General features: G+C 68.2%; 44 protein-coding genes (1 of these 44 running past the window's edge). 21 read left to right on the plus strand and 23 right to left on the minus strand.

The genetic code is table 11. The features are described from left to right. Positions 1–141 precede the first annotated feature (141 nt). Positions 142–1,506 carry a glutamate--cysteine ligase gene (locus ABIA71_RS11295; protein WP_354285276.1) on the minus strand — a complete coding sequence of 455 codons (1,365 nt, stop codon included), beginning with the start codon at positions 1,504–1,506 and terminating at the stop codon, positions 142–144. 201 nt (positions 1,507–1,707) lie between these two features. Here ABIA71_RS11295 and ABIA71_RS11300 point away from each other — a divergent pair, with 201 nt between their 5' ends. The 3 genes from ABIA71_RS11300 (at position 1,708) to ABIA71_RS11310 (ending at position 4,312) form a co-directional block, all read left to right on the plus strand. Further along, positions 1,708–2,406, plus strand: coding sequence for a VIT1/CCC1 transporter family protein (locus tag ABIA71_RS11300; protein WP_354285277.1), 699 nt, complete (start codon positions 1,708–1,710; stop codon positions 2,404–2,406). After that, the gene (locus ABIA71_RS11305; RefSeq protein WP_354285278.1) at positions 2,406–3,236 is read left to right on the plus strand and encodes a helix-turn-helix transcriptional regulator; all 831 of its coding nucleotides are present in this window, start codon (positions 2,406–2,408) and stop codon (positions 3,234–3,236) included. The genes ABIA71_RS11300 and ABIA71_RS11305 overlap by 1 nt, the downstream gene beginning before the upstream one ends. Positions 3,237–3,334: 98 nt before the next feature. After that, positions 3,335–4,312 carry an MBL fold metallo-hydrolase gene (locus ABIA71_RS11310; RefSeq protein WP_354285279.1) on the plus strand — a complete coding sequence of 326 codons (978 nt, stop codon included), beginning with the start codon at positions 3,335–3,337 and terminating at the stop codon, positions 4,310–4,312. A 245-nt stretch (positions 4,313–4,557) separates the two neighbouring features. Here the strand turns inward: ABIA71_RS11310 and yihA are convergent, their stop codons facing one another. Then, positions 4,558–5,181 carry a ribosome biogenesis GTP-binding protein YihA/YsxC gene (gene yihA, locus ABIA71_RS11315; protein WP_038686269.1) on the minus strand — a complete coding sequence of 208 codons (624 nt, stop codon included), beginning with the start codon at positions 5,179–5,181 and terminating at the stop codon, positions 4,558–4,560. A 153-nt stretch (positions 5,182–5,334) separates the two neighbouring features. Here yihA and ABIA71_RS11320 point away from each other — a divergent pair, with 153 nt between their 5' ends. The 7 genes from ABIA71_RS11320 to betA all read left to right on the plus strand — a co-directional run bounded on the left by ABIA71_RS11320 (position 5,335) and on the right by betA (position 14,334). Then, positions 5,335–6,129 carry a c-type cytochrome gene (locus ABIA71_RS11320; protein WP_038686267.1) on the plus strand — a complete coding sequence of 265 codons (795 nt, stop codon included), beginning with the start codon at positions 5,335–5,337 and terminating at the stop codon, positions 6,127–6,129. A gap of 105 nt (positions 6,130–6,234) precedes the next feature. Further along, complete coding sequence (locus ABIA71_RS11325; protein WP_354285280.1) at positions 6,235–6,879, plus strand: thiol:disulfide interchange protein DsbA/DsbL; 645 nt, start codon at positions 6,235–6,237, stop codon at positions 6,877–6,879. 124 nt (positions 6,880–7,003) lie between these two features. Further along, complete coding sequence (locus ABIA71_RS11330; RefSeq protein ID WP_354285281.1) at positions 7,004–7,831, plus strand: thiol:disulfide interchange protein DsbA/DsbL; 828 nt, start codon at positions 7,004–7,006, stop codon at positions 7,829–7,831. A gap of 53 nt (positions 7,832–7,884) precedes the next feature. After that, positions 7,885–8,622 carry an endonuclease/exonuclease/phosphatase family protein gene (locus ABIA71_RS11335; RefSeq protein ID WP_181394082.1) on the plus strand — a complete coding sequence of 246 codons (738 nt, stop codon included), beginning with the start codon at positions 7,885–7,887 and terminating at the stop codon, positions 8,620–8,622. A gap of 526 nt (positions 8,623–9,148) precedes the next feature. Beyond that, entirely contained in the window at positions 9,149–11,128 is a 1,980-nt protein-coding gene (gene betT, locus ABIA71_RS11340; protein WP_128097979.1) for a choline BCCT transporter BetT, read from the plus strand. Positions 11,129–11,162: 34 nt separating this feature from the next. Next, positions 11,163–12,635 (plus strand): betaine-aldehyde dehydrogenase, encoded by a 1,473-nt coding sequence (betB, locus tag ABIA71_RS11345; RefSeq protein ID WP_354285282.1) that lies wholly within the window; start codon positions 11,163–11,165, stop codon positions 12,633–12,635. Between the two features lie 25 nt (positions 12,636–12,660). Continuing rightward, positions 12,661–14,334: a choline dehydrogenase gene (gene betA, locus ABIA71_RS11350; protein ID WP_354285283.1), complete on the plus strand. Its 1,674-nt coding sequence runs from the start codon at positions 12,661–12,663 to the stop codon at positions 14,332–14,334. A 263-nt stretch (positions 14,335–14,597) separates the two neighbouring features. Here betA and ABIA71_RS11355 read toward each other — a convergent pair whose 3' ends face one another. Next, a complete protein-coding gene (locus ABIA71_RS11355) occupies positions 14,598–15,467 on the minus strand; it encodes an EamA family transporter (protein ID WP_354285284.1) in 870 nt (289 codons plus the stop codon). Positions 15,468–15,540: 73 nt separating this feature from the next. Here ABIA71_RS11355 and ABIA71_RS11360 point away from each other — a divergent pair, with 73 nt between their 5' ends. Continuing rightward, positions 15,541–16,011: an Lrp/AsnC family transcriptional regulator gene (locus tag ABIA71_RS11360; protein ID WP_128097982.1), complete on the plus strand. Its 471-nt coding sequence runs from the start codon at positions 15,541–15,543 to the stop codon at positions 16,009–16,011. 44 nt (positions 16,012–16,055) lie between these two features. On the opposite strand, the gene ABIA71_RS11365 is transcribed toward ABIA71_RS11360, so the two are convergent. Together ABIA71_RS11365 and ABIA71_RS11370 are read right to left on the minus strand one after the other, a co-directional pair. Further along, positions 16,056–16,544: a LuxR family transcriptional regulator gene (locus ABIA71_RS11365; protein WP_502961236.1), complete on the minus strand. Its 489-nt coding sequence runs from the start codon at positions 16,542–16,544 to the stop codon at positions 16,056–16,058. A 59-nt stretch (positions 16,545–16,603) separates the two neighbouring features. Continuing rightward, positions 16,604–17,083 (minus strand): VOC family protein, encoded by a 480-nt coding sequence (locus tag ABIA71_RS11370; protein WP_128097984.1) that lies wholly within the window; start codon positions 17,081–17,083, stop codon positions 16,604–16,606. Between the two features lie 325 nt (positions 17,084–17,408). On the opposite strand from ABIA71_RS11370, the gene fhuE reads away from it, so the two are divergent. Beyond that, a complete protein-coding gene (fhuE, locus tag ABIA71_RS11375) occupies positions 17,409–19,553 on the plus strand; it encodes a ferric-rhodotorulic acid/ferric-coprogen receptor FhuE (RefSeq protein WP_354285285.1) in 2,145 nt (714 codons plus the stop codon). 170 nt (positions 19,554–19,723) lie between these two features. Here the strand turns inward: fhuE and ABIA71_RS11380 are convergent, their stop codons facing one another. Next, entirely contained in the window at positions 19,724–20,590 is an 867-nt protein-coding gene (locus ABIA71_RS11380) for an SDR family oxidoreductase (RefSeq protein WP_354285286.1), read from the minus strand. 26 nt (positions 20,591–20,616) lie between these two features. After that, on the minus strand, positions 20,617–21,273 hold the full coding sequence (locus ABIA71_RS11385; protein ID WP_354285287.1) for an O-methyltransferase: 657 nt from the start codon (positions 21,271–21,273) through the stop codon (positions 20,617–20,619). A gap of 129 nt (positions 21,274–21,402) precedes the next feature. Between ABIA71_RS11385 and ABIA71_RS11390 the strand changes: the two genes are divergently transcribed. Further along, positions 21,403–22,038 carry a TetR/AcrR family transcriptional regulator gene (locus tag ABIA71_RS11390; protein ID WP_354285288.1) on the plus strand — a complete coding sequence of 212 codons (636 nt, stop codon included), beginning with the start codon at positions 21,403–21,405 and terminating at the stop codon, positions 22,036–22,038. Between the two features lie 25 nt (positions 22,039–22,063). Here ABIA71_RS11390 and ABIA71_RS11395 read toward each other — a convergent pair whose 3' ends face one another. The 3 genes from ABIA71_RS11395 to ABIA71_RS11405 all read right to left on the minus strand — a co-directional run bounded on the left by ABIA71_RS11395 (position 22,064) and on the right by ABIA71_RS11405 (position 26,512). After that, positions 22,064–22,690, minus strand: a complete 627-nt coding sequence (locus ABIA71_RS11395) for a LysE family translocator (protein ID WP_354285289.1) — start codon at positions 22,688–22,690, stop codon at positions 22,064–22,066. A gap of 324 nt (positions 22,691–23,014) precedes the next feature. Continuing rightward, positions 23,015–25,888: a TonB-dependent receptor plug domain-containing protein gene (locus ABIA71_RS11400; protein WP_354285290.1), complete on the minus strand. Its 2,874-nt coding sequence runs from the start codon at positions 25,886–25,888 to the stop codon at positions 23,015–23,017. A gap of 216 nt (positions 25,889–26,104) precedes the next feature. Beyond that, a complete protein-coding gene (locus ABIA71_RS11405) occupies positions 26,105–26,512 on the minus strand; it encodes an ExbD/TolR family protein (RefSeq protein WP_354285291.1) in 408 nt (135 codons plus the stop codon). Between the two features lie 143 nt (positions 26,513–26,655). On the opposite strand from ABIA71_RS11405, the gene ABIA71_RS11410 reads away from it, so the two are divergent. The 3 genes from ABIA71_RS11410 (at position 26,656) to ABIA71_RS11420 (ending at position 30,389) form a co-directional block, all read left to right on the plus strand. Then, on the plus strand, positions 26,656–28,635 hold the full coding sequence (locus tag ABIA71_RS11410) for a transglycosylase SLT domain-containing protein (protein ID WP_354285292.1): 1,980 nt from the start codon (positions 26,656–26,658) through the stop codon (positions 28,633–28,635). 360 nt (positions 28,636–28,995) lie between these two features. After that, positions 28,996–29,172 (plus strand): hypothetical protein, encoded by a 177-nt coding sequence (locus tag ABIA71_RS11415; protein WP_354285293.1) that lies wholly within the window; start codon positions 28,996–28,998, stop codon positions 29,170–29,172. Then, positions 29,169–30,389 (plus strand): multifunctional CCA addition/repair protein, encoded by a 1,221-nt coding sequence (locus tag ABIA71_RS11420; RefSeq protein ID WP_354285294.1) that lies wholly within the window; start codon positions 29,169–29,171, stop codon positions 30,387–30,389. Before ABIA71_RS11415 ends, ABIA71_RS11420 begins: the two co-directional genes overlap by 4 nt. Positions 30,390–30,553: 164 nt before the next feature. Here the strand turns inward: ABIA71_RS11420 and ABIA71_RS11425 are convergent, their stop codons facing one another. Genes ABIA71_RS11425 through ABIA71_RS11440 form a run of 4 tightly spaced genes read right to left on the minus strand, consistent with a single transcriptional unit; the run spans position 30,554 to position 36,357 of the window. After that, the gene (locus tag ABIA71_RS11425) at positions 30,554–32,005 is read right to left on the minus strand and encodes a 2-dehydro-3-deoxy-6-phosphogalactonate aldolase (protein WP_354285295.1); all 1,452 of its coding nucleotides are present in this window, start codon (positions 32,003–32,005) and stop codon (positions 30,554–30,556) included. Then, positions 32,002–32,925 carry a 2-dehydro-3-deoxygalactonokinase gene (locus tag ABIA71_RS11430; RefSeq protein ID WP_354285296.1) on the minus strand — a complete coding sequence of 308 codons (924 nt, stop codon included), beginning with the start codon at positions 32,923–32,925 and terminating at the stop codon, positions 32,002–32,004. The genes ABIA71_RS11425 and ABIA71_RS11430 overlap by 4 nt, the downstream gene beginning before the upstream one ends. Beyond that, positions 32,922–33,659, minus strand: coding sequence for an SDR family NAD(P)-dependent oxidoreductase (locus ABIA71_RS11435; RefSeq protein WP_354285297.1), 738 nt, complete (start codon positions 33,657–33,659; stop codon positions 32,922–32,924). The genes ABIA71_RS11430 and ABIA71_RS11435 overlap by 4 nt, the downstream gene beginning before the upstream one ends. A 31-nt stretch (positions 33,660–33,690) precedes the next feature. After that, the gene (locus ABIA71_RS11440; RefSeq protein WP_354285298.1) at positions 33,691–36,357 is read right to left on the minus strand and encodes a TonB-dependent receptor; all 2,667 of its coding nucleotides are present in this window, start codon (positions 36,355–36,357) and stop codon (positions 33,691–33,693) included. Positions 36,358–36,593: 236 nt separating this feature from the next. On the opposite strand from ABIA71_RS11440, the gene ABIA71_RS11445 reads away from it, so the two are divergent. Continuing rightward, positions 36,594–37,526: a dihydrodipicolinate synthase family protein gene (locus ABIA71_RS11445; protein ID WP_354285299.1), complete on the plus strand. Its 933-nt coding sequence runs from the start codon at positions 36,594–36,596 to the stop codon at positions 37,524–37,526. Then, complete coding sequence (locus ABIA71_RS11450; protein ID WP_354285300.1) at positions 37,523–38,692, plus strand: mandelate racemase/muconate lactonizing enzyme family protein; 1,170 nt, start codon at positions 37,523–37,525, stop codon at positions 38,690–38,692. The genes ABIA71_RS11445 and ABIA71_RS11450 overlap by 4 nt, the downstream gene beginning before the upstream one ends. A 267-nt stretch (positions 38,693–38,959) precedes the next feature. On the opposite strand, the gene ABIA71_RS11455 is transcribed toward ABIA71_RS11450, so the two are convergent. The 9 genes from ABIA71_RS11455 to ABIA71_RS11495 form a co-directional block, all read right to left on the minus strand. Then, positions 38,960–40,282 carry an MFS transporter gene (locus ABIA71_RS11455; RefSeq protein WP_354285301.1) on the minus strand — a complete coding sequence of 441 codons (1,323 nt, stop codon included), beginning with the start codon at positions 40,280–40,282 and terminating at the stop codon, positions 38,960–38,962. A 96-nt stretch (positions 40,283–40,378) separates the two neighbouring features. Next, the gene (locus ABIA71_RS11460) at positions 40,379–41,098 is read right to left on the minus strand and encodes an IclR family transcriptional regulator (protein WP_354285302.1); all 720 of its coding nucleotides are present in this window, start codon (positions 41,096–41,098) and stop codon (positions 40,379–40,381) included. Positions 41,099–41,168: 70 nt separating this feature from the next. Next, positions 41,169–42,191 (minus strand): S41 family peptidase, encoded by a 1,023-nt coding sequence (locus ABIA71_RS11465; protein WP_354285303.1) that lies wholly within the window; start codon positions 42,189–42,191, stop codon positions 41,169–41,171. Between the two features lie 168 nt (positions 42,192–42,359). Continuing rightward, positions 42,360–45,353, minus strand: a complete 2,994-nt coding sequence (locus ABIA71_RS11470) for an autotransporter family protein (protein ID WP_354285304.1) — start codon at positions 45,351–45,353, stop codon at positions 42,360–42,362. Positions 45,354–45,471: 118 nt separating this feature from the next. After that, entirely contained in the window at positions 45,472–46,539 is a 1,068-nt protein-coding gene (locus ABIA71_RS11475) for an acyltransferase family protein (protein WP_354285305.1), read from the minus strand. Beyond that, complete coding sequence (nagA, locus tag ABIA71_RS11480) at positions 46,536–47,684, minus strand: N-acetylglucosamine-6-phosphate deacetylase (protein ID WP_354285306.1); 1,149 nt, start codon at positions 47,682–47,684, stop codon at positions 46,536–46,538. Before nagA ends, ABIA71_RS11475 begins: the two co-directional genes overlap by 4 nt. Continuing rightward, a complete protein-coding gene (locus ABIA71_RS11485; RefSeq protein WP_354285307.1) occupies positions 47,684–48,712 on the minus strand; it encodes an SIS domain-containing protein in 1,029 nt (342 codons plus the stop codon). The genes nagA and ABIA71_RS11485 overlap by 1 nt, the downstream gene beginning before the upstream one ends. 6 nt (positions 48,713–48,718) lie before the next feature. Beyond that, positions 48,719–49,786 carry a LacI family DNA-binding transcriptional regulator gene (locus tag ABIA71_RS11490; protein WP_354285308.1) on the minus strand — a complete coding sequence of 356 codons (1,068 nt, stop codon included), beginning with the start codon at positions 49,784–49,786 and terminating at the stop codon, positions 48,719–48,721. 42 nt (positions 49,787–49,828) lie between these two features. Further along, on the minus strand, positions 49,829–51,121 hold the full coding sequence (locus ABIA71_RS11495; protein ID WP_354285309.1) for a sugar MFS transporter: 1,293 nt from the start codon (positions 51,119–51,121) through the stop codon (positions 49,829–49,831). 368 nt (positions 51,122–51,489) lie between these two features. Between ABIA71_RS11495 and ABIA71_RS11500 the strand changes: the two genes are divergently transcribed. The 3 genes from ABIA71_RS11500 to ABIA71_RS11510 form a co-directional block, all read left to right on the plus strand. Further along, complete coding sequence (locus ABIA71_RS11500) at positions 51,490–52,518, plus strand: glucokinase family protein (RefSeq protein ID WP_354285310.1); 1,029 nt, start codon at positions 51,490–51,492, stop codon at positions 52,516–52,518. 137 nt (positions 52,519–52,655) lie between these two features. Further along, positions 52,656–55,283, plus strand: a complete 2,628-nt coding sequence (locus ABIA71_RS11505) for a TonB-dependent receptor (protein WP_354285311.1) — start codon at positions 52,656–52,658, stop codon at positions 55,281–55,283. A gap of 96 nt (positions 55,284–55,379) precedes the next feature. Then, positions 55,380–57,671 carry the 5' portion of a family 20 glycosylhydrolase gene (locus tag ABIA71_RS11510; RefSeq protein WP_354285312.1) on the plus strand. 51 nt of this gene lie beyond the right edge of the window, so only the first 2,292 of its 2,343 coding nucleotides appear in the window; its start codon is at positions 55,380–55,382; its stop codon lies off the right edge, out of view.

A 57,671-nucleotide genomic window follows, 5' to 3' on the forward strand; every position in this document is an offset into this window, starting at 1 on the left:
GGTGGGTCGGGCGCTGGGGTCCCATACCCTTGGAGGCGAAGTAAAGGGGGAGGGGGCGGCCGCAGGCCGACGCCGGAGGACATTCGCCGGAAAGGGTATGGGGCCCTAGCGCCCGACCCACCGACTACCGCTTTATCCCACTCAGTACGCAAATTCCTTGAACACCGGATCGATGTTGCCGCCCCACTCGCCGTGGAACAGCGCCAGCTTGCGGTCGGCCGGGGTCAGCCCGGAATCGACGATCTCCTGCAGCACGTCCAGGAACTTGCTTTCGTCCTGGCCATCGGCGTTGCGCGCGGCGCGGCGCTTGAGGCCGGCCACGGCGATCTTCAGCGCCTCGCGCGACAGGTCCAGCACGGTGCCGTTGCGGAACGGCAGCTTCAACCCATGCTTCGGCACGCCGTCGCGCAGCACGTTGCGCTCGACCAGGCTGAAATCACGCACCAGTTCCCAGGCCGCATCCAGTGCGGCATCGTCGTACAGCAGGCCCACCCAGAACGCCGGCAATGCACACAGGCGGCTCCACGGGCCGGCATCAGCACCGCGCATTTCCAGGTACTTCTTCAGGCGCACTTCGGGGAAGGCGGTGGTCATGTGGTCCGACCAGTCGCGCAGCGTGGGCAGCTGGCCCGGCAGCACCGGCAGCTTGCCGACCATGAAGTCGCGGAAGCTCTGGCCGCTGGCATCGTTGTACTTGCCATCGCGGTAGGAGAAGTACATCGGCACGTCGAGCAGGTAGTCGACGTAACGCTCGTAGCCGAAGCCGTCCTCGAACACGAAGTCGAGCATGCCGGTGCGGTCGTTGTCGGTGTCGGTCCAGATGTGCGAGCGGTAGCTCTGGTAGCCGTTCGGCGCGCCTTCGGTGAACGGCGAATCGGCGAACAGCGCGGTGGCGATCGGCTGCAGCGCCAGCGACACACGGAACTTCTTCACCATGTCCGCTTCAGTGGCGTAGTCCAGGTTGACCTGCACCGTGCAGGTGCGGGTCATCATGTCCAGGCCCAGCGTGCCGACCTTGGGCATGTACTCGCGCATGATCTTGTAGCGCCCCTTGGGCATCCACGGCATCTCGTCGCGGGTCCACTTGGGCTGGAAGCCCATGCCCAGGAAGCCCAGCTGCAGTTCGCCGGCCACCTGCGCCACTTCATTGAGGTGGGTGCCGGTTTCCACGCAGGTCTGGTGGATGGTTTCCACCGCCGCGCCGGACAGTTCCAGCTGGCCGGCCGGTTCCAGCGTCACCGAGGCGTTGTCGCGCAGCAGCGCGATGGTGCGGCCGTCTTCCTGCACCGGATCCCAGCCGAAGCGGGTCAGGCCGTTGAGCAGGGCTTCGATGCCGCGGTCGCCGTCGAAGGTGGGCGGGCGCAGGTCGTCCAGGCGGAAGCCGAACTTCTCGTGTTCGGTGCCGATGCGCCACTGCGCCTTGGGCTTTTCGCCGGAGGCCAACGTGGCGACCAGTTCATTTCGGTCGGTGATCGGCGTCTCGGCGACGTGGCTGGGGCTCGACAAGGGGAGGCTCGCAGGATTCTGGTCAGGGCGGGGATGTGGGGTTGCAGCCCCCGCATCGCAAGGGCGCACTATATCGTGGCGTCCCCCACCGTCGCGTCACCGTGACGGTTTTCAGCATCCTATGAAAATGGGCTTGACCGGGCCGCAGCGCCGTTGCGACGCATTTCGCCCCGCGCGGCGGGCGCGCCCTACACTGCCCCCATGAGCCGATCCAGACATCCGGAAGTACATCGCTCCGACCGCGTGGGCTGGCTGCGGGCCGCCGTGCTGGGCGCCAATGACGGCATCGTCTCGGTGGCCGGGCTGGTAGTCGGCATTGCCGCCAGCGGTGCCAGTGCCACCACGATACTGGCCACCGGGATCGCCGGCACCGTGGCCGGGGCCATGTCGATGGCGGCCGGCGAGTATGTGTCGGTACAGTCGCAGGTCGATACCGAGCATGCCGACCTGGCGGTGGAGAAACGCGAGCTGCATGAAGACCCGCACAGCGAGCTGGAGGAACTGGCGGCCATTTACCGGCATCGCGGCCTGACCCCCGACCTGGCCCAGCAGGTGGCGGTGCAGTTGACCGCCCACGATGCCCTGGCCGCGCATGCGCGCGACGAGCTGGGCATCACCGAGGAACTGCGCGCACGCCCGCTGCAGGCCGCGATGGCCTCGGCCGGTGCCTTCATCTGCGGCGCGGCGCTGCCGGTGCTGACCGCGCTGCTGGCGCCGCACGTGTACGTTGCACAGGTCACCACCGCCGCCACCCTGGTCGGCCTTGGCCTGACCGGCGCGATGGCCGCGCGTGCCGGGGGCGCACCGCCGCTGCGCGGCGCGGTGCGGGTAATGTTCTGGGGCGCATTGGCGATGGCGGCCGCAGCACTGATCGGCCAGTTGTTCGATACTGCGCACTGATGAACGCCCTCCTCCACCCGGCCTCGCTGCTGGACGACATGGCCAGCCTGGCTACCTGCGCGCGTGCCGACGGCTACGCGTGCGTCACCGCGCGCCGCGAACACGGCGCCTCGTCGGTGGACATCCCGCAGCCGCAGTTCGCGATCCTGCTGCAGGGGCGCAAGCAGGTGACCTGTGGCACGCAGTCGCTCACGTTCATGCCCGGCGATCTTTTCCTGATCACCCGCCGCTGCCGCATCGACGTGGTCAACATTCCCGATCCGCACAGCGGCGTGTACCTCAGCGCGATCGTGCCGCTGTGCAGCGAGGCGCTGGCGGCCGCGCGCGTGCTCTGGAACGAACCGCTGCCCGAGGCCGGCGACGCGCTGGCGCGGTTGTCGCTGGACGACCACGGCGACACCTTGCGGCAATGGCGCCAGGCGCTGGAACACGCGCGCTACACCGAGGCCCGGCTCGCGCTGGCCGCGCTGGTGCTGGCATTCTGCCGGCGCGGCCACGGCAGCCTGCTGGTGCCCCCCGAGCCGAGCCTGGGCGAGCGCATCCGTGACCTGATCGCCGCCCAGCCCGAACGCGACTGGCAATCGCGCGACTTCGAAGCGCAGCTGGGGCTGAGTGGTGCGACGCTGCGGCGGCGGCTGGCCAGCGAGCAGGCCAGCGTGCGCGCGCTGATCGCCGATGCACGCCTGGCGCACGCGATGAACCTGCTGTACACCACGCAGCTGCCGTTGAAGACCGTGGCCGCGCGCGTGGGCTACCGCTCGCTGGGCAGCTTCAACAAGCGCTTCGCCGCGCGCTACGGGCTGGAGCCGGGGGCAATCGGCAACAGTTGAGCCGGCGAGCGGATCACGGCGCATTCTGAGCAGTACGCGGCGACGTGCGCGCGCAGCATGGAGACACCGCGGCACCGCCGCCTTGCGTAGACCCTGCCATGCGCCTTCCTCGCGTTCGCTTCCTTGCCGCTGCCCTGTTGGTGGCCACGGCCACCAGCCCCGCCCTGGCCACCACCACGCACACGCCCTCGGCACAGGTGCCCGGCGTCTACCACCAGCAGATCGGCACGCTGCAGGTCACCGCGCTGTTCGACGGCACCGTGGCACTGGGCCGGCAGGAACTGACCGGGATCGAGGCGGGCGCGGTGACCCGCCTGCTCGACCACCGGTATGTGCCCGAAGACGGCAAGGGCCTGCAGACCGCAGTCAACGCCTACCTGGTGCAGCGGGGCAACCACCTGACCCTGGTGGATACCGGCACCGCCACCTGCTTCGGGCCCGGCCTGGGCCAGGTGTTGGGCAACCTGCGCGCGGCCGGTTACGACCCGGCCGAGGTGGACGACGTGCTGCTCACCCATGCCCATCCGGACCACCTGTGCGGGCTGCTGGATGCGCAGGACAAGGTCGCCTACCCCAACGCCACGGTCTGGTTGTCGGCCGCCGACGCGGCCTATTGGCTGGACCCGGCCAGCGAAGCCACCGCGCCGCAGGGCGTGCGCTTTGCCTTCGCGCTGGCGCGCAAGGCGGTGGCACCCTACGAGGCCGCAGGCAAGCTGCGCCGTTTCAGCCCGGGGCAGGTGCTTCCGGCGGGGGTGACCGCGCTGGACAGCCATGGACATACGCCGGGCCATGTGTCGTGGAAGCTGGACGCCGGCAACGGCCCGTCGCTGCTGGTGTGGGGCGACATCGTGCATTTCCACGCGGTGCAGTTCGCCCAGCCCCAGGCGGCCTACGAGGCCGACAGCGACCGCACGGCCGCCGTCGCCAGCCGCCGCGCAATGATGGCCCAGGCCGCGGACGGGGGCTGGTGGGTGGCCGGTGCGCACCTGCCGTTCCCGGGGCTGGGCCACGTGCGGCGCGAGGGCGAGGCGTTTGCGTGGGTACCGGGGGAGTTCGCGCCGTTGCCGGGCCGTTGACCCTGGGGTGCGCGGCATTCGTCGGCGGGCCGCGAGCTGACCGCCGTTCGTTGGCGGCCCGCACGCTGACCGGGTAGTGCCGGCCGCTGGCCGGCTCCTCTTTCGGCCGGATCTATCGGGAGCCGGTCAGCGGCCGGCACTACCGGGATCCGCGCACCGTTACGGAGCCGGCCAGCGGCCGGCATTACCGGAATGCGTGCGCCGTTGGCCGGTACCCCGGCCCATGGTTACGGGGCTGCGCGGTGTTACGCGGTTTCGGGGGCCGGCTTGTTCAGGCCCAGCCAGCCGCCGATGATGCCGCGGGCTTCGTCCACGCCCTGGCGGGCCGGTCCGGAGAAGGTCTGCACGCTGACGGTGTCGCCGAACGAGGACTGCAGTTCCTTGCGCACCTTCTGCAGGGCGATGCCCTGCTGGCCACGGCCCAGCTTGTCGGCCTTGGTCAGCAGCGCGTGCGCGGGCAGGCCGCGCTGCACAGCGTAGGCCAGCATCTGGCGGTCGTAGTCCTTCAGCGGGTGACGGATGTCCATCACCACCACCAGGCCACGCAGCGCCTCGCGGGTGCGGAAGTACTGGTCGATGAAGGCCTGCCAGTGGGCCTGCAGGTCCAGCGGCACCTTGGCGTAGCCGTACCCGGGAAGGTCGACCAGCTTGGCCTCCGGGGTGACTTCGAAGAACACCAGCTGCTGGGTGCGGCCGGGGGTCTTGGAGACCCGGGCCAGGCTGTTCTGGCGGGTCAGGGCGTTGAGGGCGCTGGATTTGCCGGCGTTGGAGCGCCCGGCAAAGGCAACTTCGGCCCCGACATCCTCCGGCAATTGCCGGGTGTTGTGGGCCGAAAGCAGATAGTGGGCACGTTCGAGGAGCAATGACATGCCCATAGGATCGCATGTCCGGGCCGGATCCGCGCTGCCGCGGCCGGTTTTGCTGCACCCTGCGTTGACCGTGGCGTGAAAGCGCATGGATAATCGGGCGATCCCCGCGGGTGCACCCTGCACCTGCCAGGCCGGTCCACACGGAGCTTCCGCATGCGCCACGCTCGCGTTCTTGCCGTTTCCGCTGTTGCTGTATCGCTGCTGGCCGCTGTTGCGGTCGCTCAGACCTCGATCACGCCCCTGCCTGACAACGGGCCGATCAAGACCGCGTCGCTGGAGGTCGATTTCAGCAAGACCACCTGGGGGGATGCCAAGGCCGGCCAGACCAAGGCCGCCGCCTGCGCCGCCTGCCACTCGGCCGATGGCAACTCCACCGTGGAGATGTATCCCAGCATCGCCGGGCAGAGCGAGCGCTATACCGCCCAGCAGATGGCCTTGATCGCCAACGGCCAGCGCACCTCCGGGGCCTCGGCGGCGATGGTGCCGTTCGTGCAGGACCTCACTCCGCAGGACATGCGCGACATCGGTGCGTATTTCGCAACGCAGAAGGCCAGCGCCGGGCTTGCCGACGATGGGCTGGTGGGCGAAGGTCCGTACGCCGGCAAGAAGTTCTACGAGATCGGGCAGCAGCTGTATCGCGGGGGCGATGCCGAACGCGGCATCCCGGCGTGCATGGCCTGCCACGGTCCCACCGGCGCCGGCAACCCGGGCCCGGCCTACCCGCATATCGGCGGGCAGCATGCGGCCTACGTGGCGCGCCGGCTGCAGGAGTACCAGGCCGGCACCACCCAGGAAACCGACAAGGCACACTTCCAGATCATGGCCACCATTGCAAAGCAGCTGACCGAGCAGGAGATCCAGGCCCTGGGCAGCTACCTGCAGGGCCTGCACAACCGCGCCGACGATGTCGCCTCGGCCACCCCCGCACAACCGGCGAAGGCCCCGTAAAGACCGCTCGGCGGCGCAATGGCCGCCCCGCCCCCGTGGCGGGTTATGTTCACCGCCACGCCGGCACTGGGCCGGCGTTGTTTTTTCCGATGGAGATGGATGTAGATGATGTTGATGCCCCGCCTGATGCTGTTGCTGCTGGCCCTGAGCCCCCTGTCCACGCTGGCGGCCGCGCCGGTCGCGCTGGTCGAAGGCACCGACTACGAACTGATCGAACAGCCGGGCCCGTATGCGCCGCTGGCCGGCAAGATCGAAGTGGTGGAAATGTTCGGCTACACCTGCCCGCATTGCGCGCGCTTCGAGCCGCAGCTGGAAGCCTGGGCCGCCAAGCTGCCCAAGGATGTGCGCTTCACCCCCGTGCCGGCCGCGTTCGGCGGTGTCTGGGATTCGTTCGCACGCGCCTACTTCAGCGCCGACCAGCTGGGCGTGGCCAAGCGCAGCCATCGCGCCATGTTCGAGGCGTTGCATGAAAAGAACAGCCTGCCCATGCAGAACGTCTCGCCGGACGAACTGGCCGTCTTCTACAAGGACTACGGCGTGGCACCGGAGCGTTTCCTGGCCACCATCAAGGGCGATGCGGTCGAGCAGAAGCTGAAGGCCGCCCGCGCCTTCGCCCAGCGCACCAAGGTGCCCGGCACTCCGGCCCTGGTGATCAATGGCCGTTACCTGGTCAAGGGTGACTCGTTCGAGGCGCTGCTGCGCAACGCCGACGCCCTCATCGTCAAGGCCCGCAGCGAACGCACGCGCTGAGTGCAGGCTCGCTGAACCGTCACACACCGTCCACGCCGGACGCGCGTTGGCGCATGCCATCATTCCCCTCTGGCCGGCACCCCGGGTGCCGGCCCCACCATGTTCATCCGCTGGAGATGCCTAGATGAAGACCCGTTTCGCGATTTCGCTGCTGGCCCTGCTGCCGATCCTGGCGGCCTGCAAGGCCCAGGACGGCACCGCCAACACCACTGCCCCGACCGAACCGGCCACCCCGAGCAGCACCCCGGCCGCCGAGCCGGCCGCGCCGGCCACCGAAGCACCCGCTGCCAGCGGTGACACCGCCGCCGCGGAAACCGCCGCGGCCGCCGCGACCACCCCGGCCCCGGCTGCGGCGTCCTCGCGCCCGACCGGCCCTGAGCCGGTGGCAGGCACCGATTACGTGCTGATCGAAAACGGCCAGCCGTTCCAGCCGGCCGCCGGCAAGATCGAAGTGGCCGAGATCTTCGGTTACGTGTGCCCGGCCTGCGCCGCGTTCCAGCCGCTGATCGGGCCGTGGAAGGCCGGTCTGCCGAGCGACGTGAACTTCGTCTACGTACCGGCCATGTTCGGCGGCACCTGGGACAACTACGCGCGTGCCTTCTATGCGGCACAAAGCATGGGCCTGCAGGAAAAGACCCATGAAGCGCTGTATTCGGCCATCCACGCCGAGCAGACCCTGAAGGGCGAGCGCGGTCGTGATTCGGTCGAAGACATCGCCGCCTTCTACGCCAAGCACGGTGCCGACGCCAAGCAGTTCGCCAGCACCATGAGCAGCTTCGCGGTGAATGCCAAGACCAACGCGGCCAAGCAGTTCGCCCAGCGCAGCCAGATCACCGGCACGCCGTCGGTGATCGTCAATGGCAAGTACCTGGTCAAGGGCAAGAGCTTCCCCGACATGCTGCGCATCGCCGATCACCTGATCGCCCGCGAACGCGCCGCCAAGGGCAACTGATTTCTACCGAGCCTGCCACCGTCGTGAATTCCCCCACCACGCGGACCCTGCGCCTGCTGACGGCCAACATCCAGGCCGGCAGCAGCACCCGCCGCTACAGTGACTATGTGACCCGCAGCTGGTCGCATGCGCTGCCGGCGGGGCGCAAACGCACCAGCCTGGACGCCATTGCCCAGCTGGCGCGCGGTCATGACATCGTCGGCCTGCAGGAGGCCGATCCGGGCAGCCTGCGCTCGGGCTTCACCAACCAGACCCACTACCTGGCCGAGCGCGCCGGCTTCAATTACTGGAGCCACCAGCCCAACCGCCGCATGGGCGGGGTGGCATCCAGCGCCAACGGCCTGCTGAGCAGGCTGGAACCGGTGGAAGTGCAGGACCACGCCCTGCCCGGCCGCATCGGCGGGCGCGGCGTGCTGCTGGCCAAGTTCGGCGAAGGTAGTGAAGGCCTGGCCGTTGCCGTGGCGCATCTGTCGCTGGGGACCAACTCGCGGATGTCGCAGTTGGCCTTCATTGCCGACCTGCTTACCGACCATCCCAACGCGGTGCTGATGGGCGATTTCAACTGCCTGGCCGACCGTCCCGAAATGCAGGCGCTGTACCAGAAGACCACGCTGCAACCGCCGGGCTGCGCGGTGCCGACGTTCCCGAGCTGGCGCCCGGACCGGGCCATCGACCACATCCTGCTCAGCACCGGCCTGCAGCAACGCAGCGCCGAAGCGGTCCCGGCCGCGTTTTCGGACCACCTGGCGCTGGCCATGGAAATCGACGTACCCAGCCACGCGCTGCGCTGACACGTCCGGATTTCCGCTACACCAGATTCGTAGAGCGGGGCTCTGCCCCGCTGCGTCAACATCCGTAGAGCGGGGCTCTGCCCCGCTGCATCAAAATCCGTAGAGCGGGGCTCTGCCCCGCTGCATGTCCGCAACGGCCGGGCAGAGCCCGGCGCTACGTTGCTGCATTTCCCGATCGGCCGGGCAGAGCCCGGCGCTACGACCCGCTGCACGTCCGCGATCACCCCGCTGCGTCAAAATCCGTAGAGCGGGGCTCTGCCCCGCTGCATCTCCGCGACTGCCCCGCTGCATCTCCGCGACAGCCGGGCAGAGCCCGGCGCTACGTTGCTGCATTTCCCGACAGCCGGGCAGAGCCCGGCGCTACGTTGCCGATCGGCCGGGCAGAGCCCGGCGCTACGATCTGTTGCATGTCCGCGATGGTGGGGCGACGCAGCCCGCGTGGCGGGCGCGTAAACAGCCCCTCCACAGCCGCTGTGCGCTAATGCTCCGGGTCTGCCGAGTTCGGCATCGAGAGCCTTCCCTCCCCATGAGCGCTGTGGAGTCGCCTCCCTACGAGGTACGCACGCTTCGACCGGTCTTCCTGCTTGCCGCCACGATCGTGGCGGCATTTGCCATTCTGGTCGCCGCGTTTCCCATCCAGTCCGGCAGCCTGCTGCTGGACGCGCAGACCTGGGCGTCGCGCAACGTCGGCTGGTACTACCTGCTGGCGATGACCGTGTACCTGGTCTTCGTGGTGGGCGTGGCCTTGTCCGGCTACGGCAACGTCAAGCTGGGCGCGGATCACGACGAACCGGAGTTCAGCTATCTGTCCTGGGCCGGCATGCTGTTCGCCGCCGGTATCAGCATCACGCTGTTCTTCTTCTGCGTGTCCGAACCGCTCACCCATTACCTGCTGCCCCCACAGGGCGGCGTGGGCGAAGGCGAAGCCAGCGCGCGCCAGGCGATGCAGCTGCTGTTCCTGCATTGGGGCCTGCACGGCTGGGGCGTGTTCGCGCTGGCTGCCATGGCACTGGCCTACTTCGCCTACCGCCACAACCTGCCGCTGGCGCTGCGCTCGGCGCTGTATCCGCTGATCGGCAAGCGCATCAACGGGCCCATCGGCTACACCGTGGATGCGCTGGGCATCGTGGCCACCGTGTTCGGGCTGGGCGCGGACATGGGCTTTGGCGTGCTGCACCTCAACGCCGGGCTCAACACCCTGTTCCCGGTGCCGCATGCGGCCTGGGTGCAGGTGGGGCTGATCGTGCTGATGATGGGCGCGGCCATCACCGTGGCCGTGTCCGGCGTGGAAAAAGGCGTGCGCTGGATGTCCAACATCAACATGCTGCTGGCGATCGGCCTGCTGCTGTTCATGCTGTTCGCCGGCCCCACCCAATACCTGCTCAACGCGCTCATGCAGAACATGGGCGACTACCTGGGCAACGTGGTCGGCAAGAGTTTCGACGTGTATGCCTACGGCGGTCGTCCGGACTGGCTGGGCAACTGGACGGTGTTCTACTGGGCCTGGTGGATCGGCTGGGCGCCGTTCGTGGGGCTGTTCATCGCGCGCATCTCGCGCGGACGCACCATCCGCGAGTTCGTACTGGGTGTGCTGCTGATCCCGCTGGGCTTCACCCTGGCGTGGCTGTCGATCTTCGGCAACAGCGCGCTGGACCAGATCCTGCACCACGGCCACGCGCACCTGGCGCAGATGGCGGTGGATAACCCGCCCACCGTGCTGTACGCGCTGCTGGAAAGCTATCCGTGGAGCCGCGCGGTCATCGCGGTCACGGTGATCGTCAGCTTTGTGTTCTTCGTCACCTCGGCCGACTCGGGCACGGTGGTGCTGTCCACGCTGTCCTCGCATGGCGGCGCCCCGGAAGACGACGGCCCGCGCTGGCTGCGCGTGTTCTGGGGGGTGATGACCGCGCTGGTCACCGCCGGCCTGCTGCTGGCCGGCAGCATGGATGCGCTCAAGTCGGCGGTGGTGCTGGCCTCGTTGCCGTTCTCGGTGGTGCTGCTGCTGATGATCTGGGGGCTGACCCGCGCCTTGGGCGAGGAGTCGCAACGCAAGAAGGCCTCGCAGTATTCGCCGATACCGCTGATCGGGCAGTCGCGGCACCAGCGTGGCTGGCGCCAGCGCATCACCCAGGCCGTGCATTTCCCGGTGCGCGACGAGGTGTACCGGTTCATGGACACCGACGTGAAACCGGCCATCGAAGCGGTGGCCGCGCAGCTGGGCGAACAGGGCCTGGACGTACAGACGAAGTTCGAGCCCGGCCAGATGGAACTGACCGTGGACCATGGCGAGCAGCAGGTGTTCACCTACCAGGTGATCATGCGCGGCTACCTCACCCCGTCGTTCGCCGCACAGCGCTTCCGCAACCTGCGCTACTACCGCGCCGAAGTGCACCTCTATGAAGGTGGACAGGACTACGAGCTGTTCGGCTACAGCCGGCAGCAGATCATCAACGACATCATCGACCAGTACGAGCGCCACCTGCAGTTCCTGCATCTGACCCGTTGAACCGCTGGTCTCCCGCTGCAAAGGAGTCATCAACATGCCTACATTCCCCGACCAACAGCTCTACATCGGCGGCCGCTACGTTCCCTCGCAGGGCGGACGCACCTTCGAGGTCGTCAACCCGGCCACCGGCGCGGTGCTGGCCAAGGTGCACAGCGCCAACAGCGACGACCTCGATGCGGCCGTTGAAAGTGCACAGGCCGGCCAGAAGGTGTGGGCCGCACTGACCACGGTGGAACGCTCGCGCATCCTGCTGCGCGCCGTCGCCCTGCTGCGCGAGCGCAACGACGCGCTGGCCGAGCTGGAAACGCTCAACACCGGCAAGCCGCTCAGCGAAACCCGCAGCGTGGACATCGTCACCGGCGCCGACGTGCTCGAGTACTACGCCGGGGTGATGCACGGGCTGGAAGGCAGCCAGGTGCCGCTGCGCGACGGCAGTTTCTTCTACACCCGGCAGGAGCCGCTGGGCGTGGTCGGCGCGATCGGCGCATGGAACTACCCGATCCAGATCGCCCTGTGGAAGGCCGCCCCGGCGCTGGCCGCCGGCAACGCGATGATCTTCAAGCCCAGCGAAGTGACCCCGCTGACCGCGCTGAAGCTGGCCGAGATCTTCACCGAAGCCGGCCTGCCCGATGGCGTGTTCAACGTGCTGCCCGGCGATGGCGCGGGCGTGGGCACGGCACTGACCGAGCACCCCGGCATCGAGAAGATCTCCTTCACCGGTGGCACCAGCACCGGGCGCAAGGTGATGGCCAGCGCCTCCAGCTCCACCCTCAAGGAAGTGACCATGGAACTGGGCGGCAAGTCGCCGCTGATCGTCTGCGCCGACGCCGACATCGAGCTCGCCGCCGACGTGGCGATGATGGCCAACTTCTACAGTTCCGGGCAGGTCTGCACCAACGGTACCCGGGTGTTCGTGCCGCAGGCGCTGCTCACCGACTTCGAGCAGGCGTTGAGCGAACGGATCGCGCGCATCCGCATTGGCGATCCGTTGAACGAGGACACCAACTTCGGCCCGCTGGTCAGCGCCGCGCACATGCAGCGCGTGCTGGACCACATTGCCAGCGGCAAGGCCGAGGGCGCACGCCTGGTCTGTGGTGGCGAGCGGCTCACCGACGGTGCGTTGGGCAAGGGCTGCTATGTGGCCCCCACCGTGTTCAGCGACTGCCGTGATGACATGCGCATCGTGCGCGAGGAAATCTTCGGGCCGGTCCTGAGCCTGCTGGCCTACCAGACCGAAGAGGAGGCCGTGCGCCGCGCCAACGCCACCGAGTACGGCCTGGCCGCGGGCGTGGTGAGCGGCGACCTGAGCCGCGCGCACCGCCTGATCCACCAGCTGGAGGCCGGCATCTGCTGGGTCAACTGCTGGGGCGAATCGCCGGCGCAGATGCCGGTGGGCGGCTACAAGCAGTCCGGCGTGGGCCGCGAGAACGGCCTGGCCACGCTGCGCGCCTACACCCGCACCAAGTCCATCCAGATCGAACTGGACCGCTACGCGTCGGTGTTCTGAACCGGCCTGACAGGAGACCCCCGCGATGAAGCGCGAGTACGACTACATCATCATCGGCGCCGGCTCGGCCGGCAATACGCTGGCCGCGCGCCTCACCGAGGACGCCGGCGTCAGCGTGCTGCTGCTGGAAGCCGGCGGCCCCGACTACCGCCTGGATTTCCGCACCCAGATGCCGGCCGCGCTGGCCTACCCGCTGCAGGGCCGCCGCTACAACTGGGCCTATGAAACCGAGCCGGAACCGCACATGGACAACCGGCGCATGGAGTGCGGGCGCGGCAAGGGCCTGGGCGGCTCGTCGCTGATCAATGGCATGTGCTACATCCGCGGCAACGCGCTGGACTTCGACAACTGGGCCCGCTTCGACGGCCTGGAAGACTGGAGTTACCACGACGTGCTGCCGTACTTCCGCAAGGCCGAAACGCGCGACATCGGCCCCAACGATTACCACGGCGGCGACGGCCCGGTCAGCGTGGCCACGCCGAAGAACGGCAACAACGTGCTGTTCCACGCGATGGTGGAGGCCGGCGTGCAGGCCGGCTACCCGCGCACCGACGACCTCAACGGCTACCAGCAGGAAGGTTTCGGCCCGATGGACCGCACCGTGACCCCGCGCGGCCGCCGCTCGAGCACCGCACGCGGCTACCTGGACATGGCCAAGGACCGCGCCGGGCTGGAGATCGTGGTGCATGCCACCACCGACCGCATCCTGTTCGCCGGCAAGCGCGCGGTGGGCGTGCGCTACCTGGCCGGCAACAGCGCCACGCCGATCGACGCCACCGCACGCCGCGAGGTGCTGCTGTGCGCCGGCGCCATCGCCTCGCCGCAGATCCTGCAGCGCTCCGGTGTGGGCGCCCCGGCGCTGCTGGCCGCGCTCGGCGTGCCGCTGGTGCACGATCTGCCCGGCGTGGGCGAGAACCTGCAGGACCACCTGGAGGTGTACATGCAGTACGCCTGCAAGAAGCCGGTGTCGCTGTACCCGGCATTGCAGTGGTGGAACCAGCCGGCCATCGGCGCGGAGTGGCTGTTTGCCGGCACCGGCATCGGTGCCAGCAACCAGTTCGAAGCCGGTGGTTTCATCCGCACCCGCGACGAATTCGAGTGGCCGAACATCCAGTACCACTTCCTGCCGGTGGCGATCAATTACAACGGTACCAATGCGGTCAAGGAACATGGGTTCCAGGCGCATGTGGGGTCGATGCGCACGCCCAGCCGCGGCCGCGTGCATGCGAAATCGCTGGACCCGCATGCGCATCCGTCGATCCTGTTCAACTACCAGTCCACCGACCAGGACTGGCAGGAATTCCGCGACGCCATTCGCATCACCCGCGAGATCATCGCCCAGCCCGCGCTGGACGAATACCGTGGCCGCGAGATCAGCCCGAGTGCGGACTGCAAGACCGATGCGGAGCTGGATGCGTTCGTGCGGGCCCGTGCCGAGACCGCCTACCACCCGTCGTGCTCCTGCGCGATGGGCACCGACGCAATGAGCGTGGTGGACGGCCAGGGCCGCGTGCACGGCATGGAAAGCCTGCGCGTGGTGGACGCCTCGATCATGCCGCGCATCATCACCGGCAACCTCAACGCCACCACCATCATGATCGCCGAGAAGATCGCCGACCGCATCCGCGGCCGCGCCCCGCTGCCACGCAGCACGGCGGACTATTACGTAGCCGGAGACGCGCCGGTAAGGAACCGGTAGAGCCGGGCTCTGCCCGGCTGCGACCCGGTCCGGCACCACGCGCCCCGTAGAGCCGGGCTCTGCCCGGCTACCCCGTATTCGGGCACCACGCAGCCGGGCAGAGCCCGGCGCTACCGGGCTACCCCGTATTCCGGGACCACGCAGCCGGGCAGAGCCCGGCGCTACCCGGCTGACCCGTATTCGGGCACCACGCAGCCGGGCAGAGCCCGGCGCTACCCGGCTGCCCCGTATTCCGGCACCACGCAGCCGGGCAGAGCCCGGCGCTACGCCGCCATCACCGGCGCCACCCGCCGTGCCGTCACCGTACTCCCCACCGACGCCACCACCGTGCAGCCGATGGCGGCCCATTGCAGCGGGGTCAGGTGTTCGGCCAGCAGCCCCATCGCCAGCAGCGCGGCCACTGCCGGTTCCATGCTGATCAGGATGCCGAAGGTCTCCTTCGGCAGCCGCTTCAACGCCATCATCTCCAGCGACATCGGAATCGCGCTGGAGACAATCGCCACACCCAGCCCGAACAGCAGGATCTTCGGGTCCAGCAATGCCATGCCCGCATGCGCCACGCCCACCGGCACCACCACCAGCGCTGCCGCGCACAGCCCCAGCGACACCGTGTGCCCCGCATGCAGATGCCCTGCCCGCTTGCCGAAGATGATGTACATCGCCCAGCAGGCCGCCGCGCCCAAGGCAAACATCACCCCCACCGGATCCAGCGGCGCGCCGTGGCCCAGCGGCAACAGCAGCAGCAACCCGACCACCGCGCAGCCCACCCAGACAAAGTCGATCGGCCGGCGCGAGGACCACATCGCCACCGCCAGCGGCCCGCAGAACTCGATGGCCACCGCGATGCCGAACGGAATCGTGCGCAGCGCCATGTAGAACAGCAGGTTCATTACCCCCAGCGTGATCCCGTAGCGCAGGATCGCCCCGGCGTCGGCGCGCGTGGTGGTCCAGCGCCAGGGCCGGAACACCGCCAGCAGCACCAGCGCCGAGAACCCCACGCGCAACGCGCTGGTGCCCTGCGCGCCGATCAGCGGAAACAGCTGCTTGGCAAAGGAGGTGCCCACGGACAGGGCGGTGACCGAGCCGAGCACGGCCAGGACGGGAATGAGCGAAGCGTAGCGGGAGGTCGACATCCGGCCAGCATATTGCGTAGGGGCCGAAGGAGATGCTCAATTGCAGGGGCCTTCCTGCATGTTTCACTCACCCATGACCGCCGCGTACGCCCCCGACGAATTCGACCGCGCCATCCTGGCCATCCTGCAGCGTGACAACACCACTGCCCAGCGTGAGATCGCCGAGAGCGTGCACCTGTCCGCACCGGCGGTGCAGCGCCGGATCAAGCGCCTGCAGGAGGCCGGCTTCATCCGCGCCAATGTCGCCGTGCTCGACCAGAGCCGCCTCGGCCGACCGCTGACCATCATGGTCGAGGTGCGCGTGAGCAGCGAACAACCGCATCGTGTGGCCCCGTTCCGCCGCCGCGTGCAGGACGACCCCGCCGTGCAGCAGTGCTATGCGATCACCGGCGACGCCGACTTCCTGCTGATTCTCACCGCCGCCTCCATGGAGGAGTACGAGGCCATCAGCGAGCGCCTGTTCGGCAATGACGACAACATCGAGCGCTACCGCACGGCGGTGGCGCTGAGCACGTTGAAACGGGGGCTGGACGTACCGCTGTAGGACTGCCGGCGCGCCTTGCACGGCTGCACCGGCAACCCGCGCCCTCAGGGCACGCGCGTGAAGTGGATCGTCATCAGGATCGGTTTGCCGTCTTTGCTGAAGAACGCCTTCGACTCGGTCATCCGGTTGCCGTCGCCGGCCACGGTATAGATGCGCGTGGACGCCGGCGTGCCGTGGTCCACCAGCTGCATCACCAGTACATTCGGCGCGGGCATGCTGAGCGAGGCCACGTCGGCGCCGTAGTTGCCGACGATCGGGCCGGGCGTACCATCCAGCGGCAGGGTGCTGTTGGCGGTCATCTTTCCGCCTTTCGGATCGACGATCTCCGCGCGGGTGGTCCAGCGGCCTGCGCCCGCATCCTTGAATTCCAGCAGCACACTCTTGGGTCGGTCGGCCGCCGGCATCGGCAACGTGGCGACATCGATGGCCCAGCGCCCGGCCAGGGGAGACGCGGCAGGCGTGGCGGCAAACAGCGCCAGCGGCGCGGCCTGCAGCAAGGCCGTGGTCAGGCAGACGGCGAACATCCTCTTCATGGAAGCTCCTTCATGGATGAATGCACGACGTGAGCCGTGCACGGGCAACGGTGGCGAGGTCAGCCCCGGACGGCTGCTTCAATCGCCGCTACATCGATCTTGCGCATGGTCATCATCGCCTCGAACGCGCGCCTGGCCACGCCCGGATCCTCGCTGGTGACCGCCTCGGTCAACACGCGCGGGGTGATCTGCCAGGACAGGCCCCATTTGTCGCGGCACCAGCCGCAGGCGCTTTCCTGGCCGCCGTTGCCGACGATGGCGTTCCACAGCCGGTCCGTCTCGGCCTGGTCGTCGGTGGCGATCTGGAAGGAGAACGCCTCGCTGTGCTTGAACGCGGGCCCGCCATTGAGACCGATGCACGGAATGCCGGCCACGGTGAAGTCCACGGTCAGCACGTCGCCCTGCTTGCCCGACGGAAAGTCACTGGGCGCATGGTGCACGGCGTTAACCGCACTGTCGGGGAAGGTCTGGGCGTAGAACGTGGCCGCGTCCAGCGCGGTGCCGTCGAACCAGAGGCAGATCGTGTTCCTGGCCACCATGGCGGTCTCCTGCAGCGATCAAGTGTCGCCAGCCTACGACCGGGGATGTTAAGCGGCTGCCCTGCCGGCCCGGACCCAGGCGTGGCAAGGCCTTAGGCGATATCCGGGGGCGGCCCGGCAGAACCGTCCGAATTGCTGATACGACTGATTCGCATTAACATGGCGTTATCCCGTCCGCGCCAGGGAGGCGCTGCGGCGATCAGTGCCTGCGCCCGCGCCTTGTCCTGCAAGGCCTCCGCCAGCCGCGTACTGACCCCCACCCACTGCAGCGCGCCGGGCCACCGAGGATGTCGGCCATGTGCGTGCTGCCGCCCTGGAACCGCCGATGACCCGTTCTTCCGTTGTGCTGCCCCGCCTGCTGCCGCAGGCCCGCCTGACCCAGGCCCTGCTCGCTGCGCTGTGCGCGCTGGGCGCTGCCCCCGCGTTCGCACAGGACGTCCCTGCCGACGCCACCACCCTGGACAAGGTGGTGGTCAAGGGCGAGCGCGCCGAAGGCTACTCCGTGCGCAAGACCTCGGCCGGCACCCGCTTCGACCTGGCGCCGCGCGAAATCCCGCAGTCGGTGAGCATCATCAGCCACCAGCGCATCGAAGATCAGAACCTGGACGACATCCTCGACGTACTGGCCAACACCACCGGCGTCACCAGCACCCAGTCCGACAGCGAGCGCACCGAGTTCTACGCGCGTGGCTTCTATATCGACAGCTACCAGTTCGATGGCCTGCCCACCCAGATGGTGCAGAACTGGAGCTATGGCGATTCCGGCCTGGACCTGGCGTTGTATGACCGCGTGGAAGTGGTGCGCGGCGCCACCGGCCTGCTCAGCGGCGCCGGCAATCCGTCCGCGTCGGTGAACCTGGTGCGCAAGCACGCCGACAGCGCCGAACTCACCGGCAGCGTGTCGCTCAACGTGGGCAGCTATGGCCGCACCCGCACCACCGTGGACGTGGGCAGCGCACTGAATGCCAGCGGCACCGTGCGCGGCCGCGTGATCGGCAGCTACCTGGACACCGACGCGCAGATGGACCGCTACAACCAGCACAAGACGCTGGGCTATGCGGTGATCGATGCCGATCTGACGCCGGACACGCAGTTGAGCGTCGGCTACGACTACCAGCAGAAGCGTGCCAACGGCGCGACCTGGGGCGGCTTCCCGATGATCTACTCCGACGGCACCCCGACTAACTACTCCACCGCGTTCAATCCGTCCCCGGACTGGACCTACTGGGACACCACGAGCAAGCGCCTGTTCGCCACCCTGCAGCACAGCTTCGCCAACGACTGGAAGGTCAAGATCGGCGCCACGCACGACAAGACGGACGCCAACGACAAGCTGTTCTACCCGTCCTACACCGCCTTCAACAAGGACACCGGCGCCGGCATCACGCCGATGGCCGGGTTTTACAACACCCACCGCAAGGTGGATGCCGTGGACGGTTACGTGGACGGTCCGTTCCAGCTGTTCGGCCGCGAGCACCAGTTCATGGCCGGGCTGAGCTACAACAAGCGCGAGTACGCCAACTACGGTGACTTCCAGATGGGTTGGGCACCGCTGGACAACTACCTGGGCTGGACCGGCACGTTCCCAGAGCCGAACTGGGCCGCCACCCTGCCGCTGCAGAGCCAGGGCACCATCACCCAGAAGGCCGGCTATGCGGCCACCCGCCTGTCGCTGGCCGACCCGCTGAAGCTGATCCTTGGCGCGCGTTACACCGACTGGAAGAGCGAGGGCGAGGACAACGATCGCCAGCACAAGGTCACCACCCCGTACGCAGGTCTGGTCTACGACCTCAACGACACCTACAGCACCTATGCCAGCTACACCGAGATCTTCCAGCCGCAGACGCTGAAGAATCGCCAGGGAAGCTACCTGGACCCTGTGGATGGCAAGAGCTACGAAGTGGGCGTCAAGGGTGCATGGTTCGACAGCCGCCTGAACGCCTCGCTGTCGGTGTTCCGTATCGAGCAGGACAACGTCGGCCAGATCACCGATGACCTGGTGGAAGGGGGTTCGGCGGGCGAATTTGCCTACATCGCTGCACGTGGTACGGTCAGCCGCGGCTTCGAATTCGAGCTCAACGGCGAGCTGGCCCCGGGCTGGAATGCCAGCTTCGGCGCGTCGCGCTACGTGGCCAAGGACGTCACCGGCAGCGATATCAATACCCGCCTGCCGCAGACTGCGATCAAGGCGTTCACCAGCTACACGCCGCAGACCCTGACCGACCTGACCGTGGGCGGCGGCGTGAACTGGCAGAACGGGATCTACTACGCGGTGAGCGGAGTGGGTCGCGTGGAGCAGGACGGCTACGCGCTGGTCAGTGCGTTCGTGCGCTACAAACTGGCGCCGCAGTTCAGCGTGCAGGCCAACCTCAACAACCTGCTGGACAAGAAGTACTACGCGCAGATCGGCGGGTATGGCGGCTACGGCGACGGCCGCAACGGTTCCATCACCTTCAACTGGTCGTTCTGACCGGTCATTGGTTGCGAGGTGGCAGCACAGAGCGCCGGGCATTGCCCGGCGTTTTGCGTTTTGCGTTTTGCGTTTTGCGTTTTGCGTTTTGCGTTTTGCACGATGCGCGACGCGCGACAAGTGTGCAGCCACGCATGGCGTGGCTCTACCGGTTGGGTGCGGTGCCCCCCTCAACGGGCGTAATACCCCGGCTGGTCCAGGTCGGCGATCAACTCCGGTCCCACCGGCGCCCATCCCAGCAGGGCGCGCGTGGCCGAACTGGACGCGGCCATGTCCGCACCCGCCATCCGCGCGAACCAGCCGAAATGTTCGGCACCGCGCGAGGCTACCGGCAGCTTCAGGTGTTTCCCGATGACCTCGGCGATCTGCTTGAACGGCACCGCTTCATCGGCGATGGCGTGGTACACCGGCACGTGTGCGCCCTGCTCCAGCGCGTACCGGTACACCCGCGCCGCGTCGTGCCGGTGCACGCCGGACCAGCAGTTCTGGCCCTCGTCCAGATACGCCGACACACCGGTACGGCGCGCCAGTTCGATCAGGATCGGCACGAAACCGTGCTCCCCCAGCCCGTGCACCGACGGTGGCAGGCGCACGGTGGCCGCGCAGATGCCGGCGTCTGCCAGGGCGCGTGCGGCAGGTTCGGACCTGCGCGGTGAGGCGGGATCGGGCAGGTCGGTCTCGTTGCCGCCGCGGCGCACGCCGAGCAGGCCGGAGGTGACCAGCAGCGGGCGCCGGGTACCGCGCAATGCCTCGCCCAGTGCCTGGATCACGCGCTGGTCCTGCGCACAGTGCGCGATGAAGTGGGCGAAGTCATGATCGAACGCGGTGTGCACCACCGCATCCGCAGCGGCCGCCGCATCGCGCAGCGTATCCAGGTCCTGCAGCGTGGCCTGGACGACGCCCGCACCCAGGCCCCGCAGCGCAGCGGCCTTGTCCGGGCTGCGGGCCTGCCCGGTAACGCGGTGGCCCGCGGCGAGCAGTTCATGGACCACCGCCGAGCCGACCCAACCGGTCGCACCGGTGACGAAGACATGCATGTTGGATTTCCTTGTAGCGAGAGAAGTCAGACCAGGCGCATCGACAGTTCGACGTCGTCGCCCACGGCCACGGACAGGTAGCCACTGCCCGGTGCGCGCACACGGGCCAGGTAGTCCGGTGCGTCGTCGGCGTTGTCAGCCACGATCAACGCGCCGGGCGCGAGGCGGTCTTCAAGCAGGGCCAGGATGTCGACATACAGCGCCTTGGCGCCGTCCAGCAGGACCAGGTTGATGGCGCCAGGCAGGTCATCGCTTAAGGCCTGCAGCGCATCGCCCTGGCGGATCTCGACCAGGTCGTCCAGGCCGGCCTCGGCAAGATGGGCGCGGGCGCGCTGCACCTTGCCCGGCTCGAACTCGCTGCTGATCAACCGCCCGCCGCCGTTGTCGCGCAGCGCAGCGGCCAGGTGCAGGGTCGAGATGCCGAACGAGGTGCCGAATTCCACGATGGCGCGTGCACCGCTGCTGCGCGCCAGCATGTACAGCAGCGTGCCGGTCTCGCGCGAGACCGGCAGCCACAGGTCCTTGAGCCGGGTATACAGCGCCAGGTACTCGGTGCGGCTGTGCAGCAGGCGGTCGCGTTCGCTGGCGGACAGGTCGGCCAGGGCCGGGGCGGTGGCCGCTTCGGCGGCGTCGAACAGGCGCGCCAGCAGGGGCGCAAGGGGAGAGCTGAGAAGGGTGTTCATGGGGGTCCTGTGAGGGCGGTTGAGCGCAGGAGGTGCGGCACCTAGAATGCGAGTGATTCGTCGCATTTCCAGAATACGACCGATCCACGATCGCCACTATTCGCATTCCCCGCACTCCTCCAGGCGCCCATGAAAGACCCTGCAACCCCGCGAATTTCCTCACGAAAGCAGCCCCGCCAGGCACGCTCGAACGCGTTGGTGGCGGTGATTCTGCAGGCGGCTGCTCAGGTTCTGGCCCAGCAGGGCGCGGCCCGTTTCACCACCGCGCGGGTAGCCGAACGGGCCGGGGTGAGCATCGGTTCGCTGTACCAGTACTTTCCGAACAAGGCCGCCATCCTGTTCCGCCTGCAGACCGAGGAATGGGCGCAGACCGGCGATGTGCTGCGCAGCACGCTGGAGGACACGGCCACCCCGCCGCTGCAGCGGCTGCGCCGCCTGGTCCACGCCTTCGTCCTTTCCGAGTGCGAAGAAGCACAGATGCGCGTGGCCTTGAGCGACGCCGCCCCGCTCTACCGCGATGCACCCGAAACCCGGCAGGCCCGGGCCAGCGGGCAGGCCAGCTTGGCCGCGTTCATGTGCGATGCCCTTCCCGAGGCCAGCGTCGATACCCGCCGCGTGGCCGTGGATCTGATCGGCACGACCTTGAGCACGGTGGGAAAGCAGTTCTCGCTGACCGCCCCTTCGGCGGCGGCGATCGATGCCTACGCCGCAGCAATGGCCGACATGTTCTGTGCCTACCTGCGCGCACTCGGCTGCCGCGGGTAATGCCGGCCGCTGGCCGGCGCTGGCATCACGGTCGGGCGCGCAGCAACGCCAGCCCGAAACCGATGAAGATGGTGCCGACCACGCGGTCGAATACCTTGCGCAGGCCCGGTCGCGCCAGATAGCCGGCCAGGCCACGCCCGCCGGCGGCATACACCGCGTACCAGAACATTTCCATCAGCGCGAAGGTGCCTACCAGGATGACGAACTGCGGCAGCTGCGGCTGGGTCAGGTCGACGAACTGCGGCAGGAACGCCGACGCGAACAGCAGCAGCTTCGGATTGCTGATGCCGATGATGAACCCATCGCGGAACAGGATTCGGCGCTTGCTGGGTGCGATCGCCGCGGTGCTGCCCACATCGATCGGCGCATCGCCGCCGCGCCAGGCCTTGATGCCCAGATAGACCAGATAGGCCACGCCGGCATAGCGCAGCACGTCGAACACCATCGGTGAGGCCTTGAGCACCGCGCCCAGCCCGGCGGCGGAAATCGACAGGGCCAACACCAGCGCACTCAGGCACCCGGCCATGGCGGCGATGCTGCGGCGGAAGCCCACGCGTACGCTGCGGGTCATCACGTGCAGCATGTTCGGGCCCGGCGTGCCGCACAGGACGAACACGGTGACGGCGAAGATCCACCAGGTATGCAGGTTCATGGCAACCACGTTCTGAAGGGGAATGACGCCGGGCTGTGCCCGGCTGCACATGATGCCTGACCCCGCCGCCACCGGTCGCCCAGCCCCCCCACAATGGCCGGCACGCGCAACAGGATTGTCCGCCCGGCTGCGATAGGTACGGCGGGCAACGTAGAGCCGGGCTCTGCCCGGCTACCGCCCGCCGCGCGATCGGTACGGCCAGCAACGTAGAGCCGGGCTCTGCCCGGCTAACGCCCGCATGGACAGCCGGGCAGAGCCCGGCTCTACGGGGCGCCAGCGGCCACGGCCCGGGTGCCGGACCGTGGTCGATGGGTCAGCGCCGGATCAGAACCGCAGGTCCGCGCGCAGGTACCAGTAGCGGCCACGCGGGATGTCGTAGGTGGACGCGTCGTACCCGTTGAGCGAGCACGACAGGCAGATCGGCGGATCCTTGTCGAACACGTTGTTCAAGCCGGCGCTGAGCTGCAGGCCCTTCATCCAGTCCACCTTGTAGCCCACCTGCAGGTCATGGAAGGTGGTGGCGTCCAGCGTGTTGGTGCCCTCCTGCTGGTTGCTGCACACCGGGAAGGCCACTGCGTCGCCGCAGTCTTCGGTCAGCTCGGAGATGTGCCGCACGGTCCACGATGCGCTCCAGTTGGCCAGCGCCCAGCTCAGCGTCGCGTTGCTGGTCCACTCCGGAATGGAACTGTCGGCCACTTCCACGCCGGGCTTCTGCGGCTGCCGCTGGCCCGCCGCACCCAGCGCCTCATAGCGCCCCACGAAGGTGTTCTGCCAGCCCAGCTTGAACTGGCCGATGTCGCTCTGCGGGAACGTCCAGAACAGGTCCACGTCCCAGCCGTCGGTCTTGATCGAGCCCAGGTTGGTGAGGCGGTTGTTGAAGCTGCTCACCGCACCGGTGGAGGCGCGGCTGATGCCGTCGCAGTAGACCGGGTCCAGGGTGTCCACGCACAGGTCCAGCTGGGTCTGCGCGTTGATGGCCTGGATGGCGCCTTCGATGGTGTGGCGGTAGAACGTCACTTCCACGTCGAAGCGCTCCGACCACGACGCATCGTTGCCGAACCACGGGCTCCATACGAACCCGGCGCTGAAGCTGCGCGAGCGCTCCGGATCCAGTTCGGCGTTGCCGCCGGTGGTGACCGAGATCTGCGAGTTGGCCTGCTGGAAGCCGGTGGGTACGCCAAGCGCGGCGCAGTTGGCCGGGTTGCCACGCGGCGCGGTGCCGCCCAGGCCGATCGAGCACGGGTCGAACAGCTGCAGGTCGGCACGCGCCGCCGAGCCATACAGTTCACCGATGGACGGCGCGCGGAAGCCTTCGGCGTAGCTGGTACGCAGCACGAAGTCGTTGGTCACCTGCCAGCGCAGGCCGTACTTGGGGGTGAACTCGCCGCCGAAGGTGGAGTAGTCCGAGTAACGCCCGGCCAGGCTCAGGTCGAGCTTCTCGCCGATCGCGCTCTTGGCGAAGATCGGCACGCTCAGCTCCAGGTATGCCTCATTGACGTCGTAGGAACCGGAGGTGGGCAGCGACGGCACGCCGTTGTAATGGCCGATCACGGTGAGCGGATCGGGATCGTAGCGGCCCTCGTACTTGCGGTACTCGTAGCCGGTGGCGAACGACACCGGGCCGGCCGGCAGGGTGAACAGGTCGCTGCTCAGGTTGGCGGTGAACAGGCTCAACTCGTTCTGGCTGCGGTCGCGCACCACCGGCTGGATCCAGTCCAGCATCGCCGGGGTAATCGACCCGGCACCGCCGAAGATGTTCAGCGGCACGCAGCCGGGCGTGGCCGCGCAGACCGCCGGATCGCCCAGGGCCATGTTCACCTTGAAGATGTCATAGCTGCCGTAGTTGGTCTGTTCGGCCTTGTTCTTGCTGTACATGCCGTTGACGTCCCAGAACCAGCTGCGGCTGCCGGCCTCGAACTGGCCCACCAGGCCGGTGGCGAAGTACTGCGTGTTGACCTCCTGCTCGAAGATGCGCGCGCCGCCTTCCACCGGGCGCCGGCCGATCAGGCTCATGTTGCCCGAGGACACCAGGTCGAATCCGAACGGGTTGTACGGGTTGAGCGCGGACACCACGATGTTGTCGGCCAGCGGGTTGCCGGTGGCGCCATCGGGGCCGAAGAACAGCGGCTCGGGACCGGCCTGGTTGGTCGACTCGCGGCGGTTGCCCAGCGCCTTGATGTACCACTGGACGTTGTCGGTGATGTCGAAGCGGAACTGGCCGAAGATGCCTTTGCGTTCCGACGGCGTCAGCACCATGTTGTATTCGGCGAAGTTGAAGCGGTCGGCCGAGGTGAAGCAGTGGTAGTCGTCGGTACGGCTGCACCCGGCACTGCCGTCGTAGCGCGGATTACTCACGCCGGTGTTGGGCACGATGTCCTGCTCGGCGCCGGTGTTGGGGTCGACGAAGGCGAAGCGGCCCTGCGGAATGCCACCGCTGCCGAACGCCAGCCCGGTGCCCGGGATCGGGAAGCGCGACTGCTCGCGGTCGCGCGCGTACACCGGGTCCTGCTTGGTCCAGCTGGCGCCCAGGAACAGCGTGTAGCGGTCGCCACTGGTGCCCCAGGCCAGGTCCACGCCCTTCTGGGTGCCGTCGCCCTTGCTGTATTCGCCGTAGTTCAGCGTGACCTGGCCGCCGTCGAATTCGCGCCGGGTGATGATGTTGACCACGCCGGCGATGGCGTCGGAGCCGTACAACGACGACGCGCCGTCTTCGAGCACTTCGATGCGCTCGACGATGGCCAGCGGAATGGTATTGAGATCGGTCGCCGCGCCCACGCCCGACGCCGAGGATTCGTTGACCCAGCGGATGCCGTCCACCAGCACCAGCACGCGCTTGGCGCCCAGGTGGCGCAGGTCGACCTGGGCCGAACCGGCGCCCACGCCGCTGCCGTCGGGCGGGAAGCCGAAGTTGCCGGAGGAATTGAATTTGGCGTTCAGCGCCGACCCCGACCCGGTCAGCTGCTGCAGCACTTCGCCAATGGAGTTCATGCCGGTGCGCTCGATCTCGGCGCGGGTCAGGGTCTGGATCGGCACCTGCCCTTCCACTTCGGCGCGTTTGATCCGGCTGCCGGTCACCTCGACGCGATCCAGCTCGGTGGTGGTACGGGGCGTTTCCTGCGCGCCGGCCAGGGCGGGCACTGCCAACAACAGACACAGCGATACAGCGACCGCCAAGGGGCGGTGGTGCAGGTCGTTCATTCGCTCTCTCCACAAAGGAATGTTGGGCTGGGCTGCCGCGCCCCCCTGCATGGCGGCAACGTCTCCTTTGTAAACAAACGGTAAAACCACGGTCGTGACGGAAGGCACCTTTTCACGTGGCTGCGACAAATCCGAACAGGCAACATGTAGGCGCCACAACGCAAAACGCCCCTGCAGGCAGGGGCGTTGTTTTGTGCGCTGCAATGCGTACCGGCGCTACTGCACGAAGGTAATGCGCTCCAGGTGCGCGTTGCTGGCGGCCGCCAGCACCTTGGCCATCACTGCGTACTCCGCGTCGGGATCGCTGGCGATACGCAGCTCCGGCAGGTTGCCGGCATGCGCCTGCGCCTGGTCCTGCATGCGTGCCTGCAGGGAGGCGACCGCCACCCCCTGCCCGTTCCAGGTGACCTGGTTGGAGGCATCCACGCGCAGCTCGATCGGCGGCGGTGGCTCGGTGGGCGGCACCACCGTGGTCGTGCGTTGCGGCAGGTTGACCGGGATGGGCAAGGACACCATCGGGGCGGTCACGATGAAGATGATCAACAACACCAGCATCACATCGACCAACGGGGTGACGTTGATCTCGGCCAGTGGTCCAGACGTCGCGGCTGCGCGGAATGCCATGCTCTGTCTCCCCTGGAGCGGGCTGCCCCAAGGCCGACACTACGCCGGCCGTGGCCCGTCTTCACGGTGCTGTGCGGCGCTCGTTCATGATCGAGTCGGCTTGCCCTCACCGCCCTTCATCGTGCGCCGTTATGCTTCCGGGCATGACTCGACTTCCCCTGTATTTCTTCAGCGCTTCCGTCCTGCTGGCCTGCACCGGGGTCAGCCCGGTGGCCGATGCGCAGAACCTGGATGCGCAGCGCGCGCAGCTCAAGGCAGCCATCGACAACGCCGAGCGCGGCCAGTACGACCCGGCCCAGGCCGCGGCGTTGAGCAGGCACCCGCTGTATGGCTGGCTCGAATACGCCAACCTGCGCCGCACCATCGACACGGTCAGCGCCACGCAGGCGCAGGACTTCCTGAAGCGCTACAACGGCCAGGCCGTGGCCAGCAGCTTCCGCAGCGTCTGGCTGCCGGCCCTGGCACGCCGCCAGGACTGGCCCACGCTGCTGGCCAACTGGGTGCCCACCGACAACGTCGGGTTGCGCTGTGCCCAGCTCAACGCGCGCCAGGCCACCGGCAAGGCCGACGCACAGTGGACCAGCGAGGCCCAGGCGATCTGGCGCAGCACCGGCAAGTCCCTGCCCGATGCCTGCGATGCCGTGTTCGCCGTACTCGATGCCCGGGGCGGCCTGAGCGCCGACCTGCGCTGGGCGCGTATCGATGCGGCCGCCGACGAACAGCAGCCCGCGGTGATGCGCAGCGCCGCGCGCGGCCTGCCCGCCGCCGATCTGGCCCTGGCCAACACGTATGCCGCCTTTGTCGACAAGCCCAATGCCAGCGCCCTGAACTGGCCACGCAACGAACGCAGCCGACGCATCGCCACCGATGGCTTGGCCAAACTGGCCAAGGCCGACCCCGCCGCCACCGAGCAGCAGCTGCCGCAGTACGCCAACGCGCTGCAGCTGAGCGCGGCCCAGCAGGCGCAGGTGCTGTACCAGGTGGCGCTGTGGACGGTGGCCTCGTACGGCCCCGAATCGGCGCGCCGCCTCAACGCGGTGCCCGATTCGGCCTACGACGAGCGCCTGCACGAATGGCGCGCGCGCGAAGCGATGTCGCGCGGCGACTGGCCGCAGGCACTGGCCGCGATCCGCAAGATGGGTCCGACCCAGCGCAGCGACTCGCGCTGGCGCTACTTCGAGGCCCGCATGCTGGAGAAGACCGGCAAGCGCAGCGAGGCACAGCCGCTGTACCGTGAGGCCGCGCGTGCCGCCACCTTCCACGGCTTCCTCGCCGCCGACCAGCTCGGCCAGTCCACTTACACGCTGTGCCCGTGGGAACCCAACGACAGCGCGCAGGCGCAGGCGGCGGTCGCCCGCGACCCGGGCATCGTGCGGGCGATGGAGCTGTTCAAGATCGAACGCGCCGGCTGGGCCGTGGCCGAGTGGAATGACGCCCTGAGCCGCTACGACACCACCCAGCGCCGCATCGCGGTGGAAGTGGCGCGCGACAACGGCTGGTTCGACCGTGCGGTGTTCTCGCTCGGCAAGACCCCGGACGAGCAGCGCCTGTATTCGCTGCGCTTCCCGCTGCACCACGACGACGCCATCCGCCGCGAATCGGCCCGCAACGCGATCGACCCGGCCTGGGTGGCCGCCGAGATCCGCGCCGAGAGCATCTTCAACCCGAAGGCGCGCTCGCCAGCCAACGCCATGGGCCTGATGCAGGTCCTGCCGGCCACCGGTGCCAGCGTGGCCAAGTCGATCGGCCTGACCAACTACGGCGGCGCCGCCAGCCTGTACGACCCGGACACCAACATCGCCCTGGGCACGGCCTACCTGCGTCAGCTGATGAACAAGTACGAAGGCCTGCCCTACATCACCATTGCCGCCTACAACGCCGGCCCCACGCCGACCGCGCGCTGGCAGACCCAGCGACCGGGCTTCGACCCGGACATCTGGATCGAGACCATCAGCTACAAGGAAACCCGCGAGTACGTCGCGCGCATCCTGGCCTTCAGCGTGATCTACGACTGGCGCTTGAACGGCAACGCCCTGCCGGTGACCGACCGCATGAACGGCCGCCTGCAGGCCAAGCGCAAGAACTTCGCGTGTGCCGCCAACGCAGACAAGGGCGGCGACTGAGCCACGCCCCGGCCCCGAACACCCCGGCATGGCCGGCTCCCCGCACCGCCCCGAACACCCGGTAGTGCCGGCCGCTGGCCGGCTCCCCGAAATGCCCAAACACCCGGTAGTGCCGGCCGCTGGCCGGCTCCCCGAGATGCCCAAACACCCGGTAGTGCCGGCCGCTGGCCGGCTCCCCGAAATGCTCAAACACCCGGTAGTGCCGGCCGCTGGCCGGCTCCCCGAAATGCCCAAACACCCGGTAGTGCCGGCCGCTGGCCGGCTCCCCGAATGCTCAAACACCCGGTAGTGCCGGCCGCTGGCCGGCTCCCCGAGATGCCCAAACACCCGGTAGTGCCGGCCGCTGGCCGGCTCCCCGAAATGACCGAAGATTGCGAGGAGCCGGCCAGCGGCCGGCACTACGATTTGCCCGAAGATTGCGAGGAGCCGGCCAGCGGCCGGCACTACGATCTGCCCAGAGCCAGCGGCCGGCACCACGTCCCCGGGCCGGCGACGGTTCGCATCGTCCTGGCCCACTGCGGCATCATGGGCACATGAAGATCTATCTTGTCGGCGGCGCCGTACGCGACCGCCTGTTGCAGCAGACCCCCGGTGACCGCGACTGGGTGGTGGTAGGCGCCACCCAGGCGCAGATGGAAGCACAGGGCTACAAGGCCGTGGGCCGCGACTTCCCCGTGTTCCTGCATCCGGACACCGGCGAGGAATACGCACTGGCGCGCACCGAGCGCAAATCCGGGCGCGGCTATCGCGGCTTTGTGGTCGATGCCGACCCGTCGGTGACGCTGGAAGACGACCTGCTGCGCCGCGACTTCACCATCAACGCGATCGCCTGCGACGAGGCCACCGGTACGCTGGTGGACCCCTATGGCGGTGCACGCGACCTCCAGCAGCGCATCCTGCGCCACGTGGGCCCGGCGTTCGTGGAAGACCCGTTGCGGGTACTGCGCGCGGCGCGCTTCATGGCGCGCTTTGCCCCGCTCGGTTTCACCGTCGCCCCGGAAACCCTGGCCCTGATGCGCCAGATCGCCGACAGCGGCGAACTCGATGCGCTGGTGCCCGAGCGGGTGTGGCAGGAATTGCGCCGCGCGCTCACCTGCGCCCAGCCCTCGGCTTTCCTGCGCACGCTGCACGAGGCCGGCGCGCTGCGCGCGATCCTGCCGGAACTGGAGGCGCTGTATGGCGTGCCGCAACGCGCCGAATTCCATCCCGAGGTGGATACCGGCGTGCACCAGGAAATGGTCAGCGACATGGCCGCGCGGTTGGCGCCGGGCGACGACCTGATCGGCTTCGCCGCGCTCACCCACGACCTGGGCAAGGGCCTGACGCCGCCGTCGGAATGGCCGCGCCACATCATGCACGAGCAGCGCGGCGTCGCCCCGCTGCGCGCCCTGTGCGACCGCCTGAAGGTGCCGCTGGACCACCGCCAGCTGGCCGAAGCGGTGTGCCGCGATCATCTCAACGTGCACCGCATCGACGAACTGCGCGATGCCACCGTGCTGGAATTGCTGGCCCGGTGCGACGGCTTTCGCCGCCCGGAGCGCATTGCGCAGATCGCGTTGTGCTGCGAGGCCGACAAGCGCGGCCGGCTGGGGTTTGAAGACAGCGATTATCCGCAGGGCGAAACGCTCACCCGCCTGCACCAGGCGGCACTGGCGATCCAGGCGCGCGATCTGGACCTGACGCATTTGAAGGGCCCGGCGGTGGGTGAGCAGGTGGCCAAGGCCAGGACCCGCGCGATCGCCGCAGCACGCTGAAAAGCGTGGAGTGGCTGATCGTCAACGCGCCACCATGCGTAGACTGTCCTTTGAAGAGGCTGGTGGTGCCAGCGCAACACCCGGCAGCAGCGGTACGCGGCGGGCTACCTGTCCCGGTCCGCTGTCCCCACCAGCGCTGGCCGGTGTGGCCGACCAGTACCGGCTCACGGCCGCACGGTGAACAGTCCGCCGGACCCTGGCCACTGCGCCAACGCCTGCTCGCCCAGTCGCGCACGCGCGGTGCTGATGAACAGCCGACCGTCGGGCGCGAAGCACAGGCTGCCCACGTGCGGCGCCGGTACCGCGAGCGTGCGCAGGACGGCGCCATTGGCGGCCAACTCCACCACCGAATGGCCCCCCCACATCGCCACCCACAGGTGGCCATCGCGCGCCATCGCCATGCCATCGGGTTTCCCCGGCACGCCCAGGAAATCGGTGACCACCTTCGGCTCGCCCAACGTGCCTGTCACCACGTCGGCCGGGTAAGCCAGCAGGGTGCGGGCCAAGGTGTCGATCACGAACAGGGTGGTTTCGTCAGCCGAGAACGCCATGCCGTTGGCCACGCCCAGGCCGTCGGCCACGCGCCGCGCCGGTGCATCTACGGCCGGCGCATGGAAGAGCCCGCCGCGCCCACTGAGCAGGCCACGATGCATCGACCCGCCCCACAGCCCACCGCGGCTGTCGGTGACCAGATCATTGAGCCGGCACCCTGCGCCCACGTCCACCTCCGGACCCGTCTGCAGCTGCCCGTCCGGTGCAAACGCGACAAAGTGCGTTTCGCCATTGCCCACCAGCGTGCCGTCGGCCATGGCCAGCGACCAGACCGGCTCGGACAGTGGTACCCGTTCGCAGTCCGTCCCGTCCCAGCGCAACAGGCATGGCGCAGTCGGATCGACCCAGCGCAGGACACCGTCGGCACCGAACACGGGCGATTCGCCCACGGTGGTGCGCGCGTCGCACAGCAGGGTGGCCCGTGCCGGTGCCGCCGCCTGCACGGCGTGCATCCAGCGGGAGGCGCGCTCGCCGACCGCCTCGGCACTGCGACCGGGCCGGTACAGGTCGGTGCCCACGCCGAAGGCGCTCACCCCGGCCTCGCGGAACTCCGGGACCTGTGCGGGGGCGACGCCGCCGACGGCGATCAAGGTGACCCCGGCCGGCAACACCGCAGACAACGCCTGCAGGCGCGGCTGCGCGCCATTGGCCGGGAACGCCTTCAGATGACGCGCACCGGCGGCGATTGCGGCGAAGGCTTCGGAGGCGGTGGCAAACCCCGGCACCGGCACCATACCGTGCGCGATCGAGGCGGCAATCACCGCCGCGTCGGTGTTGGGAGCCACGCAGAAGGCACAACCGGTGGCGGCCAATTGTTCCACCGCTGCGGTGCTGACCACGGTGCCCGCACCGATCAGCATGCGCCCATGGAAGTGCGCTGCCAATGCACGGATGGTGCGCAGCGGATCCGGTGAGTTCAGCGGCACTTCGGCCAGCCGCACGCCGGCCGCGTACAGCGCCTCGGCCACTGCAATCGCCTCGTCGCCGGGCAAGCCGCGGAGGATCGCGATGATGCCGGTGCGCGCCAGCGCGGCGTCGAATGTATCGGCGTATTCGTCGTTCATGCCAACGCTCCGGCTGCTTGATGCAACGCAAGGAAGCCGCGGGTGGAGGCGTCCTGCGAGGGAATGGAGCGGCTGCCGCCGCCCAGTTCGACCAACGCACGCGCGTACAGCGCGCAGACCGGGGCGGCCCCTACCAGCGGCACGGCGAGCAGAGCCTGCGGCCACTGCCGGCGCACATCGGACAGCTCGGCGCCGATCAGCAGCCCGCGCAGGTAGGCGGCGCCATCGCGCCGCGGCAGGTCGCCGCGGATCACCTTCGCGCGCGCACCAAACAACAGCGTGCCCAAGCCCATACCGCTGTCGTGTGCGGCATGCAGGCCATCGATGAAGGCGGCCCCGTCGTGCGCCGGCCCATCGACCACCGAGGCAAGCAGGCCGGCGGCGGTAAGGCGATCGAACATTTCTCCGGACATCGCGGTCATGAAGGCCACCACCGTGCCGGCATCCAGCTGCACCCATTTGCTATGCGTGCCCGGCAGCGCGACCACGCCGGTGTCGGGCACCGCACCTGCTGCGACCAGGCCCAGCAGTTCGGTTTCCTCGCCGCGCATGATGTCCGGGGCGCCGTCTGGCCGCCGACACGCCAGGCCTGGCACGATCGCCACGGCATGCGCGCCCATCTGGACCGGGTGCAGCTGGCCGGCCAACGCGTCCAGCGTGGCCGGACACTCCACATAGCCCGCATCGCTCCAGCCGATGTTGGAGCCCACCATGCCGCTGGCGTATATCCGCGTGGCGTTCGGCCATTGCGCCACCACGTCCTCCAGCAGCGCCTGCATCTGTGATCGTTCCAACCCGGCGATGCCGCGCGGCTGTTCGATCGCGCCGGTCACCTGGCCATCGTGGCCGATGCGAAACGCGCGGAAATTGGTGCTGCCCCAGTTGATGCCGATGATGTACGGCGTGGTTGCCTCACTCATCGGCGGGTAACTCCTGCGCCACCGTCAAGCGGAAATACCGCGCCGGTGATCCAGCTGCTGCGCGGCGACGCCAGGAACAGCGCCAGCTCGGCCGCATCGGCCGGGGTGCCCAAGCGCCCCAGTGGATGCCGCTGCACGTTGGCGTGGCGGGCGCCAGCCGGGTCGGCCGCACGTGCGAACGAGGCCTGCAGCATCGGCGTATCCACCGACGCCGGGGCGATGGTATTGACCCGGATGCCGTCGGCGGCAAACTCCAGCGCGGCCGTGCGCGCCAGTTCCTCCAACGCGGCCTTGGAGGCCGCGTAGGCCGCCAGTCCGGGGGTGGCAAAGCGCGCGTTGATCGAGGACACCAGCACGATGCTGCCATCACGACCGCGCATGTCCGGCACCACCTGCCGGATCACCCGCAGCGCGCCCAGCACGTTGACCGAATAAACATCCAGCCACACCGCATCATCGTGCGCCAGGGTGCCACCGGCGGGGCAGATACCGGCGCAATGCACCAGTGCATCAAACGGGCCCACCGCAGCGCGCAGCTGTCCAATGGCAGCGGTCACCGCATCGGCCGACCGCAGGTCGGCGATCGCGCTGGCGTGCCCGCCCTCGCTGGCCACCTGGTCCAGCGTGGCCACCGTCGCGCCGTCGGCGCGCAGCCGCGTCACCACCGCCGCGCCGATACCACTGGCCGCGCCGGTCACCAGCGCCACGCGCCCGTGCATTGCCGTATCGCTCATGCCCTGCCCTTTCCTTCCAGAAGATCCATGCTCAGAACCGGTAGGTCAGGCTGGCCTTGTAGGACCGGCCGAACACCACGTTGGTGCGCAGCCCTTCGGCATAGCCATCGAAGGTGCGCTGCTCGCTGTCCAGCAGGTTGTTGCCTTCCACCTTCAAGGACAGGCGGTCGCTGAAATCGTAGCTCATCGATGCCGACAGATCCTTGTAGGTGTCGTTGTAGATACCGGTGGACGCGGCCGACAGGCCGACCAGGTACTCGTCGCGCCAGTTGTAGGCCACGCGGATGCCGAACGGACCGTTCTCGTAGTAGCCGATCAGGTTGGCGTTGTTCTTGGACAGGCCCGGGAAGGTCAACGCGCTGCCGTTGATGTCGGTGATCGGAGTTTCCGAATCGATCCACGTGTAGGTGGCGACCACCCCAAAGCCGTCGAACATGCCGCTGAAGGGTACCTGCGCCAACAGCTCCACGCCTTTTACCTTGGCCTTGTCGCCGTTTATCTTTCGCAGCACCAGGTAATCGATGTTGTTGTAGGTTTCCGCGCTCTGGCGCTGCACGATGAAGGTGGAAACATCCTTGTAGAACAGCCCGGCCGAGAGCAGGCCCTGGCCGCCGTAGTACCACTCCAGCGACAGGTCGTACTGGGTGGCCTTGAACGGATCCAGGTCCGGGGCGCCACCGCTGCCAGTGCCGGGCGAGGTCTGCACGCCGTTGCTGTCGAACACCGCGTTGTTGTTGAGGGTAACGCCGTTGTTGAGGTCTTCGGTATTGGGGAAGGCCACCACCTTGGCCGCGCCGCCGCGCAGTATCAGGCTGTCGGTGATCTGCAGCTTGGCCACCGCCGAGGGCAGCACCTCGCGATCGTCGCGCTCGAACCGCGAGGGGCTCAATGCGCCGCTACCGCTGATCAGGTTGCCGCGCGAGGTCAGGTCGCGGCCGACGAAGCGCACGCCCAGATTGCCGCCCAGCGGCATGCCGGCCACGTCGGTGTCCCAGTTGAGCTTGGTGTAGGCCTCCAGGAAATCCTCGTCGACGCTGAAGGTGGCCGCGTAGGCCAGTGCATTGTTCTGCGGGTCCAGGCATTGCGCGTTCTGTGAAATCTGCGGCAGCGTGGTGAAGCTCTCACAGCCCCCGAACGTGCTGCGGAACGGTCCGAGGTACGCACGTGGCAGACCACTGAACTCTCCCGGCAGGAAATCGTTGTTGCTGTACACGCGGATGTACGGCGCCATCTGCGTGACCGGCACCCCGCCAACCGGCCGGATGTCGGCGCGGCGGGGATCCTGCAGGCTTTCCAGCCGGCTGAAGCGTGCGCCGAAGTCCAGCGAGCGCAATGGCCCATCGCCGAAGGCCAGGCTCCAGTCGGTGCGCAGCGCGCGCGAATCGGTCTGTGCGCGCCAGTCGTTGTCGAACATGATGGTCATGCGCCACTGCGACGGGTCGGTCAGGTCAATGCCGCTGACGTTGAAGCTGCCAAAGCTGCCACTGCGCAGGTCGAAGTCGGTGACCGAACTGCGCCCCGCCATGGGCGCCAGGCGCATGTAGCGCTGGTTGTAGTTGGCGGTGGAGCGGCCCCAGTCCAGTTCTGCCGAACCGTCCAGGCGGTCGCCGACCCGGAAACTGGCGCGCAGCGCGGTGGACAGCGTGTCCGAATCGATGTCGGCCGCCTCGGCATTGAGCAGCACCGTGCCGGTGGAACGCCCCGCCAGCAGGATGTCGTGGTCGGAGTAGACCGCGTTGCTCAACCCCGCCGAGGGATTGAAGGCGATCCAGTAGCGGTCACGCTCTGCCTTCTGGCGCGAGTAGAACGTATCCCAGGTGAGTTCCACCCCGTCGGTGGGCCGCCACTGCAGCACCGCGCTGACGCCCACCTTGGTGCGGTCATCATCGATGTTCTGCGCACGCATGTCGGTACTGCCGAAGCGGGTGCGGGTGGGATCGGCGGGGTCGGTATAGCGGGCATACCCGGAGAAGGTGTCCAGGCCCTGCTGCACCACATTGCGGCGGCCGTAGGTGGCCGACAACAGCGCACCGAAACGGCGGTCGTCGCTGCGCCGTGAGATCAGCCCGAACGCGTTGTGCCCCCAGGCGTCGGACATCTCATCGTAAGTGCCGGCCAGGCTCACCACGTTCTGGTCGCTGTCGCCTGACAACGGCAGGCGGGTATGGATGTCCACGATGCCGCCCAGCCCACCGGAGAGTTGGTCGGCGCCGGCCAGCTTGGTCACCTCCAGCCGCGAGATCAGCTCGGAGGGCACCAGCGAGAGCAGGCCGTAGGTCGAGGTGGCCAACTGGTCCAGGCCGTTGCCGCCGCGCCCGGTGGCGTCGACGATCTGGCGGCCGTTGTAGAGCAGCACGTTTTCTTTCAGGCCGCGCACCAGGATGTCGCTGCCCTCGCCCATACCGCGCTCGAGCTGCACGCCGGCCACGCGCCCCAGTGACTCGGCCACGTTGGTATCGGGCAGTTTGCCGATGTCGTCGGCCACGATCGCATCGACGATCTGCGCCGAGTCACGTTTGAGATCCCGCGAGGCTTCCAGGCTGCCGCGGATACCCACAACGCTGACCGCGTCCAGGGTCTGCGCCTGCTGTTCGGCGGCGGGGGGGGCCAGGGCGGCGTCCTGCGCCGTTGCCAGCACGGGCGCCAGCAGGCAGGTGCCCAAGGCGATGAACAAGGTGGAACGTCGAAAACGATGCATGGATCGGACCCTCTCCCAAGGTAGGGACCCAGACCGGACTGCCGGCTGGATCCAGCGCTTTTCCGTCGTTGCTGCTGCGCTGCGGCTTGGCAGCGTGTAGCTAATATAGCAATATGTTTTGGCCGCGCACGCTGCAATGCAGCGAAGAATTACGGTTCCTTTGCGGTCTGTACGGGAACCTCCCTTCCATAGTGTTGCTATTCAAGGCACACACAGTTCAACAAGGACCCGGCGCAATGGCCGTTCTGCAAGGTGTCTTCCCCATCCTCCCCACGATCTTCGACGCGCACGGCGCCCTCGATGAACGCGGCACCGAGGCGGTATTCGAGTACATCCTGGCCGCGGGTGCGGCCGGCGTGGTGTTCCCGGGCCTGGCCAGCGAGTACGACATGCTGTCGCTGGAGGAGCGGTTGCACCTGACCGCCTGCATCGGGCGCTGGAACCGTGGCCGGGTGCCCTTCATCGTCGGCGCAAGCGCGAAGACGCTGGAGGATGCGGTGCGGTTGGCGCGCGCCGGTGGCGAGGCCGGGGCCGAGGCGGCGATGGTGCTGACCCCGCATGCACTGGCCGGCGATGCCGCGGCGATGGCCGCGTTCTTTGCCCGGCTGGGCAGCGAGTCGGGCGTGGCAGTGATGTTGCAGAACGCACCCGCGCCGATGGGTGTGGGGCTGGGCGTGGACGAGGTGGTGGCACTGACCGCGCAGGTACCGGCCATCGCCTACGTCAAGGAAGAAACCATGCCGTCGGGCCATCGCATCACCGCGTTGTCCGAACGTGCCGGCGAGAGCGTGCAGGCGGTATTCGGCGGTGCCGGTGCGCGCTATGTGCTCGACGAACTGGCACGCGGCGCGGTGGGCACGATGCCGGCCTGCGAGATCACCGAAGTGCATGTGGCGATGCTGGCCGCCTGGGCCGCGGGCGACCGCGACCGCGCACGCGAACTGTTCGAACGCACCCTGCCCCTGCTGAGCATGCAGGCGGTATTCCGCTGGCGCCTGACCAAGGCGATCCTGCTGAGGCGTGGCCTGATCGGCAGCGACCACGTGCGCGCGCCGGGCCCGTCGCTGGACCGGCATGACCAGCAGGAACTGACTATCCTGCTGGACCGCATCGGCGACCTGCTGCCGATGGATACCGTTCCCGGCCAGGCCACGAGACATTCCGCATGAGCGTTGTCAGCAAGGTCGAGACCTTCATCCTCACCGTGCCACGCAGCACGCCGTACCTGGGGCCGCTCGGCGTGGGCGAACGGGTCAATGCGCGTGGCTACCTGGTACGCCGCGGCAACGGCACGCTGTACCCCACCGTGGACCGCTCGGTGCTGGTACGTGTCACCACCGCCGACGGCGCGGTGGGCTGGGGCGAAACCTATGGCATCTGCGCACCGCGTGCCACCTGCGAGATCATCAATGACCTGCTGGCCCCGGAACTGGTGGGTCGTGATCCGCAGGACGTGGAGACCCTCTGGGATGACCTGTACGGGTTGATGCGCGTGCGCGGCTGCGGCAGCGGCTTCCATACCGACGCACTGGCTGCGCTGGACATCGCCCTCTGGGACCTGCGCGCGCGTGCGGCGGGGCAACCGCTGTGGGCGCTGCTCGGCACCCGCCAACGCGACAGCATTGCCGGCTATGTGTCCGGCCTGCCGGCGGCCACCGTGGCCGAGAAGGTGGCCATGGCCCGCTCGTTTGCCGCACAGGGGCATGACGCGTTCAAGGTGCATGCCGTTGTGAGCCACGACGGCATCGCCGAGGAAATGGCCGCGCTGCGTGCCGCGCTGGGCGAGCAGGTTCAGCTGATGGTCGACCTGCACTGGAAGTTCGACCCCGCCCAGGCCCTCGCACTGGCCCACCAGCTTCTGCCCAGTCGATTGACCTTCATCGAAGCGCCGTTGAAGCCCGAAGACGTGACGGGCCTGATCGCGCTCGGGGCCGACAGCCCGATTCCGGTGGCGGCAGGGGAAGAGTGGCCCACGGACTACGTGGCACGCCTGCGGCTGGACGGCGGCACGCTTGCGTATGTGCAACCGGAGATGGGCCACACCGGCATCACCCAGTTCCTGCGCATCGCCCGGCTGGCTGCGCGCCATGGCGTGCAGGTGGCACCGCACGCCACCATCGGCGGCGGCATTTTCATGGCCGCCAGCCTGCACGCTTCGGCGGTGATCGACCGACTATGGCGGCACGAGTGGCAGCACTCGATTTTCTCGCGGTCGGTGGAGATGCTGGACACCGACATGGCCTACGCGCACGACGGCTACCGCCTGCCCACCGGCCCCGGCCTGGGTGCGGTGCCGAACGCGCGCTTCTGGGACCACGCCGAAGCGGTCGCGTAGCGCCGGGCTCTGCCGCGCCCCGGTGTCCGTACGGCAAGCGGGCTTTGCCCAGGGGCCTACCGGCTGCTATCGGGCTCGGCCTGCGGTGCGTAGGTGAACGCCACGCTTTTTTTTCGGTGGTCGGCGGGTCGGGTAGGCGTCAAGGCACGCTTCTGCTTGACCCGCATGGGGGCGATAAGTTTTCCTTGTCATGGGCTGAAGGGAAAGCAGCCGGGCAGAGCCCGGCGCTTACGTACACAGATGTTTCATTGCCCATGGCGCGCATTTTCAGCCGGCCGCGACTGCCGCAGCCTGTGGGCCTATCAAGGTCATCTTCGAGCGTCGCGCCTGCTTCAACGCGGTCCACGCCAACAGCACCGCGATGGGATGCAGGAAAGCCATCAGCACGAAGGCGCGATCGAAGTTGCCGTCGGCCACCAGGTGCCCCACCACCTGCGCCGACACCATGCCGCCCAGCGCGCTGCCACAGCCGACCAGGCCGGCGACCGAGGCGATGTAGCGCGAGGGGAACAGATCCACGGTCATCGTGGTCAGGTTGATCTGGTAGGTGAGGTGGGCGAAGGTCACCACGCAGGCCAGCGCCAGCAGCAGCGCGATCGGGGGATGCATCGCCACGAACAGCCCGACCGGTGCCAGGCACGCCGCGCCCACCATGGTGGTCAGGCGCGCACGCACCGGGGGCATGCCGCGCTTCACCAGCCGGCCGGAAATCAGCCCGCCGCCCACGCTGCCGATATCAGCGGCCACGTACACGATCCACGCCACCGACGCGATCATCGCCAGGCTCATCCCGCGTGCGTCGCCCAGGTATTTGGGGAACCAGAACAGATAGAAGTACCAGACCGGGTCAGCGACCGCGCGCGACGCCACCAGTGCCCACACAGTGCGGTCGCGCGCCAACCTCCCCCACACGCCTTTCATCGAGGTGGGCGGCGCAACCGGCACCGGCGGTTCCAGACCCGGCGTCGCGCTGGCCTCGGCTGCAGCGGCAGCCTCGGCCAGCGGTGTCCCGGCCGGCACCCGCCCCTTACGCGGATAGGCCCACCACCACGCCAGCATCCACAGCAGTCCGGCCACGCCGGTGATCCAGAACGCACTGCGCCAGCCGTAGGTCAGCGCGATGCCGCCAATCAGCGGCGGCGCCAGCGTGGCGCCGATCATTGCGCCGGCCGTGTACAGCCCCAGTGCCAGGCCGCGCTGCGGCGCGGGAAACTGTTCGGACACCACCTTGGTGCCCACCGTGTAGTTGCCCGGCTCGCCCAGGCCCAGCGCGAAACGGGCCGCGCCCAGCTCTACCGCACTGCGCACGAAACCGGTGGCGATATTGGCCAGCGACCACCAGCCCACGAACAGCAGCAGGGCCACGCGCGCGCCAAGCCAATCGGTGACCCGCCCCGCCAGGACATAGGCGGCCGCGTAGGCAAACAGGAACACCTGCACCACGCGTGCATATTCCAGGTCGGTCATCTTCAGATCGGCCTGGATGGTGGTCGCCAGGATCGACAGCGCCTGCCGGTCCAGGTAGTTGATGACGGTCGAGAAGAACAGCAGCGCCAGCAGCACCCACTTGGTTTTCCCGGTCCCGCTCACGCGCCTGCACGCTTGGACATCGCTGATGCCTCCCCATCGGAAGGCTGCAACGTATTGCTATTGTAGCAACATGTCAAACCGCACTGCGGCAATGACTCAGCCGATTTCCGCCGCCGCCGCGCGCAGCGCCGCCACCAGTTCCTCGGTGGCCGCTTCCGGAATCCAGCCGGACATCGCGATGCCGGCGTGGACGGGATCGCCCATCGCGATAGCGACGATGTGGTGGTCGCGTTCGTCGGCCACATGCACGCGCGCGTGACCCTGCGCACGGGTCGTGGCCAGGGTGGCCAGCAGCTGCTCGATGCCGTCGGGGAACATCGGAATCGGCCGGTCGGCATACAGTTCGCGCACGTCCTCGTCGCCCAACTGGGCCAGCAGTGCGATGCCGATGCCGCTGGTAGTGGCGGGCAACAGCCCGATACGGCCCAGCCCGCGTGCCGCTTCGATGCCCGGCGGGGCATGGAACAGATAGCTCACGCTGTCGTTCCAGAGCACCCCCAGCGCCACCGTGTGGCCGAAACGGCGCAGGTGTTCCAGCACCGGCAGCGCGCGCCGGATCAACCCGGAGGCAAACAGACTCTGCGCGGCCAGCACGTGCATGCCCGGGCCGGCGGTGTACTTGCGGTCGGCGGTCTGCCGCGCGATGCCGAGGTAGGCCAGGGTCTTGAGCAGCCGGTTGACCCGGGTGGGGTTGGCGTCCAGCTGCCGGGCCAGTTCACGGCAGCCGACCGGTTCGGGGGAAGAGGCCAGCGCCTGCAGCGTGGCGATGCCGTCGATCAGGCTCTGGTTGGGCTGTGCATTGGGCTTGGTTCGCATCGGGAAAGCGTACTTCCCCCCCGCAGGTAATGCCACCAATAGCAACACGCCAGACCGGAGCGGCGCCCATTCACGGCATCTTGCAGGCCGGCTGCGCAAGCAGCCATTCGCGCGCCGCCGCGGCCGCGTCCTGCCCTGCGCCCACCGTGACGTCGGGCTGCAGGGGGGTGCCATCGCCGACACCGTTGCGGTCGGCCATCACGTTACTGGTCAACACCAACAGGCTCCCATCGGGCAAACGGGGTGTGGCGTTGCCGGTGGAATAGCCGGCAGTCGGCTGACCGAAGCTGCGTGAGGCCGCACGGCCACGGAAGGCCAGCGCCGATGCCTCGCCGGAACTGGCGGTGCGCGGCCCAAACAGGACCGCCACCGGTGCGCCGGGGTGGCGCAGCGCATACTGCGTGTTGCGCGATCCCACCATACCCTTGCCGTCCAACCAGACCGCACCCTCGCGATACGCCCACGGCTGCTGTTTGTCCGCGCGAAGGGACATGCCGACCGGATCACTACCCTTGGCATCGCCCAGCAACGGGCCCAGGCCCAGCAACATGGGCCACATGTTGCCGCCACTGTTGCCGCGCAGGTCGACCACCCAGCCACAGCGGTTGCCATCATCCTGCTCCCGGATGCGCGCCTGCAGCGCGATGGCTGCCTGCTTGCGGGCCTGGTACTGCACATCCTCGGGTTGGGTCATGTCATCCACGTAGGGCCCCACCTTGATCCACCCCAGCCGCGCTGTCGGTCCGCCGCTGGCGTCATCGGTCTGCGTGGGCGCAGCCCCCATCGCCGCCTGCGTGGCCGGCGCGCGCTTGGACTGCGCGCTTAATTCGTTGGCCGACGTCCACCGCCCGTGCCCGCCGCTGCTGCGCTGGATCACATCGTCCAGCACCCGTCGCGTCTGCGCCGGGTCGCGTGCGGCCGCCAGCTCCGCGCGGGCCTTGGGCCAATCCACGCGGTCGCGATACAGCGACTGTTGCTGCAGCAGGTCCAGGATCCGCGCCTGCGCCTCGGCGCTGGGTACGTCCTGTGCGTTTGCAGCGCCACTTGCCGCTGCCAACGCCACCATCAACAACCCGCAACGTCCTGCGATCATCGTGCTACATCCGTGTAGTGAAGAGGCTGCAGCTTACCGCTGCACGCGACAGTCGGAACAGTGCGCCGTTCGCACAACCAGCGATGCCTCACGTCACAACGCGCCCGGCAGCGCCGGTCGTGCCCGGCGTGCCCGGCGTGCCGCCGCAGATCCTCGCCGGCTGCCGCCCTACCAGTCCAGCCGCAACCCGATGTTGCCCTCGATCACCTTGCGCTCCTTCTGCGCACTGCTTTCCAGGTCGCGCGTGTAATCGGCCACCGCAAACGCACTGACGGTGCTGTTGAAGCGCGCAACCACGCCCACGCCCACTTCCAGCGCACGTGAATCCTGCTGGTTGAGGATGCGGTTGCTGTCGAAATCGATGCGGTCTTCGCCGTCCAGGGTCTGCCAGTAATTGAGCTTGATGTACGGCTGCCAGCCGTTGCCGGCGATGTCGTAGTCGGCAGCCAGGCGCAGGCCGACGCGCCCCGTCCAGGCGTTGTCGCTGTTGAAGCGCACTGCCGACACCGCGTCGCCGGCATCGTCGATCGAGGTGCGCTGCCAGATCACCTGCAGCTGTGGCTCCAGCCACCACGCACTTTGCCCGAACCGCAGCAGCGGCTTGCCCACTTCCACCGAGGCGGTGGTGCCATCGCCGCGCACGTCGATGCCCAGGCCGCGCGAGGAGGTGGCGTCGCCGTCGTAGCGGCTCTGCATCACCACCGCGTCCAGGTAGCCGCCGGCACTGCCAGCGCGTGTCCAGTACACACCCACGTGCTTGTCGTCCAGCCGGGTGCGGCCCACCGCCACGTTTTCCCAGCCGATCGCAAATCCGCTCACGTTGCCCTGCGCGCGGGTGCGGCCGACAAACACGCCGAACTGATCGCGGTGCTCGTCTGCCGCGTTGGCATACAGGTCCAGGCCGGCCTGGATGCCCTGGATGTCGCCGTCGAAGCCGGGCTGCGCGTCCCCGTCCCACTGCTGTTCGTGGCTCTGCCCCACCAGCCGTGCCCAGGCCGCGCGCACGCCGCCCTGCCCGGCCAGCAGCCGCTGCTCGCCCTGGCGTTCGTGGAAGGTGCCCAGGCTGGCCAGGCTGGTCTCGCGCAGCAGCGGCGGCACCACCGAGTACAGACCGGTCTCGAAGCGGTACAGCGGAATGATGTCGCCCTGCGCGGGACGCGCACCCGGCGTGGGTGGCACCGCCAGCGGCCCCGGCACCGCCGCCACCTCGGTGGGCACCGGTGGCGGGGTATCGATGCTGGGCGGCGCAACGTCGGCCGGGTCGGCCGGCTCCGGCGGCGGCGCCGGCTCCGGCGCGGCCGGGTTTGGATCATCCGGCGGATTCACGTCCGGCGGCGGCGGCGGTGCGGGCGGCAGGTCGACCGGCGGCGTGCCGGTACTGTCCGGCGGTGGCGGAGGCGGCGGGGTGCCGCCGCCCGGCGGCGGTGCGGGCGCCGGGGTCACGCTGGCCACCAGGGTCGAGCGCAGGTACCAGTTTTCGGCGGTGCCGCCACTGACCCCGCCCTTGAACAGGAAATACTCGTAGGCACCGGCAGCGACCGGGTTGTACAGCGCGAACGCGGTGGGCGCGGTGGTGGCGCCGTTGATCGCCTGCACCACCAGGATGCCGTCGGCCACGGTGGAAGCACCGGCACCGCCCGCGTTGAGGATGCCCACGCCGGTGGTGCCGCTGGCGCTGCCGGTGGAGATCACCAGCTTGTCCGACAGCGAACTGTCGTCGCCCAGCACGGTGTTGAGATACAGCGCGCCGCCGTTGCCGACGTAGTTGCCGACCACGGTGAAGGTGTCGCCCGCGCCGCCGCCATTGCTCAGGTCGATGCGGCCGGCATTGGTGAGCGTGGCCAGCTGCCCGGCCACGAACGGGGCAACCCCGCCGTTGCCGCCACCGCCGAACACCGCACTGGTGGCATCGATATCCAGGCGACCGGTGCCGCTAACGCTGTCGCCCAGCACCAGGGTGCCGTCGAAGGTCAGCTGGGTATCGTCGCGCAGCGCCACCTGTTCCCAGTTGGCAAAGCGCGCCACGCCGCCGGTCTTGACGTTGTCGAAGCCGAGCACGTCATTGCCCAGCCCACCGTCGAACACCGGCAGCGCGCCCAGGTGGGCGGTATTGAGGTTGGTGAGCTGCGCGAGGTCATCACCTTCGCCGAAATCGATGGCGCCGTGCACCACGCCGCCGCCGTTCCAGGTCAGGCTGTCATTGCCGAAGCTCAGGCGGATTTCGCCACGCACGGTGCCGCCGGTGATGGTGACCGCATCGTCGCCACCGCTGACGCTGATGTTGCCGCCGATGTACCCGTCCGACAGCACGATGGTGTCGCGGCCGAAACCGGTGACCAGGTTGCCATCGATGGTGCCGCCGGACATCAGGAAAGTGTTGTCGTCCAGCTTCATGTTGACCCGGCCGATGCGGCCGCCGGTCATCTCGGCGTAGTCGCCATCATCGAACGCGCCGACGATGCGCCCGCCGGTCATGCGGAAGCGGTCCAGTGCGTCGCCCTGCAGCAGTGCACCGATGCTGCCGCCGGTCATCAGGAAGGTGTCGATGCCCGAGCCCTGCTGCACCGTGCCGGTGACGCTGCCGCCGCTGATCTCCAGGCTGTCCTCGCCATCGCCCTGGTCGACGCTGTCGATCACGCCGTCGCGGATCACCAGTGCGTCGTTGCCCGCGCCCTGCAGCACGCCGCCCTGGATGCTGCCGCCGAGCATGTCGATGCGGTCGTTGCCGGCACCGGACACGACGCCGCCGGTACTGCCGGCAATCGTGCCGCGATTCACCAGGTAAGTGGCCCCGTTGAGCTGCAGCGCACGGCCCGCGGCGGCGATGATGCTGCCGGTGTTGTTGATGACATGCCCGCTGCCGGCCTGCACGGTGATCGCGTTGCCGCTGGCGATACCGAGCTGCGCGTTGGCCAGCACGTTGATGGTGGTGTTGGAGGCGCCGCCGGCGGTGACAATCGCCACCGGATCCGGATTGGGCGCTGTGCTCGAGCAGGTCACCGTCTGGCCCTGCCCGGGCGTGGGGTTGTCGCACCCCGCCCAGGCCGACGCGGCACCGGCCAGCAGGACCGTGCCCAGTGCACCCCCGCAGCCCCGGCGCAACCACTGCGAAATACGAACGGCCAGCACCGTGGGTGACGGCGAGGCGGGCATGGGGCGCATACACCTTTCCTGTTCGACAAGAGGGGGTAAGGCAACGGCCCCAGTGCTTCTACGCAGACCGGCGTCGGTACTTTTACCGCTCCACCGTGATGGTCGGGTAAACGATGGGCCGCCCGCGCTAGATTTTCAGGTAGATGCGGCGGCTGTCCAACACCCACACCACGCCCCACCACACGGCCACGAACCCCAGCGCGCACAGCAGCGAGGCCAGCGCGGGTGCAGTCGGTAGCAGCCCCGAAACGGCCTGGTACAGCCACCCCCACGCGCCGCTGGCGATCAGCAGCAGGGCCATCGCCGACGAGCCGAGGTAGGCGGCAATCGCGTTGACACCGAAGCGTCGGCCCAGCGCCGGGGCACCCCAGCGGTCAACCAGCAGATGCGCCAGCAGCAGTGCCGCCACCGACATCCCGCCCGTCCACAGCACGAAACTGGGGGTCCACAGCTGCTTGTTGAGGGGCAGCCACAGCGCGGCCACGCCGCCCAGGAGCAGGCAGGCCGTTGCCAGCACTGCCAGCCCACCCACCTGCCCTGCCCGCAGCCACGCACCCGCACGCAGGCCCAGCAGCGTGCTGGCCAGAGCGCCCAGGCTGCTCAGCAGCCCTTCGGGGTCGTGGCCAAGCCCGGTCAGCGGGTCGTACTTGTAGAGGAACGGCGCGAACAGCGCGGTATCCAGGCGGCTGGCCGGGTTGACCCACGGTGCCAGCGAACCGGCCCCCAGCAGGATCAGCGTGTACGCAAGCAGCAGTCCAGCCAGCACCGCCCATTGCGTGCGGGCGCGCGTCTGGATGGCCAGCAGCCCGACCACCGCCACGCACAGCGCGATGCGCTGCAGCACGCCCCACAGCCGGTAGGCCGGCAGGTCCAGCAGCCACCACGCCAGCAGGTGCAGCAGGGCGCCGGCCACTGCGATGCGCAGCGCACGCTGCAGCAGGCCACTGCGCAAGGCCGGGCGCAGCGCCGGCTCGCCTGCGCGCGGCGACAGGCTGAAGGCCATCGACACGCCGGCAATGAACAGGAACAGCGGGAAGATCAGGTCGGTGGGCGTGAAGCCATGCCAGTCCGCGTGCAGCAGCGGCGCGTACACATGCCCCCAGTCACCGGGGTTGTTGACCAGCAGCATCGCCGCCACGGTGAGCCCGCGCAGCGCATCGATCGAGCCCATGCGCGGCGATGCCGGCGCGGTCATGCGTCTTCGCGCTCGCCGGCAATCCAGGTGGCGCGCACCTGCAGCGCGTCGTCGAGCAGCACCAGGTCGGCCTGGTAGCCCTCGGCGATCTCGCCCAGGCGATCGTCCAGGTTGAGGAACTGCGCCGGGTAACGCGAGGCCATGCGGGCGGCCTCATCCAGCGGCAGGCCGAGCAGGTGCACCGCGTTGCGCACCGCCGTGGCCATGTCCAGGGCCGAGCCCGCCAACGAGCCGGCGGCATTGCGCACCACGCCATCCACGGCCGTGATCACTTCGCCATACAGTTCGTAGCTGGGACTGTCGGCGCCCACCGGCGGCATCGCGTCGGTCACCAGCATCACCTTGCCGCGCGGCTTGGCCGCCAGCGCCACGCGCAGGCTGGCCGGGTGCACGTGCACGCCGTCGGCGATGATGCCGATCCAGCTGTCGCGGTCTTCCAGCGCCGCGCCCACCGCACCCGGCTCGCGCCCGGTCAGCGGCGACATCGCGTTGTACAGATGCGTGAAGCCGCGGATCCCGGCATCCAGCCCGGCGCGTGCTTCTTCGTAGCTGGCCGCGGTATGCCCGGCGGCCACGATCACGCCGCGTTCGACCAGCGCGCGGATGCTGTCCAGCGGCACCCGTTCAGGGGCCAGGGTCAGCAGGGTGACGCCATTGTCGAGCGATGCCGCCATCGCGATCTCGTCGGCGTCGGGCACGCGGAACTTGTTGGCGTCGTGGGTGCCCTTGCGTGCCGGCGCGATGTACGGGCCTTCCAGGTGGATGCCGAGCACGCCGGGCACGCCCTGTGCGATGGCCGCGCGGGTGGCGTCGATCGCGCGGCGCATCACCTGCACGTCGTCGCTGATCAGCGTGGGCAGCAGGCCGGTGGTGCCGAAGCGGCGGTGCGCGGCGGCCAGCGTGCGCAGGCTGTCCACGTCCGGCGTGTTGTTGAACAGCACGCCACCGCCGCCGTTGACCTGCGCGTCGATGAAGCCCGGCAGCAGCCAGCCGCCGCCCAGGTCCACCTGTTCGTCGGCGCTGCCCAGCTGCGGGGCCGCATCGGAGATCAGTGCGGTGATGCGGCCGTCTTCGATCACCACCGCCAGGTCGTCGCGGAACTCGTCGCCGGCCAGAATGCGCGCGTTGCGCAGAACAGTTTTCATCAGACGGTTTCCGTCACCTTGTTCAGATGCGGCGGCAGGTCCGGGTTGTGTCCGCGGCGCAGCGCCAGCGCGTTGATCGCACGGTAGAACGCCTGCACGGTGAGCAGCGGTGCGCAGGCCGGATGCGGCGCAACCGGCAGCGGCAGGTCGCCGTCGACATCGGCCAGCCACACCTGCGCATCGCGCGCGCCGAACTCCTGCAGTACCGCGCGGGTGCCCGCACCGGTTTCATCGGGCTGGGCAAACGCCAGCACCGGGAAGCCCGGCCCCACCAGCGCCATCGGGCCATGCTTCACTTCGGCCGAGCTGTAGGCTTCGGCATGCAGGCCGCAGGTTTCCTTGAACTTCAGCGCGGCTTCCTGGGCCGCGCCCAGGCCCAGGCCGCGGCCGAGCACGAACAGGTTGTGCGCCGGCACCAGGCCATCGGTCAGCGCGGACCAGTCGCTGTTCCAGGCCTGGCGCAGCGCATCGGGCAGCGCGCGCAGCGCGGCGATCAGCGCCGCGTCCTGGCTCCAGTAGGCCACCAGCTGCAGGATGGCCGACAGCGAGGCCAGGTAGCTCTTGGTGGCCGCCACGCTGCGCTCGGCACCGGCACCGAGCGGAATCACGGTTTCGGCCAGCTGCGCCAGCGGCGAATCCTCCACGTTCACCAGCGCCACCACGCGCGCACCGGCCGCACGTGCGGCTTCGGCGTTGCGCAGCAGGTCCGGGCTCTTGCCCGACTGCGAAATGACGATGTACAGCGCGCCACGCAGCTTCAGCGGCGCTTCGTAGACCGAGCCCACCGACGGCGAGGCCGAGGCGGTGACCAGGCCCAGCCGGGTTTCCAGCAGGTACTTGGCGTAGGTGGCGGCGTGGTCCGAGCTGCCCCGCGCGCAGGTCACCACGAACGGCGGCGGCGCCGCGCGCAGGCTGGCAGCCAGCGTTTCCACCGCCGCCTGGTTGCGCGCGAACTGCGCGGCAATCACGTCGGCGGCTTCGGCGGCTTCGCGGTACATCAGGGTGTCGTGGGGAGCAGGCAGGGACATGGGAACTCAGGTGGTTTCAGGAGTAGGAGGGCGCGCGCCGGTCGGGCGCATCGGCGCGGTGGAACCGCGCACCACCAGCTGCGGCACGAAGCCCTGGTTCTGCAGCTGCAGCGGTGCGTCGTCGTAGGCATCGCTGCGCAGCTGCGCGATCAGCAGCCGTGCCGCATGCCGGGCGATGTCTTCAGTGGCCTGCTTGGCGGTGGTCAGCGGCGGCCAGGACTGGCGCGAGAACGGGCTGTCCTCGAAGCCGGCGATGGACAGGTCGTAGGGCACGTTCATGCCGGCCGACTTGGCCGCGGCCAGCACGCCGGCGGCGATTTCATCGTTGGAGCCGAAGATCGCGGTGGGCGGTTCGCGCAGCGCCAGCAGCCGGCGTGCGCCGCGGAAGCCGTCGTCGAAGGTGTAGTCGCCCTGCACCACCAGGTGCTTGTCGATGCTCATGCCGTAATCGCGCAGCGCCGCTTCGTAGCCGGCATAGCGTTCGCCGCTGGACCGGTGCGAGGTGCCGCCCCACAGGAAGCCGATGCGCTGGTGGCCCAGCTGGATCAGGTGTTCGGTGATTTCATAGGCCGCTTCGCGGTCATCGACGAACACACACGCGCCATCTTCGGGGTCGGCGGTGGCGGCGATGATGCGCACCAGCTTGATGCCGCGCGCGGTCAAGGCCGCCACCAGGTCGCGGCGTTCGGACATCGGCGCGGTGAGGACCAGCCCGGCCAGGCGCGAACGCTGCACCCAGTCGGCCAGTTCTTCGGCCAGCATCGGCGAACTGGAATCGCAGGGATGGATCTGCAGCCCGAAGCCGGTTTCGCGGCAGGCCGCCAGCACCCCGTTCTGCACGCCGATGATGTGGTACGGATTGGGGTTGTCGTAGACCAGTCCGACCACCAGCGTGGTGCCGGTGCGCAGGTTGCGCGCGGCGGGATCGGGTTCGTAATCCAGCTCGGCGATCGCGCGCAGTACGCGCGCGCGGGTGGCCTGCATCACCGACGGTTCGTTGTTGATGACGCGCGATACCGTCTTCAGCGACACCTTGGCCCGCTCAGCCACATCCTTGATGGTCGCTCTGCGCATGCTTTTTTCCTGCCGCTCCGGTTGGACGTCCATGATCGCCGATCACTGACCGTCGCGGGGCAGCCCGGCCCGATGGCCGCGCACCGAATAGAACAGGATGTACAGGTAGCACGGCACCATCAGCCCGGCGAACACCCACTGGAAGTCGAAGTGCTGCTTGAGCACGGCAAATGCCTGCGGAATGATCGCCCCACCGGCGATGGCCATCACCAGCAGCGCCGAGCCGGTTTCGGTGAACCGGCCCAGGCCGCGGATGGCCAGCGGGAAGATCGCCGGCCACATCATGGCGTTGGCAAAGCCGAGCGCGGCCACGAAGCCCACCGACACGTAGCCGTGGCTGAGCAGCGCGCCGATGCAGAACACCACGCCCAGGCTGGCCGACAGGCTCAGGTAGCGCGACTGCGACACCACGTGCGGGATCAGCGCCAGCCCGGCCAGGTAGCCGACCAGCATCGCGCCCAGGGTGATCGAGGTGAACATCTTGGTCTGGTCCAGCGGCAGGTCGAAGCCGTGCCCGTAGGTACCGATCGCATCGCCGGCCATCACTTCCACGCCCACGTACACGAACAGGCACAGCACGCCCAGCCACAGGTGCGGGAACTGGAAGATGCTGGTGCGTTCGGCGGTGCCGGGCGCGCGCGCCGGGGTGGCGTTGGCTTCGGCCGTCTTCAGCTCCGGCAGCGGCGAGAACAGCACGCCCACGGCCAGCACTACCAGCAGTCCGGCCATGGCCATGTACGGCATCTGGATCTTGGCCGCGAAGGTATCGAGCAGCACCGTCTTGGTGGCGGCATCGGCCACCTTCACCTGCGCGTCCAGGTCACCGATGCCATGCAGCACCAGCGTACCGATCAGCACCGGGGCCAGCATGCCGGCGATCTTGTTGCAGATGCCCATCAGCGCGATGCGCCGGGCGGCGGTCTCGATCGGGCCCAGGATGCTGATGTACGGGTTCACCGCGGTCTGCAGCAGGGCCAGCCCGCTGCCGATGATGAACAGGCCGCTGAGCGCGCCCGGGTACCAGCGCTGTTGGGCGAAGTGGGCAAACACCACCGCGCCGGCCGCCATCACCAGCAGGCTCAGGCTCAGGCCCTTCTTCATGCCGGTGCGTTTGAGGATCCACGAGGCCGGCAGCGCCAGGAAGAAATAGGACAGGTAGAACACCATCAGCACCAGGAAGGCGCCGACCTCGTCCAGCTCGAAGGCCAGTTTGACGAAGGTGATCAGCGGCCCGTTGAGCCAGGTGAAGAAACCGATCAGGAAGAACAGCACGCCGATGATCAGGATCGACGTAAGCACGCTCGAACGCGCGGAGGCAGCAGGCACGGCAGACATCAAGAAAGCTCCTGCATCGGCGGGCCACGGGGGCGTGCCGGAAGAGTGACTGGGAACAACGTTGTCACATTTATTCGTCGCCGCTGCCGGGTTTGTCAACAAGCGGTTTTCATCACGGTGCCGATCCACGCCGTGCTGCACCTGCGCAGATCGCACGCCCCGCCACGCTTGACGGTCCCCGGCCCCGCTATTTCAGGCACGTTGCAAAAACATGGCGGGCAATGGATGAAAACGTTTTCTGATGACACTGCCCGTTGCGGCGCAACATCGAAAGTCTGAGGTTATCGTTGACATCGTTGTCAGAACGATTACAGACTCCGCCTCAATCGCCGGGTCGGACCGGCCCTGCACAATCCAAGGGAGCCCGTGTGACCGCAGCCGCCCACTCTGTACCGGCCCATGCCCTGCCCGCCGCGGTGCCGCCGTTCCTGGCCGCCGATGTGGGTGGCACGCATGTCCGGGTGGCCAGGGTGCAGGCCAGCGCCCAGCCGGACCATCCGGTGCAGGTGCTGGAATACCGCAAGTTCCGCAATGCCGATTACCCCGGCCTGAGCGCGATCCTGGCCGAGTTCCTGGGTACCGGCGAGCGCCCGGCGCACTGCGTGGTGGCCACCGCCGGCGTGGCCCGGCTGGACGGCACCGTGATCAGCGCCAACCTGCCGTGGCCGTTGTCGGCGCGCCGGATCGAACAGGACGTGGGCCTGGACCAGGTCTACATCGTCAACGACTTCGAAGCGGTGGCTTACGCCGCCGCGCAGGTGGACGCCAGCGGCGTGCTGCAGCTGACCGGCCCGACCAGCGCCCCGCGTGGCCCGACCCTGGTGGTCGGCCCGGGTACCGGCCTGGGGGCGGCCGTGTGGATTCCCACCGCGCACGGTGCGGTGGTGCTGGCTACCGAAGCCGGCCAGCCCACCCTGGCCACCACCACCGAACTGGAAATGGCGATCGTGCGCCAGATGCAGCGCGAGCATGCGCATGTATCGGTCGAGCACGCCTTGTCCGGCCCGGGCCTGATGAATCTGTATCGCGCCCTGTGCGCCCTCAACGGCCAGGCAACCGCGCTGGCCACGCCCGATGCGATCACCGCCGCGGCCATGGCCAACCAGGACCCGCTCGCACGCGAGAGCCTGGATGTGTTCTGCGGCCTGCTCGGCAGCACCATCGGCGACATGGCCCTGCAGTACGGCATCACCGGCGGGGTCTACCTGGCCGGCGGCATCCTGCCGCAGATCCGCGAATTCCTGTTGAACAGCAGTTTCGTGCGCCGGTACCTCAACAAGGGCCCGATGCGCGAGGCGCTGGAACGCATTCCCGTGAAGGTGGTCGAGCACGGGCAGCTGGGCGTCATCGGCGCCGCCAGCTGGTACCTCGGCCATAGGGACGACCCGCGCGTCTGACGGCGCGGCGGGGACGCACGAAAAGGCAGTACGTGGCACCCAGGCGCACCCCGGCAAAGGGCGCGCGGCAAAGTCGTACCAGACGCAAGAAGACACGCCGTCGCCGGCGAACCATCGGATTGATGAGGAGAGACATCATGAACCACCGCAAGAGTCTGCTTTCGGCAGCCATTTTCAGCTGTCTGGTGTTCGGCGCGCAGGCGCAGGAAACCGCTACCCCGACCGACCTGGACACGGTCAGCGTCGTGGGCATCCGCGCCAGCCTGGAAAAGTCGCTGGACACCAAGCGCAACAACGTGACCATTTCCGAGGCGATCACCGCCGAGGACATCGGCAAGTTCCCCAGCACCAACGTGGCCGAAGCGCTGTCGCAGCTGCCGGGCATTTCGCTGGATCGTCGCTTCGGCCAGGGTGAGCGCGTCAGCATCGACGGCACCGATCCCAGCCTGAACCTCTCGTTCCTGGATGGCCACCCGGTCGCGCAGGCGATCTGGTTGTATGGCGAACAGCCCAACCGTGGCTTCGACTACACGCTGCTGTCGCCGCTGATCCTGGGCCGCATGGAAGTGATCAAGTCCTCCGAAGCGCGCCTGACCGAAGGCAGCCTGGGCGGCACCATCCTGATGCACACCCGCCAGCCGCTGGACATGCGCGCCAATGAAGTGGCCGCGTCGGTGGGTTACAGCTACAGCGACCAGGCCAGCGAAGGCAAGCCGAACGCTTCGGCGATCTACAGCTGGAAGAACGACGAAGAAACCTTCGGCATCAACGTGGCCGCGCAGCACTATGAAGAGCGCGTGGACCGCCAGGGCATCGAAGTGTTCGGCTACGCCAAGGCGTCCACGTTCACCAATGCACCGGGCGTGGATCCCAACGCCGACGTGCCCAACTCGGTCAACGCCGCATGGTTCCAGCAGGACCGCAAGCGCGACAGCGCCGTGGTCAACCTGCAGTTCAAGCCGACCGACGAACTCGAGTTCAACCTGAGCGGTCTGTACATCAAGGAAAACTTCGACAACTACAACCAGTCGATGTACTCCTTCCTGACCTGGAACCCCGGCACCGTGGGTGCGGTCAACCAGCTCGGCGACGTGCGCAACGGCGTGGTCAACAGCGGCCATTCCAACGCCAGCGCCACCGCCAACAGCGGCACGGTGATCTACGACAACAACGTCCGCGAATCCGAAGTGACCACCAAGGGCCTGGACCTGCGCGGCGCGTGGAAGGGCGAAAGCTGGGGCATCAGTGGCCAGGCCGGCCAGAGCAAGTCCGAGAACAAGGACCTGGCCCAGTACTTCATCGAACCGTTCTACAACGGCGGCTTCAGCTGGAACCTGGACAAGGGCATCACCTTCGACAACCCCGATGCGGCGCGCAACCCGGCCAACTGGGGTTCGGCCGGCGGCTGGTTCGGCAACAACGGCATCTTCTCCACGCAGAGCAAGGACACCTACGCACAGCTGGACTTCAACGTGCAGTTCGACAGCATCTTCAACCAGCTGCAGTTCGGCGCGCGCCACGGCAAGCATGAAGAAAGCTTCGACCTGAATGTCTATGGCGGCGTGCGCCCGGGCACCCTGGCCGACGTCGGCACCATCGGCCTGACCGACATCCAGGGCTTCAGCGATGGCCAGGGCCGCCATGTCCAGGCCGGGCGCAACAACGTGCTGAGCTGGGTCAAGGGCAGCCCGCTGGATTACGCCAACCCCGATCCGGCCAGCTACCTCAACAACACCTGGGCGCTGGAGCAGACCAACAACGCCGCATACGCGCAGCTGAACTTCTCCAACGGCCCGGTCCGCGGCAACATCGGCGTGCGCTATGTCGATTCCAAGACCGACGGCAGCGGCTTCGTCTACGGTGGCACCCCCACCCTGACCGACCTGGACAGCAAGTGGCAGACCCAGACCAAGAAGGAAGACTTCCTGCTGCCCTCGGTCAACCTGGTCTACGACACCGCCAATGACTGGGTGTTCCGCTTCGGCGCCAGCAAGGTCATCGCCTGGGCCCCGTACAACCAGATGGTGAACAACACGTTCCTCAACGACACCACGCTCAACGGCAGCGGCGGCAACGCCGACCTGTCTCCGTACGAGTCGTGGAACTACAATCTGTCGGCCGAGTACTACTTCGCCCCGCAGTCGGTGGTGGCCTGGTCGCTGTTCTACAAGAAGATCGACAACTACATCGACAGCAGCGCGGTCATCGAGCGCCAGTACAACTCGATCCGCGACACCTCGCCGGCCACCTGGGCCAACGTGGTGGGCACCAACGGCTGCACCGCCGACGGCTACTGCGACTACAGCATCCAGCGTCCGCGCAATGCCGGCAGCGGCCACGTGAAGGGCTTCAACCTCAGCTTCCAGCAGCCCTTCGGCGAAAGCGGGTTCGGCCTGACCGCCAACTACACCTACGCCAATGGCGAGAACAACTCCGGCGACCCGCTGCCGTACCAGTCGCGCAACTCGGTCGCGTTCAGCCCGTACTACGAGAAGGGCCCGATCAACGCACGCCTGACCTACAACTGGCGTGACAGCTACCTGGCCGGCGGCTACGTCGCAGGCTCGGCCCCGGCCAGCGTGGACGATTACGCCGAACTGGGCGCCAGCTTCGGGTACACCTTCAACGACAACTGGTCGCTGACCCTGGATGCACAGAACCTGCTGAACGAAGAGTATTTCCAGTACCTTGGCGACAAGGACCACCTGGCCTCGCGCTACAAGAGCGGCCGCCGCTACATGGCCACGGTGCACTTCAAGTTCTGATCACCGCCGTACCCTGCTGAACGCCTGATCGACGGGCCCGGACCTCCGGGCCCGTTTTTACAGGTGGAACCCGATTCGCTACAAAGGAATGACCCGATGCACACCCGCACCCGTCGTACCTCGCTGTCGCTGCTGTCTTTCGCACTGGCCCTGTCCCTGGCACCGCTCGCGCACGCCACCGATGCACAGGCGCCTGATGGTCCGCGCGCCCGGCCCGGCGCACTGCCGCTGATCCCCGCACCGGCCCATGTGGAACGCCTCGAGGGCGCGCCCTTCAAGGTAGCCGCCAGCACCCCGGTGTGGGCGCGCGGCGAAGCAGCCACGCGCGTGGCCGGCCAGTTCAGCACGCTGTTGCGCAGCAGTGGCGGCCCCACCCTGCAGGTCAGGAACGGGAACGGGAACGGCAAGAACGGCGTCAACTTCGTGCTGGACACCGCGCTGAAGACCGGTGCCGAGGGCTACCAGCTGCGCTCCAACGGCGATGGCGTAACCGTTGCCGCGGCCACCGAAGCGGGCCTGTTCTACGGTGCGGCGACGTTGTCGCAACTGTTCACCAGCACCGCCGACGGCAGCCTGCCGGCACTGCGTATCGACGATGCCCCACGTTTCAGCTGGCGCGGCCTGATGCTCGATTCGGCCCGCCACTTCCAGAGCCTGGACGAGATCAAGCGCGTGCTCGACGCGATGGCCGAACAGAAGCTCAATACCTTCCATTGGCATCTCACCGATGACCAGGGCTGGCGCATGGAGATCAAGCGCTACCCGAAGCTGACCGCGGTGGGCAGCTGCCGCATCCCGGCCGGCGATGGTGGCCGCGATCCTGCCACCGGTGCCGAGCGCCCGTACTGCGGGTTCTACACCCAGGACCAGATCCGCGAAGTGATCGCCTATGCCGCCGCGCGCCATATCCAGGTGATCCCCGAGATCGACGTGCCCGGCCACGCCACCGCGGCGATCGCGGCGTATCCCGAACTGGGCACGCTGGATACGCCGCTGAAGCCGCTCAGCGAATGGGGCGTGTTCCCGAACCTGTTCAATACCGAAGAAACCACGTTCACCTTCCTGGAAAACGTGCTGGAAGAAGTGATTGCGTTGTTCCCGGCCAAGTACGTGCACGTGGGTGGCGACGAGGCGGTCAAGGACCAGTGGGAAGCCTCGCCACGCGTACAGGCGCGCATGCGCGAGGTGGGCGCGACCAATGAAATGGAAATGCAGAGCCACCTGATCAAGCGCCTGGAGAAGTACCTGGAGCAGCACGACCGGCGCCTGATCGGCTGGGACGAAATTCTCGAAGGCGGCCTGCCGCCGGAAGCCACGGTGATGTCGTGGCGCGGCACCGAAGGCGGCCTGAAGGCGGCCAGCGAAGGCCACGACGTGGTGATGTCGCCGGTCACCGACATGTACATGGACTACCTGCAGACCACCTCGGACAACGAACCGCCGGGGCGCCCGCTGGTCACCTCGCTGGCACGCGTCTACGGTTTCGAGCCGGTGCCCGATGCGCTGGCCAAGGACAAGCAGCAACACATCCTGGGCCTGCAGGCCAACATGTTCACCGAACACACGCGCACCTACGCGCGCCTGCAGCACAACCTGTTCCCGCGCCTGGCGGCCGTGGCCGAAACCGGCTGGTCGCCGCGCGAACGCCGCGACTACGCCGACTTCCTGGCACGCCTGCCCACCCAGCTGCAGCGCTGGCAGGCAATGGGCATCGCGTATGCACAGACGCCATTCCAGGTGGAGCAGGACAGCCGCGACGACCGCAAGGCCGGCACCGCGACGCTGGCACTGAGCACGCCGCTGGGCTACGAGATCCACTACAGCGTGGATGGCAGCCCGGTCACCGCGCAGTCGCCGCGCTACACCGCGCCGCTGACCCAGCCGCTGCCGATCACGCTGCAGGCGGCCACGTTCTTCAACGGCAAGGCCCTGGCCAACGCCGCCAGCCGCTTCGACATCACCGCCACCTCGCTGCTCACCCGCAACGATCAGCAGCTGGCGATGTGTCCGGGCGAAGGCAAGCTGCTGCTGCGGCTGGAAGACGACGGCCCGGCCGACGGCGAGCGCGCCATCTTCAACGTCAACATCTTCAACCCGTGCTGGTTGTGGCAGCAGGCCAACGTGGACGGCATCGCCAGGCTGCGCGTGCGTGCCGGGCAGATCCCGTATTACTTCCAGCTGGCCCACGACGAACCGGCGCGGACATTCAGCCCGGCGCGCAGCGCGCATGGCGAAATGGACGTGCTCAACGGCACCTGCGACGGCAAGCCGCTGGTCAGCGTGCCGCTGCCGGCCGCGCCGGGCGCCGATGGCTTCATCACGCTGGACGCCGCGCTGCCGCGGTCGCTGAAAGGCACCCAGGACCTGTGCGTGCGCTTCACCGGTGAC

Source organism: Stenotrophomonas sp. 2619, assembly GCF_040548725.1.
In the GTDB taxonomy this organism is placed as follows: domain Bacteria; phylum Pseudomonadota; class Gammaproteobacteria; order Xanthomonadales; family Xanthomonadaceae; genus Stenotrophomonas; species Stenotrophomonas maltophilia_AP.

Bases quoted from the DNA above. Each gene is read 5' to 3' on its own strand.
- ABIA71_RS11300 (WP_354285277.1), top strand. From the start codon at position 1,708: ATGAGCCGATCCAGACATCCGGAAGTACATCGCTCCGACCGCGTGGGC.
- ABIA71_RS11305 (WP_354285278.1), top strand. From the start codon at position 2,406: ATGAACGCCCTCCTCCACCCGGCCTCGCTGCTGGACGACATGGCCAGC.
- ABIA71_RS11310 (WP_354285279.1), top strand. From the start codon at position 3,335: ATGCGCCTTCCTCGCGTTCGCTTCCTTGCCGCTGCCCTGTTGGTGGCC.
- yihA (WP_038686269.1), bottom strand. From the start codon at position 5,181: ATGTCATTGCTCCTCGAACGTGCCCACTATCTGCTTTCGGCCCACAAC.
- ABIA71_RS11320 (WP_038686267.1), top strand. From the start codon at position 5,335: ATGCGCCACGCTCGCGTTCTTGCCGTTTCCGCTGTTGCTGTATCGCTG.
- ABIA71_RS11325 (WP_354285280.1), top strand. From the start codon at position 6,235: ATGATGTTGATGCCCCGCCTGATGCTGTTGCTGCTGGCCCTGAGCCCC.
- ABIA71_RS11330 (WP_354285281.1), top strand. From the start codon at position 7,004: ATGAAGACCCGTTTCGCGATTTCGCTGCTGGCCCTGCTGCCGATCCTG.
- betT (WP_128097979.1), top strand. From the start codon at position 9,149: ATGAGCGCTGTGGAGTCGCCTCCCTACGAGGTACGCACGCTTCGACCG.
- betB (WP_354285282.1), top strand. From the start codon at position 11,163: ATGCCTACATTCCCCGACCAACAGCTCTACATCGGCGGCCGCTACGTT.
- betA (WP_354285283.1), top strand. From the start codon at position 12,661: ATGAAGCGCGAGTACGACTACATCATCATCGGCGCCGGCTCGGCCGGC.
- ABIA71_RS11355 (WP_354285284.1), bottom strand. From the start codon at position 15,467: ATGTCGACCTCCCGCTACGCTTCGCTCATTCCCGTCCTGGCCGTGCTC.
- ABIA71_RS11360 (WP_128097982.1), top strand. From the start codon at position 15,541: ATGACCGCCGCGTACGCCCCCGACGAATTCGACCGCGCCATCCTGGCC.
- ABIA71_RS11365 (WP_502961236.1), bottom strand. From the start codon at position 16,544: ATGAAGAGGATGTTCGCCGTCTGCCTGACCACGGCCTTGCTGCAGGCC.
- ABIA71_RS11370 (WP_128097984.1), bottom strand. From the start codon at position 17,083: ATGGTGGCCAGGAACACGATCTGCCTCTGGTTCGACGGCACCGCGCTG.
- fhuE (WP_354285285.1), top strand. From the start codon at position 17,409: ATGACCCGTTCTTCCGTTGTGCTGCCCCGCCTGCTGCCGCAGGCCCGC.
- ABIA71_RS11380 (WP_354285286.1), bottom strand. From the start codon at position 20,590: ATGCATGTCTTCGTCACCGGTGCGACCGGTTGGGTCGGCTCGGCGGTG.
- ABIA71_RS11385 (WP_354285287.1), bottom strand. From the start codon at position 21,273: ATGAACACCCTTCTCAGCTCTCCCCTTGCGCCCCTGCTGGCGCGCCTG.
- ABIA71_RS11390 (WP_354285288.1), top strand. From the start codon at position 21,403: ATGAAAGACCCTGCAACCCCGCGAATTTCCTCACGAAAGCAGCCCCGC.
- ABIA71_RS11395 (WP_354285289.1), bottom strand. From the start codon at position 22,690: ATGAACCTGCATACCTGGTGGATCTTCGCCGTCACCGTGTTCGTCCTG.
- ABIA71_RS11400 (WP_354285290.1), bottom strand. From the start codon at position 25,888: ATGAACGACCTGCACCACCGCCCCTTGGCGGTCGCTGTATCGCTGTGT.
- ABIA71_RS11405 (WP_354285291.1), bottom strand. From the start codon at position 26,512: ATGGCATTCCGCGCAGCCGCGACGTCTGGACCACTGGCCGAGATCAAC.
- ABIA71_RS11410 (WP_354285292.1), top strand. From the start codon at position 26,656: ATGACTCGACTTCCCCTGTATTTCTTCAGCGCTTCCGTCCTGCTGGCC.
- ABIA71_RS11415 (WP_354285293.1), top strand. From the start codon at position 28,996: ATGACCGAAGATTGCGAGGAGCCGGCCAGCGGCCGGCACTACGATTTG.
- ABIA71_RS11420 (WP_354285294.1), top strand. From the start codon at position 29,169: ATGAAGATCTATCTTGTCGGCGGCGCCGTACGCGACCGCCTGTTGCAG.
- ABIA71_RS11425 (WP_354285295.1), bottom strand. From the start codon at position 32,005: ATGAACGACGAATACGCCGATACATTCGACGCCGCGCTGGCGCGCACC.
- ABIA71_RS11430 (WP_354285296.1), bottom strand. From the start codon at position 32,925: ATGAGTGAGGCAACCACGCCGTACATCATCGGCATCAACTGGGGCAGC.
- ABIA71_RS11435 (WP_354285297.1), bottom strand. From the start codon at position 33,659: ATGAGCGATACGGCAATGCACGGGCGCGTGGCGCTGGTGACCGGCGCG.
- ABIA71_RS11440 (WP_354285298.1), bottom strand. From the start codon at position 36,357: ATGCATCGTTTTCGACGTTCCACCTTGTTCATCGCCTTGGGCACCTGC.
- ABIA71_RS11445 (WP_354285299.1), top strand. From the start codon at position 36,594: ATGGCCGTTCTGCAAGGTGTCTTCCCCATCCTCCCCACGATCTTCGAC.
- ABIA71_RS11450 (WP_354285300.1), top strand. From the start codon at position 37,523: ATGAGCGTTGTCAGCAAGGTCGAGACCTTCATCCTCACCGTGCCACGC.
- ABIA71_RS11460 (WP_354285302.1), bottom strand. From the start codon at position 41,098: ATGCGAACCAAGCCCAATGCACAGCCCAACCAGAGCCTGATCGACGGC.
- ABIA71_RS11465 (WP_354285303.1), bottom strand. From the start codon at position 42,191: ATGATCGCAGGACGTTGCGGGTTGTTGATGGTGGCGTTGGCAGCGGCA.
- ABIA71_RS11470 (WP_354285304.1), bottom strand. From the start codon at position 45,353: ATGCGCCCCATGCCCGCCTCGCCGTCACCCACGGTGCTGGCCGTTCGT.
- ABIA71_RS11475 (WP_354285305.1), bottom strand. From the start codon at position 46,539: ATGACCGCGCCGGCATCGCCGCGCATGGGCTCGATCGATGCGCTGCGC.
- nagA (WP_354285306.1), bottom strand. From the start codon at position 47,684: ATGAAAACTGTTCTGCGCAACGCGCGCATTCTGGCCGGCGACGAGTTC.
- ABIA71_RS11485 (WP_354285307.1), bottom strand. From the start codon at position 48,712: ATGTCCCTGCCTGCTCCCCACGACACCCTGATGTACCGCGAAGCCGCC.
- ABIA71_RS11490 (WP_354285308.1), bottom strand. From the start codon at position 49,786: ATGCGCAGAGCGACCATCAAGGATGTGGCTGAGCGGGCCAAGGTGTCG.
- ABIA71_RS11495 (WP_354285309.1), bottom strand. From the start codon at position 51,121: ATGTCTGCCGTGCCTGCTGCCTCCGCGCGTTCGAGCGTGCTTACGTCG.
- ABIA71_RS11505 (WP_354285311.1), top strand. From the start codon at position 52,656: ATGAACCACCGCAAGAGTCTGCTTTCGGCAGCCATTTTCAGCTGTCTG.